Annotated in this window: 46 protein-coding genes and 1 pseudogene; 45 read left to right on the top strand and 2 right to left on the bottom strand. The window is 32.0% G+C overall.

The genetic code is table 11. The features are described 5' to 3' along the window. Nucleotides 1–2,540 (bottom strand): annotated as a pseudogene (locus tag CD121_RS01205) (YfhO family protein); the annotation flags it as partial. Nucleotides 2,541–2,801: 261 nt separating this feature from the next. Here CD121_RS01205 and ylqF point away from each other — a divergent pair. From ylqF to rny, 45 genes are all read left to right on the top strand, one after another. After that, nucleotides 2,802–3,677 (top strand): ribosome biogenesis GTPase YlqF, encoded by an 876-nt coding sequence (gene ylqF / locus CD121_RS01200; RefSeq protein ID WP_029055448.1) that lies wholly within the window; start codon nucleotides 2,802–2,804, stop codon nucleotides 3,675–3,677. Further along, complete coding sequence (gene rnhB / locus CD121_RS01195) at nucleotides 3,670–4,437, top strand: ribonuclease HII (RefSeq protein WP_126567300.1); 768 nt, start codon at nucleotides 3,670–3,672, stop codon at nucleotides 4,435–4,437. Before ylqF ends, rnhB begins: the two co-directional genes overlap by 8 nt. Nucleotides 4,438–4,547: 110 nt before the next feature. Beyond that, nucleotides 4,548–5,714 (top strand): ADP-forming succinate--CoA ligase subunit beta, encoded by a 1,167-nt coding sequence (gene sucC / locus CD121_RS01190; protein ID WP_017638388.1) that lies wholly within the window; start codon nucleotides 4,548–4,550, stop codon nucleotides 5,712–5,714. Between the two features lie 21 nt (nucleotides 5,715–5,735). Continuing rightward, nucleotides 5,736–6,641 (top strand): succinate--CoA ligase subunit alpha, encoded by a 906-nt coding sequence (gene sucD / locus CD121_RS01185; RefSeq protein WP_017638387.1) that lies wholly within the window; start codon nucleotides 5,736–5,738, stop codon nucleotides 6,639–6,641. Between the two features lie 126 nt (nucleotides 6,642–6,767). Next, nucleotides 6,768–6,959, top strand: a complete 192-nt coding sequence (locus CD121_RS12520) for a YSIRK-type signal peptide-containing protein (RefSeq protein WP_371683216.1) — start codon at nucleotides 6,768–6,770, stop codon at nucleotides 6,957–6,959. A gap of 2 nt (nucleotides 6,960–6,961) precedes the next feature. Continuing rightward, entirely contained in the window at nucleotides 6,962–7,948 is a 987-nt protein-coding gene (locus CD121_RS01180) for a CHAP and LysM peptidoglycan-binding domain-containing protein (protein ID WP_371683217.1), read from the top strand. Between the two features lie 30 nt (nucleotides 7,949–7,978). Then, a complete protein-coding gene (locus tag CD121_RS01175) occupies nucleotides 7,979–9,217 on the top strand; it encodes an aminoacyltransferase (RefSeq protein ID WP_070451346.1) in 1,239 nt (412 codons plus the stop codon). A 210-nt stretch (nucleotides 9,218–9,427) separates the two neighbouring features. Further along, nucleotides 9,428–10,297: a DNA-processing protein DprA gene (dprA, locus tag CD121_RS01170; protein WP_070451344.1), complete on the top strand. Its 870-nt coding sequence runs from the start codon at nucleotides 9,428–9,430 to the stop codon at nucleotides 10,295–10,297. Between the two features lie 177 nt (nucleotides 10,298–10,474). Beyond that, on the top strand, nucleotides 10,475–12,550 hold the full coding sequence (gene topA, locus CD121_RS01165; RefSeq protein WP_026083538.1) for a type I DNA topoisomerase: 2,076 nt from the start codon (nucleotides 10,475–10,477) through the stop codon (nucleotides 12,548–12,550). Between the two features lie 112 nt (nucleotides 12,551–12,662). Next, nucleotides 12,663–13,970: an FADH(2)-oxidizing methylenetetrahydrofolate--tRNA-(uracil(54)-C(5))-methyltransferase TrmFO gene (trmFO, locus tag CD121_RS01160; RefSeq protein ID WP_029055445.1), complete on the top strand. Its 1,308-nt coding sequence runs from the start codon at nucleotides 12,663–12,665 to the stop codon at nucleotides 13,968–13,970. Between the two features lie 165 nt (nucleotides 13,971–14,135). Next, nucleotides 14,136–15,026 (top strand): tyrosine recombinase XerC, encoded by an 891-nt coding sequence (xerC, locus tag CD121_RS01155; RefSeq protein WP_126567299.1) that lies wholly within the window; start codon nucleotides 14,136–14,138, stop codon nucleotides 15,024–15,026. A gap of 3 nt (nucleotides 15,027–15,029) precedes the next feature. Further along, a complete protein-coding gene (hslV, locus tag CD121_RS01150) occupies nucleotides 15,030–15,572 on the top strand; it encodes an ATP-dependent protease subunit HslV (RefSeq protein WP_017638382.1) in 543 nt (180 codons plus the stop codon). A 90-nt stretch (nucleotides 15,573–15,662) separates the two neighbouring features. Continuing rightward, nucleotides 15,663–17,066 carry an ATP-dependent protease ATPase subunit HslU gene (gene hslU / locus CD121_RS01145; RefSeq protein WP_126567298.1) on the top strand — a complete coding sequence of 468 codons (1,404 nt, stop codon included), beginning with the start codon at nucleotides 15,663–15,665 and terminating at the stop codon, nucleotides 17,064–17,066. Between the two features lie 23 nt (nucleotides 17,067–17,089). Next, nucleotides 17,090–17,863 (top strand): GTP-sensing pleiotropic transcriptional regulator CodY, encoded by a 774-nt coding sequence (gene codY, locus CD121_RS01140; protein WP_017638380.1) that lies wholly within the window; start codon nucleotides 17,090–17,092, stop codon nucleotides 17,861–17,863. Nucleotides 17,864–18,156: 293 nt separating this feature from the next. Continuing rightward, on the top strand, nucleotides 18,157–18,945 hold the full coding sequence (gene rpsB / locus CD121_RS01135; RefSeq protein ID WP_029055444.1) for a 30S ribosomal protein S2: 789 nt from the start codon (nucleotides 18,157–18,159) through the stop codon (nucleotides 18,943–18,945). Nucleotides 18,946–19,096: 151 nt separating this feature from the next. After that, nucleotides 19,097–19,975 (top strand): translation elongation factor Ts, encoded by an 879-nt coding sequence (gene tsf / locus CD121_RS01130; protein WP_017638378.1) that lies wholly within the window; start codon nucleotides 19,097–19,099, stop codon nucleotides 19,973–19,975. Between the two features lie 138 nt (nucleotides 19,976–20,113). Continuing rightward, on the top strand, nucleotides 20,114–20,836 hold the full coding sequence (gene pyrH / locus CD121_RS01125; RefSeq protein WP_017638377.1) for a UMP kinase: 723 nt from the start codon (nucleotides 20,114–20,116) through the stop codon (nucleotides 20,834–20,836). A 15-nt stretch (nucleotides 20,837–20,851) separates the two neighbouring features. Continuing rightward, nucleotides 20,852–21,406, top strand: coding sequence for a ribosome recycling factor (frr, locus tag CD121_RS01120; RefSeq protein ID WP_017638376.1), 555 nt, complete (start codon nucleotides 20,852–20,854; stop codon nucleotides 21,404–21,406). 230 nt (nucleotides 21,407–21,636) lie between these two features. After that, the gene (uppS, locus tag CD121_RS01115; RefSeq protein ID WP_029055443.1) at nucleotides 21,637–22,407 is read left to right on the top strand and encodes an undecaprenyl pyrophosphate synthase; all 771 of its coding nucleotides are present in this window, start codon (nucleotides 21,637–21,639) and stop codon (nucleotides 22,405–22,407) included. Between the two features lie 6 nt (nucleotides 22,408–22,413). Continuing rightward, nucleotides 22,414–23,196 carry a phosphatidate cytidylyltransferase gene (locus CD121_RS01110; RefSeq protein ID WP_017638374.1) on the top strand — a complete coding sequence of 261 codons (783 nt, stop codon included), beginning with the start codon at nucleotides 22,414–22,416 and terminating at the stop codon, nucleotides 23,194–23,196. Between the two features lie 242 nt (nucleotides 23,197–23,438). Further along, nucleotides 23,439–24,725 (top strand): RIP metalloprotease RseP, encoded by a 1,287-nt coding sequence (rseP, locus tag CD121_RS01105; RefSeq protein ID WP_126567297.1) that lies wholly within the window; start codon nucleotides 23,439–23,441, stop codon nucleotides 24,723–24,725. Between the two features lie 19 nt (nucleotides 24,726–24,744). After that, nucleotides 24,745–26,445: a proline--tRNA ligase gene (locus tag CD121_RS01100; protein ID WP_126567296.1), complete on the top strand. Its 1,701-nt coding sequence runs from the start codon at nucleotides 24,745–24,747 to the stop codon at nucleotides 26,443–26,445. A 295-nt stretch (nucleotides 26,446–26,740) separates the two neighbouring features. After that, nucleotides 26,741–31,051 (top strand): PolC-type DNA polymerase III, encoded by a 4,311-nt coding sequence (locus CD121_RS01095; protein ID WP_126567301.1) that lies wholly within the window; start codon nucleotides 26,741–26,743, stop codon nucleotides 31,049–31,051. Between the two features lie 197 nt (nucleotides 31,052–31,248). Further along, complete coding sequence (gene rimP, locus CD121_RS01090) at nucleotides 31,249–31,716, top strand: ribosome maturation factor RimP (RefSeq protein ID WP_017638370.1); 468 nt, start codon at nucleotides 31,249–31,251, stop codon at nucleotides 31,714–31,716. Nucleotides 31,717–31,736: 20 nt separating this feature from the next. After that, nucleotides 31,737–32,969, top strand: a complete 1,233-nt coding sequence (gene nusA / locus CD121_RS01085) for a transcription termination factor NusA (protein WP_017638369.1) — start codon at nucleotides 31,737–31,739, stop codon at nucleotides 32,967–32,969. A gap of 19 nt (nucleotides 32,970–32,988) precedes the next feature. After that, nucleotides 32,989–33,273 carry an RNase P modulator RnpM gene (gene rnpM / locus CD121_RS01080; RefSeq protein ID WP_017638368.1) on the top strand — a complete coding sequence of 95 codons (285 nt, stop codon included), beginning with the start codon at nucleotides 32,989–32,991 and terminating at the stop codon, nucleotides 33,271–33,273. Further along, nucleotides 33,273–33,587 (top strand): L7Ae/L30e/S12e/Gadd45 family ribosomal protein, encoded by a 315-nt coding sequence (locus CD121_RS01075; RefSeq protein ID WP_017638367.1) that lies wholly within the window; start codon nucleotides 33,273–33,275, stop codon nucleotides 33,585–33,587. The genes rnpM and CD121_RS01075 overlap by 1 nt, the downstream gene beginning before the upstream one ends. A 4-nt stretch (nucleotides 33,588–33,591) precedes the next feature. Further along, a complete protein-coding gene (gene infB, locus CD121_RS01070) occupies nucleotides 33,592–35,766 on the top strand; it encodes a translation initiation factor IF-2 (protein ID WP_046466616.1) in 2,175 nt (724 codons plus the stop codon). Between the two features lie 131 nt (nucleotides 35,767–35,897). Further along, nucleotides 35,898–36,248 carry a 30S ribosome-binding factor RbfA gene (gene rbfA / locus CD121_RS01065; protein ID WP_017638365.1) on the top strand — a complete coding sequence of 117 codons (351 nt, stop codon included), beginning with the start codon at nucleotides 35,898–35,900 and terminating at the stop codon, nucleotides 36,246–36,248. Between the two features lie 163 nt (nucleotides 36,249–36,411). Further along, nucleotides 36,412–37,329 carry a tRNA pseudouridine(55) synthase TruB gene (gene truB, locus CD121_RS01060; protein ID WP_126567295.1) on the top strand — a complete coding sequence of 306 codons (918 nt, stop codon included), beginning with the start codon at nucleotides 36,412–36,414 and terminating at the stop codon, nucleotides 37,327–37,329. A gap of 12 nt (nucleotides 37,330–37,341) precedes the next feature. Further along, entirely contained in the window at nucleotides 37,342–38,313 is a 972-nt protein-coding gene (ribF, locus tag CD121_RS01055; protein WP_029055438.1) for a riboflavin biosynthesis protein RibF, read from the top strand. Between the two features lie 112 nt (nucleotides 38,314–38,425). Then, nucleotides 38,426–38,695 carry a 30S ribosomal protein S15 gene (gene rpsO / locus CD121_RS01050; RefSeq protein ID WP_017638362.1) on the top strand — a complete coding sequence of 90 codons (270 nt, stop codon included), beginning with the start codon at nucleotides 38,426–38,428 and terminating at the stop codon, nucleotides 38,693–38,695. Between the two features lie 135 nt (nucleotides 38,696–38,830). Beyond that, nucleotides 38,831–40,930 carry a polyribonucleotide nucleotidyltransferase gene (gene pnp, locus CD121_RS01045; RefSeq protein ID WP_017638361.1) on the top strand — a complete coding sequence of 700 codons (2,100 nt, stop codon included), beginning with the start codon at nucleotides 38,831–38,833 and terminating at the stop codon, nucleotides 40,928–40,930. Between the two features lie 173 nt (nucleotides 40,931–41,103). After that, nucleotides 41,104–42,777 (top strand): ribonuclease J2, encoded by a 1,674-nt coding sequence (rnjB, locus tag CD121_RS01035; protein WP_126567294.1) that lies wholly within the window; start codon nucleotides 41,104–41,106, stop codon nucleotides 42,775–42,777. Between the two features lie 254 nt (nucleotides 42,778–43,031). Then, nucleotides 43,032–45,434, top strand: a complete 2,403-nt coding sequence (locus tag CD121_RS01030) for a DNA translocase FtsK (protein WP_070451333.1) — start codon at nucleotides 43,032–43,034, stop codon at nucleotides 45,432–45,434. A 2-nt stretch (nucleotides 45,435–45,436) separates the two neighbouring features. Then, nucleotides 45,437–46,150: a GntR family transcriptional regulator gene (locus tag CD121_RS01025; protein WP_126567293.1), complete on the top strand. Its 714-nt coding sequence runs from the start codon at nucleotides 45,437–45,439 to the stop codon at nucleotides 46,148–46,150. A gap of 71 nt (nucleotides 46,151–46,221) precedes the next feature. Then, entirely contained in the window at nucleotides 46,222–47,445 is a 1,224-nt protein-coding gene (gene yfmF, locus CD121_RS01020) for an EF-P 5-aminopentanol modification-associated protein YfmF (RefSeq protein ID WP_185817735.1), read from the top strand. Nucleotides 47,446–47,453: 8 nt separating this feature from the next. Further along, nucleotides 47,454–48,740 carry an EF-P 5-aminopentanol modification-associated protein YfmH gene (yfmH, locus tag CD121_RS01015; protein ID WP_108016799.1) on the top strand — a complete coding sequence of 429 codons (1,287 nt, stop codon included), beginning with the start codon at nucleotides 47,454–47,456 and terminating at the stop codon, nucleotides 48,738–48,740. Continuing rightward, a complete protein-coding gene (ymfI, locus tag CD121_RS01010; RefSeq protein ID WP_017638355.1) occupies nucleotides 48,740–49,444 on the top strand; it encodes an elongation factor P 5-aminopentanone reductase in 705 nt (234 codons plus the stop codon). The genes yfmH and ymfI overlap by 1 nt, the downstream gene beginning before the upstream one ends. A 133-nt stretch (nucleotides 49,445–49,577) precedes the next feature. Next, nucleotides 49,578–50,414, top strand: a complete 837-nt coding sequence (locus tag CD121_RS01005; RefSeq protein WP_017638354.1) for a YmfK family protein — start codon at nucleotides 49,578–49,580, stop codon at nucleotides 50,412–50,414. Nucleotides 50,415–50,433: 19 nt separating this feature from the next. Beyond that, nucleotides 50,434–50,826 (top strand): helix-turn-helix domain-containing protein, encoded by a 393-nt coding sequence (locus tag CD121_RS01000; RefSeq protein WP_017638353.1) that lies wholly within the window; start codon nucleotides 50,434–50,436, stop codon nucleotides 50,824–50,826. Between the two features lie 31 nt (nucleotides 50,827–50,857). Next, nucleotides 50,858–51,433, top strand: coding sequence for a CDP-diacylglycerol--glycerol-3-phosphate 3-phosphatidyltransferase (pgsA, locus tag CD121_RS00995; RefSeq protein ID WP_017638352.1), 576 nt, complete (start codon nucleotides 50,858–50,860; stop codon nucleotides 51,431–51,433). A gap of 165 nt (nucleotides 51,434–51,598) precedes the next feature. After that, nucleotides 51,599–52,744, top strand: a complete 1,146-nt coding sequence (locus tag CD121_RS00990) for a CinA family nicotinamide mononucleotide deamidase-related protein (protein ID WP_126567291.1) — start codon at nucleotides 51,599–51,601, stop codon at nucleotides 52,742–52,744. A gap of 172 nt (nucleotides 52,745–52,916) precedes the next feature. Beyond that, nucleotides 52,917–53,963: a recombinase RecA gene (gene recA, locus CD121_RS00985; RefSeq protein ID WP_017638350.1), complete on the top strand. Its 1,047-nt coding sequence runs from the start codon at nucleotides 52,917–52,919 to the stop codon at nucleotides 53,961–53,963. 260 nt (nucleotides 53,964–54,223) lie between these two features. Further along, entirely contained in the window at nucleotides 54,224–55,783 is a 1,560-nt protein-coding gene (gene rny / locus CD121_RS00980) for a ribonuclease Y (protein WP_017638349.1), read from the top strand. 139 nt (nucleotides 55,784–55,922) lie between these two features. Here the strand turns inward: rny and CD121_RS00975 are convergent, their stop codons facing one another. Continuing rightward, a complete protein-coding gene (locus CD121_RS00975; protein WP_017638348.1) occupies nucleotides 55,923–56,138 on the bottom strand; it encodes a hypothetical protein in 216 nt (71 codons plus the stop codon). Nucleotides 56,139–56,188 lie beyond the last annotated feature (50 nt).

Genomic DNA, 56,188 nt, shown 5'->3' with positions numbered 1-56,188 from the left:
CTTACAATCATACTAATTATTGATATAAAAATCATTGTATTCCATAAAGGTGGTTGATATTTAATGATGATCGTTTTGTCATTTTTATTTACTGGAACTCCTGTCATCATGCCATTAGCTTTATAGACTTCTGTTTTTTCACCATCTACGAAAGCTTTCATACCTTTTCTATAAGGAATATTGATGGTCGCAATACCTTTATTATGCTGATCTAAATTGACTTTCACACCATTTTTAATGTCCTGATAATTCATTTTAAAATTTGCATGTTGCTTTGCTTTTTTGAGCGTATCATAATTTTCACCATTTAGGTTTAATAATTGTAAGTTAAATGTACCTTTAGGAGATAATTGAATCGTGATATCGCCATTTTTATCTGGTTGAGCACGGTATAATTGGGTATCTACACCTGTGCGGTATACAGAATCGTTATATAGACGATTGTTATTATATTGATTTACGTTGACCGTATAATTGCTATCTGGAACACCTCTTTTGATCTTCATCGTTAAGTAAAAATCAGTATATTGAGTTCTTAATTTTTTAGGAATATGAAGTTTAATATGTCCTGTATTTTGAGTAACTTTAATATTATGATGCTTTAATTTAGAAATATTGTCGCTTGAAATTTTCACTCTGTTTAGTAAATTATCTGCTTTTTTATGATAGTTTTGTCCTTTTTTATTTAAAACAACACCATCTAACATGGCATGTTCACGGTCAATTGGTGTTTTTAAAGACTTTTCATTAAAAACGTTATCTGTAACTTTAACTGAAGGCAGATTTAGTGTGTTTTCATAAATTGAATATTGACCTGCTTTTTTAACCTTTTTAAAGTAACTTGGGACATTATCTTGATATTCTTTCAACATGAGATAACGAATTGAGAAAAGACTAGCTATATTTTGTCTACCATTTGTAGATTGATACCTACTTAATGATTCCTCTGCTAAGTTAATTTTTAAATCATCATAATAATCATCTAGAATATTATGATGGAAAATGCTTGAATATAGGCTCAATCCTTTGAAATTTTGATACATAGGTGTATTATCTTGCTCATTAACTCTCCAATCGATACGCTCATCCTCACGTTTAGATGATTTCATTTGATTAACTAGTGATCTTTGTAAATCTGAACTATACATATTTGAATTTAAGTAGAACGTATTAGCTCTATCCTTATGATCTTCAAAATAAATTTGATTTTTAATAAATACAAATGACACCATGATATTTAATAAAGCTATAGCAACAATATATAAATATGATAATTTAATACGGCTTGTTTTATCATTGATTACTAAAATCAACAATCCTATAAGAGAAACTATAGGTACAAATATCATCCAAGCAACATAAGTATGATAGGCGAAGGCACTTATAAATATGACGCTTTGCGCAATAATATTTGTTAGAAGATAAGATTTAATTTTTACAGTTTTAAAATATTTAACATAAAGTCCTATTAACATAGCTGAATTAAATGCAATGATAAAATGCCATCTTTTTTGCGGGGCAGAGAATCCATTAAATAACTGGTCTATAAACGGTACAAAATTAAATAAAATAAATACAAAAGTTAGAATAGCAAATAAACGATAATAAAAATGTTTATATAATTTAAAGGTTAAAATAGCTTGAATCGTAATAAATAAAATGACAATAAGATAATTATCAAAAAATAAATTTGTATTTGCATCTAGATGTTCAAAACGAGGCACTTTTCCTGTAAATGGAATACGTCGATTACCTAAATAACCTTGCACACTATGATAGAAAATAAATAAGCTATTCCCTAATGATAAAAGACCACTGATGATAAAAATAAAAAATGCTTGCTTACGTGAAACTTTATCATTGTCATGTTTAAACAAGATTCGAATGATAATATATCCTAAACCGATAATGAGTAAGTAATAAGCAAAGTAAAAATTATTAATTAATATCAATGTCATTGATGTTATGAATAAACCTATTTTTTTAGTTTTAAAATATCGTTCAATCGAATATAACAATAATGGCATCCAAATAAATACATCACTGAAAAATGGCCAGTATACTGTAAATCTGAAATACAAAGGTGAAATTACAAATAAAAACGCCATTAACAAGCTAATGATGTGATTTTTTGTTAAATGCTTTGCATATAAATATGTACAATAAAGCGCTAAACTTGCTTTTAAAATTGAAACGATAAGCGCATTGTTCATCCAAAATAACAATTGTGAAGTATCAATATGTATGAATAGCTTTAATAACATAATTACTAAAACATTGATAATGAATATAATATTAGTTGAAAAGTAATAACTTAAATCTGTAAAGAAATCTCCACCTATTCCAAAGTCAGATGAATAAAACCAATTACCATGACTCCATTGGTTAAATAAGTACATCTGGATAGGTACCATTTGTTACATACCATCATTAGGGCCAGTAAATAGTATGCCGTCATGATAGAATTTATAAATAACATAACTATGACCAATTAATGATAGAAAGAAGAAAATAAGTGAGTATTTGAGAAATTTTTTCATGACTGACTCCTACTCCATATATTTATCTTGATTATAATTTTTTATGACTATTCCCAAATTGTAGGGGATAGTAATGACGATGAAAAGTATTTATACTTTAATTTAAACTATTTTACAGAATCTTAAAGTATAGAATCGCTAAAATATTTAAAAACAAGTTATTATAGTTCGCGTGTTAAACTAAACCTAGTTTATGAGAAGATGTTAGAGTATAATTTATACAATGTAAAAGATGAAAAGTATTGATGAAAGGTGATGACAATGACAATACAATGGTATCCTGGCCACATGGCCAAAGCTAAAAGGGAAGTAAGCGAACAATTAAAGAAAGTAGACGTTGTATTTGAACTTGTAGATGCACGTATTCCTTATAGTTCAAGAAACCCAATGATTGATGAAGTAATAAAACAAAAACCAAGAGTAGTTATTTTAAATAAAAAAGACATGACTAACTTAAAGGAATTGGAAAAATGGGAACAATTCTTTGAAAATAAAGGTTACTATCCAGTAGCTGTCGACGCTAAACATGGTAAAAATTTAAAAGATGTTGAAAAAGCAGCAATACAAGCGACGAAAGAAAAGTTCGATCGAGAAAAAGCAAAAGGATTAAGACCTAGAGCAATACGTGCCATGATAGTTGGTATTCCTAATGTAGGTAAGTCAACGCTAATTAATAAACTAGCGAACCGAAGCATTGCTCAAACTGGTAATAAACCTGGAGTTACGAAACAACAACAATGGATTAAAGTAGGAAACTCGTTACAATTATTAGATACACCCGGAATTTTATGGCCAAAATTCGAAGATGAAGAAGTAGGGAAGAAACTAAGTCTAACTGGTGCAATTAAAGATAGCATCGTTCACTTAGATGAAGTAGCTATTTATGGACTTCAATTTATGATTAAAAAAGATTTAGTTGGTTTAAAATCACATTACAATATTGAAGTGGATGAAGATGCAGAAATATTAGAGTGGTTTGATGCAATTGGGCGTCGAAGAGGTTTATTACAAAAGGGTAATGAAGTGGATTATGAAGCGGTTATTGAGTTAATTATTTATGAAATTAGAAATGCTAAAATCGGCACATATTGCTTTGATATATTTAAAGAAATGAAGAGTGACATTGAACATGTCTAAAACGATTAAAGAAATGAAGCAGTTGCTTGAACAAATTGATACGATTGAAGAACTAGAACAACATGAAGCTAATTTGGATAATCGAAAAGGTGTACAGCAAGCAATTGCTAGTCGTAAAAAGCAATTAGAAAAAGAATTACAACTCATAGAACAATATCATGAGATGACTTTCTATGAAAATGAATTGTTAGTAAATAATGCCGACGAAGTTATTTGTGGCATCGATGAAGTGGGAAGAGGTCCACTTGTTGGACCAGTTGTAGCTTGTGCAGTGATTTTGAATAATGACCATAATTATCTAGGCCTTAATGACTCTAAAAAGGTATCTGCTAAAAATAGAGCAAAATTAAACCAACAATTAATAGATGGTGTTACTGAATACGCTTATGGTGTTGCAACAGCAGAAGAAATTGATCAATTCAATATATATAAAGCGACACAAATCGCCATGCAACGCGCAATAGACAATTTAAAATTAAAACCCACACATTTATTAATTGATGCGATGAAATTAGATAACGAAATTAACCAGACGTCTATTATTAAAGGTGATGCTAAAAGTGTATCAATTGCAGCAGCAAGTATTATGGCTAAAGAACATCGAGATAACTATATGAAAGAATTAGCTGAGCAATTTCCAGGATATGGATTTGAAAATAACGTTGGTTATGGTACTAAAGAACACCTTAAGGGTATAGAAGAATATGGCGTTATAAAAGAACACCGAAAAACGTTTGAACCTATTAAATCAATCAAATAATAGTTTGAATTTTAAATTAATTGCAAAAAAAGAGTGGTATCAGTTTACAATAACGCTTTCATTTTTTATAATTGAAAAGGAACTTAACCTAAGAAACAGGAGGATGGAAGATGAATATCCACGAGTATCAAGGTAAAGAAATATTTCGTTCAATGGGCGTAGCCGTTCCAGAAGGACGAGTAGCATTTACTGCTGAAGAAGCGGTGGAAAAAGCGAAAGAATTAGATTCAGATGTATACGTGGTTAAAGCACAAATACACGCTGGGGGTAGAGGTAAAGCAGGCGGTGTAAAAATTGCTAAATCACTATCTGAAGTTGAAACTTACGCTAATGAATTATTAGGTAAACAATTAGTTACACATCAAACAGGACCTGAAGGTAAAGAAGTTAAACGCTTATATATCGAACAAGGTTGCGACATTCAAAAAGAATATTATGTAGGATTTGTAATTGATCGTGCTACTGATAGTGTTACTTTAATGGCATCAGAAGAAGGCGGTACTGAAATTGAAGAAGTAGCTGCTAAAACTCCTGAAAAAATCTTTAAAGAAACAATTGATCCTGTTGTAGGATTATCACCTTATCAAGCACGTAGAATTGCTTTCAATATCAATATTCCTAAAGAATCAATTGGTAAAGCTGCTAAATTTTTAATGTCACTTTACAATGTATTTATTGAAAAAGATTGTTCAATCGTTGAAATTAACCCACTAGTAACAACTGGTGACGGTGAAGTTTTAGCATTAGATGCTAAATTAAACTTCGATGACAATGCTTTATTCAGACATAAAGACATTATGGAATTAAGAGATTTAGAAGAAGAAGATCCAAAAGAAATCGAAGCATCTAAATATGATTTATCATATATTGCATTAGATGGTGATATTGGCTGTATGGTTAATGGTGCAGGACTTGCCATGGCTACTATGGATACAATCAATCATTTTGGTGGAAATCCAGCTAACTTCTTAGACTGTGGTGGTGGCGCTACTAAAGAAAAAGTTACTGAAGCATTCAAAATCATTTTAGGTGACGAAAATGTTAAAGGTATCTTTGTAAATATCTTCGGTGGAATTATGAAATGTGATGTTATCGCTGAAGGTATCGTTGCAGCAGTTAAAGAAGTAGAGTTAACTTTACCACTTGTAGTACGTTTAGAAGGTACTAACGTAGAACGCGGTAAAGAAATCTTAAATGATTCAGGTTTAGCAATTGAGCCAGCATCAACTATGGCTGACGGCGCTCAAAAAATTGTTAAACTTGTTAAAGAATCATAAGGAAAGGATGGGAACACTAAGATGAGTGTATTTATAGATAAAAATACAAAAGTAATGGTACAAGGTATTACAGGGTCTACTGCCCTTTTCCATACGAAACAAATGTTAGATTATGGAACACAAATTGTCGCAGGGGTAACACCTGGTAAAGGTGGACAAGTAGTAGAAGGTGTTCCAGTATTCAATACTGTTGAAGAAGCTAAACAAGAAACTGGAGCAAACGTATCAGTAGTATACGTTCCAGCACCATTTGCTGCAGATTCAATTTTAGAAGCAGCAGATGCTGATTTAGATATGGTGATTTGTATTACTGAACATATTCCTGTTGTAGACATGGTTAAAGTTAAACGTTATTTACAAGGTAGAAAAACACGTTTAGTAGGACCAAACTGTCCAGGAGTAATTACAGCGGATGAATGTAAAATTGGTATTATGCCAGGTTACATTCACAAAAAAGGTCACGTAGGTGTTGTATCTCGTTCAGGTACATTAACTTATGAAGCAGTTCACCAATTAACTGAAGAAGGTATTGGTCAAACAACTGCTGTAGGTATTGGCGGCGACCCAGTTAACGGTACTAACTTCATCGATGTTTTAAAAGCTTTCAATGAAGATCCTGAAACTAAAGCTGTAGTAATGATTGGTGAAATCGGTGGTACAGCTGAAGAAGAAGCAGCTCAATGGATTAAAGAAAATATGGATAAACCTGTAGTTGGATTCATTGGTGGTCAAACAGCACCTCCAGGAAAACGTATGGGTCATGCTGGTGCGATTATTTCTGGTGGTAAAGGTACTGCTGAAGAAAAAATTAAAACACTTAACAGCTGTGGTGTACACACTGCAGATACACCTTCAGAAATCGGTACAACTTTAATCGAAGCAGCAAAAGAAGCAGGCATTTACGAAGAATTATTAACTATTAAATAATTTTAATTGATAAACCTAGGGTTCTTTGTAGCCCTAGGTTATTTATTTTATAAAAAACATTTACAATAAGTTGTGTAAAATGATATATTATTTATATAATATATTTAACAACAGGAGTGTAACATCATGTATAATTTCAATCATATTAATTTGCGACTTTCAATCAGAAAAATTAGTTTAGGAGTATTTTCATTAGCAATTGGTTCTTTTATGTTAATAGGGATTTCTAACACGGCAAGTGCCGATGAAATTAATAATAATCAACTTAGTGAAGAACAAAAAATAACTTTAAAAGAAAAAATAACACTAATAATATAAATATTATAAATACAAATCAAGTTAACGTTTTAAGAGGAGAAGAAAATCACTTACAAAATATTATTGAAGAAAATACGAATATAAATGTAGTAACTAAAGAAAAATCAAATTCCAATAATCAGGTTATTAATAAATCCAATATCGATACATCTGAAAATAGTATTAAAGTCCAAAAAAATAAAGAAGTAACAGAAAATGTTAGATACAATAATGAAATAAAAAACTTAAACTTACAAAATGGTCAAAAGAAGATTGAGAATTTAGAATTTAAAAAATCTGAAAATTCAGTTATCTCAACTACTCATATTGATAAATCAAATAAAAATAACTCTTATGGTTCTGGCGGCTATTTCTTTAGAGCCGCACCGAGTACACAAATTTATACTGTTAAAAGTGGTGATACACTTAGTGCGATAGCTTTAAAATACAAGACTACAGTTACTAATTTGCAAAATTCAAATAATATATCTAATCCAAATTTAATTTTTATTGGGCAAAAATTGAAAGTCCCGATGACACCTCTTATCGAGCCAAAGAAAAAAATACAACCTAAAAATAATTCAACTACACTTGATTATTTAAAGACATTGGAGAATAAAGGTTGGGATTTTGATGGTAGTTATGGGTGGCAATGTTTTGATTTAGTTAATGTATATTGGAACCATCTTTATGGACATGGACTTAAAGGTTATGGAGCTAAAGATATTCCATATGCTAATAATTTTAATGGGGAAGCTAAAATTTATCATAATACACCATCTTTTAAAGCAGAACCAGGAGATATCGTTGTATTTAGTGGGAGATATGGTGGAGGATTTGGTCATACCGCAATTGTGTTAAATGGTGATTATGATGGTAAATTAATGAAATTTCAAAGTTTAGATCAAAATTGGAATTTAGGTGGTTGGCGTAAAACTGAAGTAGCACATAAAGTTGTTCATGATTATGATTACGATATGATTTTCATACGACCATTTAAAAAAGCATAATTTAATTATCTAGAAAGTAGGTTAATTTTAATGAAATTTACTATTTTAACTAGAGAAGAATTTGATGAATTTGCTCAATCTCATTTTAAACACTATACTCAGTCATTGAAACTATATGATTATAGGCAAAAAAATAATAATGATTCACATATAGTTGGGGTGAAAGATGATAATAATAAAGTCTTAGCTGCATGCGTACTTACAGAAGCACGCATACTAAGGTATTATAAGTATTTTTATACTCATCGAGGTCCCATATTAGATTATGACAATTTATCATTACTCAATTATTTCTTTGAAAATTTGAAGGTGTATACATGGAAGCATAAAGGTGTATATGTTTTGGTGGACCCTTATATTATAGAAAACATAAGAAATCCTGACGGAAAAATAATTAAGCATTATAATAATGAACAGATAATGAATGCGCTCCGAAATCTAGGATATTTACACCAAGGTTATAGTATCGGATATTCAAACATGAGCCAAATTCGTTGGATGTCAGTTTTAAATATTGATGATAAATCTGAACAGCAATTATTAAAAGATATGAATTATCAAACGCGACGCAATGTTCTAAAAACAATTGAAATTGGTGTAAAAGTTAGAACGTTATCTATTAATGAAATTTCTAAATTTTATAGATTATTCCAAATGGCCGAAAAAAAGCATGGATTTAAGTTTAGAGAAGAAGAATATTTTAAACAAATGCTAGATATATATAAAGAAGATGCAATGATTAAATTAGCTTATATAGATTTAATAGAATATCTAGATATTTTACAAGAAAAAATATTAACAATTGAAAAACAAATTGAAAACTCTAAAAGTATATTAATTAAATATCCAAATTCAAAGAAAAATAAGACATTATTATCTCAATTAGAATCACAAAAAATAAGCGTCGAGAAGAAAATATTCAGAACTAGGAAATTAATTAAAAGGGATGGAAAAATTTTAGACTTAGCAGCTGCGTTATTTATTTGTACTAAGGATGAAGTTTATTACTTATCTAGTGGCTCTAATCCTAAGTATAATGAATATATGGGTGCTTATAGATTACAATGGGAAATGATTAGATATGCAAAAGAACATAAAATTAATCGGTATAATTTTTATGGGATAACCGGGAAGTTTGGATTAGATGCTGAAGATTATGGCGTTCAACAATTTAAAAAGGGATTTAATACACATATTGAAGAATTAATCGGAGACTTTATTATACCTGTACGACCACTATTATATAAAATATACAATTTGAAACAATAAATAGTAACACAAAACTATAATTAAAAAAGTTCCCACTGTTTATCAAGATATTGGGAGCTTTTTTATAGAAGTTAATGAAGATTTTAAAAATTTACAATGGTTAAAATTTTACTTCTTAAAATTGAATTACATTTTCCATTTATATGTTTATGAACTGTAACACAAAAGCAAGTTGTTTCTGTGTATAATTTAATTAAAGGAGCAATGATTTTGAACAAACATTTTTTACTTAAATTATACTGGGCTCAGTTTACTACTTCACAAATACATCAACTCAACCAATATTATCCACAGCTCTTTCATGTTAATGATTATGAACAAGAATCGTTATTACATTGTTGGATTACTCAATACCAGCCACGATTATTGCCTAAGTTCCTTGACTACAAACAATTTCAATATAATGAAATTATGAAAGTTCTTCGACAATTAGATATCAACTATATCACCTATTTTGATAAAGATTATCCCTATTTATTAAAAGAAATTTATGATTATCCTTTTGTCTTATTTTATAAGGGTAATAAAGACATTTTAAAAAACGATAAAACTTTAGCTATAGTTGGTGCTAGAAAGTGTACAAACTATACAAGCCAAGCACTTAATTATCTTTTTCCTTCATTTAAAAGAGCTCAACTTACAATTGTATCTGGTCTTGCTGCAGGAGCAGATAGTGAGGCACATCAACAGACATTGAATGCCTATTTGCCTACAATTGCTGTATTAGGTTATGGACATACACATCATTATCCAAAATCTACTTTTTCACTTAGAAAGAAAATTGAAGAACAAGGTATTGTTATTAGCGAATATCCACCATTTTCTCCAATAGCGAAATATAAATTTCCTGCAAGGAACAGATTGATTAGTGGTTTATCAAAAGGTGTTTTATTAACAGAAGCTAATGAAAGAAGTGGAAGTCGTATTACTATAGATTGTGCACTTGAACAAAATCGAAATGTCTATGTATTACCAGGAAAAATATTTGATACCTCAACAAAAGGGAATTTATTATTGCATCAAGAAGGCGCAACGATTGTTGTGAATGAACATGATATCTTACAAGACTATTCAATTTAAGAATATAGTGTATATTAAGCAATTAGACTGTAATAAAATGGATTAAAATCATTAAAGAAAAAGACAAATAGTTAATTAAAAAATATAACAAAATGCGTCATAAAATATTAAAACATTGACAAAAACAAAATTGACCGTTTATCATTTATCTTTAGTAATTAGATTAGCAAGGGGGAAATCACTTTGGCAGATAATTTAGTCATAGTTGAATCGCCTGCAAAAGCTAAAACCATTGAAAAGTATTTAGGAAAAAGATATAAAGTTATCGCTTCAATGGGACACGTTCGTGATTTACCTAGAAGTCAAATGGGCGTGGACACTGAAGATAATTATGAACCCAAATATATAACAATACGTGGTAAAGGTCCCGTAGTTAAAGAATTAAAGAAACATGCTAAGAAAGCTAAAAAAGTTTTCCTGGCTAGTGACCCTGACCGCGAAGGTGAAGCAATTGCTTGGCATTTATCAAAAATATTAGAATTAGAAGATTCAAAAGAAAACAGAGTAGTATTTAATGAAATAACAAAAGATGCTGTAAAAGATAGTTTCAAACACCCAAGAGGTATTGAGATGGATCTAGTTGATGCGCAACAAGCACGTCGTATACTTGATAGATTAGTTGGTTATAATATTTCTCCTGTATTATGGAAGAAAGTTAAAAAAGGTCTATCTGCAGGACGTGTACAATCTGTAGCATTGAAACTTGTTATTGATAGAGAAAATGAAATTAGAAACTTCAAACCTGAAGAATATTGGACAATAGAAGGAGAATTTAGATATAAAAAATCTAAATTCACAGCTAAATTTCTTCATTATAAAAACAAACCTTATAAACTAAATAAAAAAGATGATGTTGAAAAAATTACTGCTGCATTAGATGGTGACGAATTTGAAATCACTAACGTGAATAAGAAAGAAAAAACACGTAATCCAGCTAATCCATTTACAACATCAACATTACAACAAGAGGCAGCGCGTAAACTCAATTTTAAAGCTCGTAAAACAATGATGGTTGCACAACAGCTTTATGAAGGTATTGATTTAAAGAAACAAGGTACAGTTGGTCTAATAACATATATGCGTACCGATTCAACTCGTATCTCAGACCAAGCAAAGTCTGAAGCTAAAAATTATATAATTGATAAATACGGAAACGAATATGTTTCTAAAAGAAAAGCAACTGGTAAACAAGGGGATCAAGATGCCCATGAAGCTATCAGACCATCAAGTACTTTAAGAACACCTGATGATATGAAACCATTCTTAACTCGTGATCAACATCGTTTATATAAATTGATTTGGGAACGTTTTGTTGCAAGTCAAATGGCTCCAGCAATTTTAGATACTATCGCTTTAGATGTAACACAAAATGACATTAAATTTAGAGCTAATGGTCAAACAATTAAGTTTAAAGGTTTCATGACATTATATGTTGAAACTAAAGATGACCAAGATAGTGAAAAAGAAAATAAATTACCTAAATTAGAACAGGGAGATAAAGTAACTGCCACTCAAATTGAACCTGCACAACACTTTACTCAACCACCACCAAGATTTACAGAGGCTAGACTAGTTAAAACATTAGAAGAATTAAAAATTGGTCGACCATCAACTTATGCACCAACAATTGACACAATTCAAAAACGTAATTACGTCAAATTAGATAGTAAACGATTCATGCCAACTGAATTAGGGGAAATTGTTTATGAACAAGTTAAAGAATACTTCCCTGAAATCATTGACGTTGAATTTACTGTAAATATGGAAACACTTCTTGATAAAATCGCTGAAGGCGACACAAATTGGAGAAAAGTAGTTGGAGATTTTTATAATAGTTTCAAACAGGACGTTGAACGTGCCGAAGAAGAAATGGAAAAAATAGAAATCAAAGACGAACCTGCAGGTGAAGATTGTGAAGTATGTGGCTCTCCGATGGTTATCAAAATGGGTCGCTACGGTAAATTTATGGCTTGCTCTAATTTTCCAGATTGTCGTAATACGAAAGCCATCGTTAAAACAATTGGCGTGAAATGCCCAACTTGTAAAGATGGCGATGTTGTAGAACGTAAATCTAAGAAGAACAGAATTTTCTATGGTTGTTCAAATTATCCAGAATGCGAATTTATTTCATGGGATAAACCAATCGGTAGAGACTGTCCAAAATGTAATCATTACTTAGTTGAAAAGAAAAAGGGCAGAAGCAGCCAAGTAACTTGTTCAAATTGTGATTATAAAGAAGAAGTACAAAAATAGATATCTATATAAAAATAGCTACGCATTACATTGCGAGAGCTATTTTTATAGTTTTATTAATAAAATTACTCGTTAGAATTTTATATAAATGAGAATAGCAGGAGGCATTAACATGACACAAACAGTCAATGTAGTTGGTGCAGGTTTAGCTGGTTCTGAAGCTGCCTACCAATTAGCAAAAAGAGGAATTAAAGTAAATTTAATAGAAATGCGTCCAGTTAAGCAGACACCTGCACATCACACTGACAAATTTGCTGAACTTGTATGTTCAAACTCGTTAAGAGGTAATGCACTTACAAATGCTGTAGGTGTTTTAAAAGAAGAAATGCGACGCTTGGATTCACTTATTATTCAAGCAGCAGATAAAGCAAGAGTTCCAGCTGGTGGTGCACTTGCAGTAGATAGACATGATTTTGCAGGTCATATTACAGATACACTTAGAAATCATCCTAATGTGACAGTGCTAAATCAAGAAGTGCACAGTATTCCAGAGGGTTATACAATAATAGCTACTGGGCCACTTACAACTGAAAACTTAGCTAAAGAAATCGTAGACATTACTGGTAAAGACCAACTATATTTCTATGATGCTGCAGCACCTATCATTGAAAAAGATAGTATAGATATGGATAAAGTATATTTAAAATCAAGATATGACAAAGGTGAAGCTGCTTATCTAAATTGTCCAATGACTGAAGAAGAGTTTGATCGTTTTTATAATGCTGTTTTAGAAGCAGAAGTAGCACCTGTAAATGAATTTGAAAAAGAAAAATATTTTGAAGGTTGTATGCCATTTGAAGTTATGGCAGAACGTGGTCGTAAAACATTGTTATTTGGACCAATGAAGCCTGTTGGATTAGAAGATCCTAAAACAGGAAAAAGACCGTTCGCCGTAGTGCAATTAAGACAAGACGATGCTGCTGGCACACTATACAATATTGTTGGTTTCCAAACACATTTAAAATGGGGCGCACAAAAAGAAGTTATTAAGTTAATTCCTGGTTTAGAAAACGTAGATATCGTTAGATACGGTGTGATGCACAGAAACACATTTATTAACTCGCCAGATGTTTTAAATGAAAAATATGAATTAATTGGACATGACAACATTTACTTTGCTGGTCAAATGACAGGTGTAGAAGGATATGTTGAAAGTGCTGCAAGTGGTTTAGTTTCAGGTATTAACTTGGCACATAAATTATTAAATAAAGGTGAAGTCATTTTCCCAAGAGAAACAATGATTGGTAGTATGGCATATTACATTTCTCATGCTAAGAATGAAAAGAACTTCCAACCGATGAACGCTAATTTTGGATTATTACCATCGTTAGAAAAACGTATTAAAGATAAAAAAGAAAGATATGAAACTCAAGCGAATCGTGCTTTAGAATATCTTGAGAATTATAAAAAAACTTTATAATTTTCAAGTACATGAACTAGGTGGCAAATGCTATCTAGTTTTTTGTTGGTTACTGCTTATAAAGATATAGCATTACAATTCTCGAAAGATTTTGAATTGAATATCAAATCACTGTAAGCCCTACCACGAATATGCTACAATTCAATATGATGGAGGCGAAATTTATTGAATGATATTCAAAAAGCGTTTCTCTATATGTTAAAAGTTGAACGGAATTTTTCAGATCATACACTTAAGTCTTATCATGACGATATTGTGCAATTTAATCACTTTTTAGATCAAGAGTGTTTAGATTTAAATGATTTTGAATATAAAGATGCAAGAAATTATTTAAGTTTTTTATATTCGAAAAATTTGAAAAGAACTACAGTTTCACGTAAAATTTCTACGTTACGTACTTTTTATGAATATTGGATGACGCAAGATGAGACGGTCGTTAATCCTTTTGTTCAACTTGTTCATCCCAAGAAAGAACAATATCTTCCTCAATTTTTTTATGAAGAAGAGATGGAAGCATTATTTAAAACAGTTGATACTGACTATAAAAAGGGCATGAGAGATAAACTCATACTTGAATTACTATATGCCACGGGAATTCGCGTTTCTGAGTTAGTGAATATAAAAAGAAATGACTTAGATATGAATTTACCTGGTGTCAAAGTATTAGGTAAAGGTAATAAAGAAAGATTTATACCTTTTGGAGAATTTTGTAAACAAAGTATCGAACGGTATTTAGAGGAATTCAAACCTTTAAAAAATGTTGATCATGATTATTTAATCGTTAATATGCAGGGTCAGCCTATTACAGAAAGAGGCGTAAGATATGTACTTAATGATGTGGTCAAACGTACGTCAGGTGTTACAAATATTCATCCGCATAAGTTAAGACACACGTTTGCAACTCATCTACTTAATCAAGGCGCTGATTTAAGAACAGTACAATCTTTATTAGGTCACGTTAATTTATCAACAACTGGTAAATATACGCACGTATCGAATCAACAATTGAGAAAAGTTTATCTCAATGCACACCCTCGAGCAAAAAAAGGAGAATGATTTATGGATAATTCATTACATGCAACAACGATATATGCTGTTAGACATAATGGCGGTGCTGCAATGGCAGGAGATGGACAGGTCACATTAGGCCAACAAGTCATTATGAAACAAACAGCTAGAAAAGTGAGACGTTTATATGACGGTAAAGTGCTTGCAGGCTTTGCAGGTAGTGTTGCCGATGCATTTACACTTTTTGAAAAATTCGAAACTAAATTACAACAATTTAGCGGAAATCTTGAAAGAGCTGCTGTTGAACTTGCGCAAGAATGGCGAGGAGATAAACAACTACGTCAACTTGAGGCAATGCTAATTGTTATGGATAAAGATGCTATTTTAGTTGTAAGTGGTACAGGAGAAGTTATAGCACCTGATGACGATTTAATCGCTATTGGTTCAGGTGGGAATTATGCATTAAGTGCAGGTAGAGCACTTAAGAGACATGCAACACATATGTCTGCTGAAGAAATGGCATATGAAAGTTTGAAGGTTGCATCTGACATTTGTGTATTCACAAATGATAATATTATAGTTGAAACATTATAAATATATTTAATCATTCGAGCAAATTGATTTGTATATAAATTAAATAACACTAATTTCAAGTAATTTATGATATATGGAGGTAAAGCATTCATGGATACAAATGGTATTAAATTAACACCGAAAGATATTGTATCTCGATTAAATGAATATATTGTCGGGCAAGATGACGCAAAAAGAAAAATGGCCATTGCCCTACGCAATAGATACAGAAGAAGTTTATTAGATGAAGAATCTAAACAAGAAATTGCACCTAAAAATATTTTAATGATTGGACCAACTGGTGTTGGTAAAACTGAAATAGCTCGTAGAATGGCTAAAATTGTTGGTGCGCCATTTATTAAAGTAGAGGCAACTAAATTTACTGAAGTTGGCTATGTAGGACGAGACGTAGAAAGCATGGTAAGAGACTTAGTAGATGTATCCGTTCGTTTAGTCAAAGATGAAAAGAAAGAATTGGTTAAAGATGAAGCAACTCAAAAAGCCAATGACAAACTAGTTAAATTGTTAGTTCCAAGTATGAAGAAAAAAGCTTCTCAAGGAAACAATCCGTTAGAATCACTTTTTGGTGGTGCTATTCCTAATTTTAATCAGAACAATGAAGAAGAGGAAGAACCACCAACAGAAGAGATTAAAACAAAACGTTCTGAAATCAAGCAACAACTTCAAGAAGGTAAGTTAGAAGAAGAAAAAGTACGTATTAAAGTTGAACAAGATCCTGGTGCATTAGGCATGTTAGGAACGAATCAAAATCAACAAATGCAAGATATGATGAATCAACTTATGCCTAAGAAGAAAGTTGAACGTGAAGTACCAGTTAAAACAGCACGTAAAATATTAGCAGATGATTTTGCTGATGAGTTAATTGATCAAGAAACTGCAAACCAAGAAGCATTAGAATTGGCAGAACAAATGGGAATTATCTTTATTGATGAAATTGATAAAGTGGCAACAAATAACCAAAATAGCGGACAAGATGTTTCAAGACAAGGTGTTCAAAGAGATATCTTACCAATCCTTGAAGGTAGCATGATTCAAACTAAATATGGTACTGTAAATACTGAACACATGCTATTTATTGGTGCTGGTGCATTCCATGTTTCTAAGCCTAGTGATTTAATTCCAGAACTTCAAGGTAGATTCCCAATTAGAGTAGAACTTGATAGTCTATCAGTCGAAGACTTCGTAAGAATTCTTAAAGAACCTAAATTATCACTAGTTAAACAATATGAAGCATTACTTGAAACAGAAGAAGTAACTGTTAATTTCTCTGACGAAGCTATTACTCGATTAGCTGAAATCGCATATCAAGTTAACCAAGATACAGATAATATTGGTGCTCGTAGATTACACACAATATTAGAAAAAATGTTAGAGGATTTATCATTTGAGGCACCAAGCATGCCAAATGCTGTAGTTGATATTACACCGCAATATGTAGACGATAAATTAAAATCAATCTCAACAAATAAAGATTTAAGTGCATTTATTCTATAAATATACAAAGAAGGAGAAAAATTATGAGCTTATTATCTAAAACAAGAGAGTTAAACACTTTATTACAGAAACACAAAGGCATCGCAGTAGATTTTAAGGACGTAGCCCAAACAATTAGTAGCGTTACAGTTACAAATGTATTCATCGTGTCGAGAAGAGGTAAAATTTTAGGATCAAGTTTAAACGAATTACTTAAAAGTGATCGTATCATTCACATGCTTGAAGATAGACACATCCCTGCAGAATACACTGATCAATTAATGGACGTAAAAGAAACACAATCAAATATTGATATTGATAATGTTTTAACTGTATTCCCTCCAGAAAATAGAGAAGTATTTATTAATAGTAAAACAACTATTTTCCCTATACTAGGTGGAGGAGAAAGATTAGGTACCTTAGTTTTAGGAAGAGTACAAGACGATTTCAACGAAAACGATTTAGTTTTAGGTGAATATGCAGCTACTGTTATCGGAATGGAAATTTTACGTGAAAAACACAATGAAGTAGAAAAAGAAGCACGCGATAAAGCTTCAATTACTATGGCGATTAATTCATTATCATATTCTGAAAAAGAAGCTATTGAACACATCTTTGATGAATTAGGTGGTAACGAAGGATTACTAATCGCATCTAAAGTAGCTGATAGAGTTGGTATTACTCGTTCAGTAATTGTTAATGCTTTACGTAAACTTGAAAGTGCTGGTGTTATTGAGTCACGTTCACTAGGTATGAAGGGTACATTTATAAAAGTTAAAAAAGAAAAATTCTTAGACGAATTAGAGCGAAATAAATAATAAATCAATTTAGGTTTGGGTAGTGTACTTTTATACCTGAACCTTTTTTATGTTATCTACTCAGTTGTTTTTTGATTGTGATTTTAACATTAATTAAGAGATTAAAAGTTGCTCAATTACATTCAACTAATCAGTAGAAAGCCATTGCATTAAACATCAAATTATGATATATTTATTTTCGGCTATGAAGCCAATACGCACATAATAAATGTAAATATAGAGGGTGCAATATTTAATTATTGTCTTTATATGAGTTTGTTATGGAGGTAATTAACCAATAGGAGGAATTTATAATGGCAGTTATATCAATGAAACAATTGTTAGAAGCTGGTGTTCACTTCGGCCACCAAACACGTCGTTGGAACCCAAAAATGAAAAAATATATCTTCACTGAAAGAAATGGTATTTATATCATTGACTTACAAAAAACAGTGAAAAAAGTTGAAGAAGCATACAACTTTATTAAACAAGTATCTGAAGATGGCGGTAAAGTCTTATTCGTAGGTACTAAAAAACAAGCACAAGAATCAGTTAAAGCTGAAGCAGAACGTGCTGGACAATTCTACGTTAACCAAAGATGGTTAGGTGGAATCTTAACTAACTACAAAACAATCTCAAAACGAATCAAACGTATTTCTGAAATTGAAAAAATGGAAGAAGACGGATTATTCGAAGTATTACCTAAAAAAGAAGTTGTTGAACTTAAAAAAGAATACGACCGTTTAATTAAATTCTTAGGCGGTATTCGTGATATGAAAACTATGCCTCAAGCATTATTCGTAGTTGATCCTCGTAAAGAGCGCAACGCAATTGCTGAAGCACGTAAATTAAATATTCCAATCGTGGGTATTGTTGACACTAACTGTGACCCAGATGAAATTGATTATGTAATCCCAGCAAACGACGATGCTATCCGTGCCGTTAAATTATTAACTGGTAAAATGGCAGACGCTGTTTTAGAAGGTCAACAAGGTGTATCAAACGAAGAAGTAGCTGCAGAACAAAACATCAATTTAGATGATAAAGAAGAATCTGACAAAGCAGAAACAACTGAAGAAAACACTTCTGTTGAATCAAACTAAGTTATAGTTTAAATGGGTGATAAGATACTAATGCTTATCACCTTTTTTTAAAAAATAAAAATAAAGTATAGAGTATTGGAAATTTTACTAACAATAATGGTAGAATTTAGATATATCTATAATAGAATTATATATACTGGAGGAATAATTAATGGCAATTTCAGCTAAACTTGTAAAAGAATTACGTGAAAAAACTGGCGCTGGTATGATGGACTGTAAAAAAGCGCTAACTGAAACTGATGGTGATATGGATAAAGCGATCGACTACTTACGTGAAAAAGGTATTGCTAAAGCAGCTAAAAAAGCTGATCGTATCGCTGCAGAAGGTCTTGTACATGTTGAAATAAATGGTAACGAAGCAGCTATCGTTGAAATCAACTCAGAAACAGACTTCGTTGCTCGTAACGAAGGTTTCCAAAATTTAGTTAAAGAAATTGCTAACCAAGTTCTTGCTACAAAAGCAGAATCAGTTGATGCATTAATGGAAACTAAATTTGAAGACGGTAAAACTGTTGACGAAAAAATGAAAGAAGCTATTTCTACAATTGGAGAAAAATTAAGTATCCGTCGTTTCTCAGTTAGAACTAAAACTGATAACGATGCTTTTGGTGCTTATTTACACATGGGTGGACGTATCGGTGTATTAACAGTTGTTGAAGGTACTACTGACGAAGAAGCAGCTAAAGATGTTGCTATGCATATCGCTGCAATCAACCCTAAATACGTTTCATCTGATCAAGTAAGCGAAGATGAAATTAGCCATGAAAAAGAAGTACTTAAACAACAAGCATTAAACGAAGGTAAACCAGAAAACATCGTTGAAAAAATGGTTGAAGGTCGTTTACGTAAATATTTACAAGAAATTTGTGCTGTTGACCAAAACTTCGTTAAAAACCCAGACGAAACAGTTGAAGCTTTCTTAAAATCTAAAGGTGGTAAACTTGTTGACTTCGTACGTTATGAAGTAGGCGAAGGTATGGAAAAACGTGAAGAAAACTTCGCAGATGAAGTTAAAGGACAAATGAAATAATTAGTCATATTGTTAACAAGAAAGAAGACACCTGAAAGGTTTTCTCAAAGTGAAGTAAATACTTTGCTTTAGAGAAGACATCCGTGTCTTCTTTACTTATATACTTTTACATATTTCTACTATAGAGAGGATAAGAAAATGGCTCAAACTTCAAAATATAAACGTGTAGTCTTAAAACTTAGTGGTGAAGCACTTGCAGGTGACAAAGGTTTTGGTATAAATCCAATGATCATTAAAAGTGTAGCTAAACAAGTTGCTGAAGTAGCAAAAATGGATTGTGAAATTGCTGTCATCGTTGGTGGCGGTAATATTTGGAGAGGTAAAACAGGAAGCGATTTAGGTATGGATCGCGGTACTGCTGACTATATGGGCATGTTAGCTACAGTTATGAACGCTTTAGCTTTACAAGATAGCCTTGAACAATTAGATTGCGATACTCGAGTATTAACTTCAATCGAAATGAAACAAGTTGCAGAACCATATATTCGTCGTCGTGCTATTCGTCACTTAGAGAAGAAACGTGTTGTTATCTTTGCGGCTGGAATTGGAAATCCTTATTTCTCTACGGATACTACAGCAGCTTTACGTGCAGCTGAAGTCGAAGCTGATGTCATTTTAATGGGTAAAAATAATGTTGATGGCGTATATTCAGCTGACCCTAAAGTAGATAAAAATGCAGTTAAATATGAACATTTAACACATATTCAAATGTTACAAGAAGGATTACAAGTTATGGACTCAACAGCATCATCATTCTGTATGGATAATAATATTCCATTAAATGTGTTCTCAATTATGGAAGAAGGCAACATTAAACGTGCTGTTATGGGCGATAAAATTGGTACATTAATTACAAAATAATACGAGGTGTAAAAAATGAGTGACATTATTAAAGATACTAAATCAAGAATGCAAAAATCAATCGATAGTTTATCTAAAGAATTAGCTAATATTAGTGCAGGAAGAGCCAATTCTAATTTATTAAATGGTGTAAATGTAGATTACTATGGTGCACCAACGCCAGTGCAACAATTAGCAAGTATTAATGTTCCTGAAGCAAGATTACTTGTTATTTCACCATATGATAAATCATCTGTTGCTGATATCGAAAAAGCTATAAACGCTGCTAACCTTGGTGTTAATCCAACTAGTGACGGTGAAGTAATTCGTATTTCTGTACCTGCTTTAACTGAAGAACGTCGTAAAGAATTAGTTAAAGAAGTTAAAAAAATCGGTGAAGACGCAAAAGTTTCTATAAGAAACATCCGTCGTGACGTAAACGACCAAATCAAAAAAGATGAAAAAAATGGTGACATTACTGAAGACGATTTAAGAAGTCAAACAGACGATGTTCAAAAAGCTACTGATAATTCAATTAAAGAAATTGATCAATTAGTAGATGATAAAGAAAAAGACATTATGTCAGTGTAATTAAACTTTAATGCGATAGTTTCATCTTACCAGGTACAATACATCTGGAGATGAAATTGAAAGACAAAATGATGCTATTTTCATTCTAGTCTAAACTGTACCAAGTAAGACTTTGGTACAGTTTTTTTATTTGCTTATTCAATGCTATAAATGAGTATGATAAAATGGTAGATGATTGTTTAAACAACCTATACTATATTACAGAGATGATCAGGCTCGGAGGAAAGACCATGTTTAAAAAGCTTAGAAATAATAACAAGAGTGAAAATAATCAATTTAATGATTTAGATTTACATAATATACCTGAACATGTTGCTATTATTATGGATGGAAATGGGCGTTGGGCTAAAAAACGCAGAATGCCTCGCATAAAAGGACATTATGAAGGTATGCAAACAATCAAGAAAGTCACAAGAGAAGCTAGTGATATCGGTATCAAATATCTTACCTTATACGCTTTCTCCACTGAAAATTGGTCTAGACCTGAAAGTGAAGTAAACTATATTATGAATTTACCAGTTAATTTTCTAAAAACATTTTTACCTGAATTAATTGAAAAGAATGTGAAAGTAGAAACAATTGGTTTTCAAACAGGGTTACCGAAATCAACAATCGAAGCTATTGATCATGCCAAAGAAAAGACAAAAAATAACACAGGATTGAAATTAATTTTTGCAATTAATTACGGTGGTCGTGCTGAAATTGTCCAAAGTATGAAGATGATATTTGATGAGTTTCAAGAAAAAGGACTTAATAGTAATGATATTAATGAAACGATGATAGATCAGCATTTAATGACCCAAAATTATCCTGATCCAGAATTATTAATTCGAACTTCTGGCGAACAAAGAATAAGTAACTTTTTAATTTGGCAAGTTTCATACAGTGAATTCATTTTTAATGAAAAATTATGGCCAGACTTTGATGGTGAAGAATTGAAAAATTGTTTAAAAATTTACCAATCTCGCCAAAGACGTTTTGGAGGATTGAGTGAGGAGTAAAGTAGTATGAAAGTAAGAACATTGACAGCAATTATTGCTCTATTAATATTCTTGCCCATCCTATTAAAGGGTGGATTAGTACTAATGCTTTTTGCTAATTTATTAGCATTAATTGCATTAAAAGAACTTTTAAATATGAATATGATTAAATTTGTATCAATTCCAGGGATTATTAGTGCTATTGGATTAATTATCATTATGTTGCCACAAGATGCTGGAAATTGGGTACAAGTCATTCAATTGAAAAGTTTAATTGCTATGAGTTTTATAGTGTTAAGTTATACTGTTTTATCTAAAAATAGATTTAGTTTTATGGATGCGGCATTTTGTTTAATGAGTGTTGCATACGTAGGAATAGGCTTTATGTATTTTTATGAAACACGTTCTGAAGGTTTACATTATATATTATTTGCATTCTTGATTGTTTGGTTAACTGACACTGGTGCTTATTTGTTTGGACGTTTAATGGGAAAACACAAATTATGGCCGGTTATTAGTCCTAATAAAACAATTGAAGGATTTATAGGTGGTATTTTCTGTAGTTTATTAGTACCTCTACTCATGCAATTTTTTGTAGACTTCAACTTAAATGTATGGTTACTATTGCTTGTAACTATTATTTTAAGCATGTTTGGTCAATTAGGTGATTTAGTAGAATCAGGATTTAAAAGACATTTTGGTGTTAAAGATTCAGGAAGAATTTTACCAGGACATGGTGGTATATTAGATAGATTTGATAGCTTTATGTTTGTATTACCATTATTAAACATTCTTTTAATTCAAATTTAATATCATCAATCATTTTCAAATAAATATAATGTTATAATGAGGGAGTTATTGAAATGAATTATCATTTCTTAACTCCTTTTCATAACTTATACATAACTTTTATGGAAAAATTAGAAATTTTGAAATGCTTATCCAAATTTGTATGCTAAATTTGGTAATCGTAATATAATGTTTTTATTATTGTCTTATTATTAATGGAAGTTATAAATTGAAATATTACTTAAAAAATTGAGGTGTAGCGCGTGAGCTATTTAATTACAATATTAGCGTTCATCATAGTATTTGGTGTACTAGTCACTGTTCATGAATATGGACATATGTTCTTTGCTAAAAGAGCAGGCATTATGTGCCCGGAATTTGCTATTGGTATGGGCCCTAAAATATTTAGTTTTAGAAAAGATGAAACCTTATATACAATTCGAATTTTACCTGTAGGTGGGTACGTTTGTATGGCAGGAGATGGACTTGAAGAACCACCTGTTGAACCTGGTATGAACGTTAAAATTAAATTAAATGAACAAGATGAAATTACACATATCATCTTAGATGATCAACACAAATTTCAACAAATTGAAGCAATTGAAGTAAAACAATGTGATTTTAAAGATAATTTATTTATTGAAGGAATTACTTCATATGATGAAGAACGACATCACTTTAATATTGCTAAGAAAGCATATTTTGTTGAAAATGGTAGTTTAATTCAAATTGCCCCAAGAGATCGTCAATTCACACATAAAAAACCTTTACCTAAATTTTTAACATTATTTGCAGGACCATTATTCAATTTTATTTTAGCAATCGTCTTATTTATTGGGTTAGCTTATTATCAAGGTACACCTACAACAACAGTAGGAGATTTGGCAAAAGGTTTACCAGCTGAAAAAGCAGGCCTAAAAGCTGGAGATAAAATTGTACAAGTCGGCAATCATAAGGTTAAAGACTACAATGATATTAAAAAGGTTTTAGATAAAAATAAATCTGCTAAAACAACTATTAAAGTTGATCGAGATGGCAAGACTAAATCAATTGATTTAGAACCTAAGAAAAGAGAAATCAAACAAACTAAAAATAAATCTGAAACCGTTTATCAAATTGGTTTTATACCAGAGAAAGAACACACCGTATTTAAACCTTTAGTTATGGGTGTTGAACAATTCTTCAAAGCAGGCACTTTAATATTTACAGCTGTTGTCGGAATGATAGCTAGTATTTTCACAGGCGGATTTTCATTTGATATGTTAAATGGTCCTGTTGGTATATACCATAATGTGGATTCAGTGGTGAAATCAGGTATCATTAATTTAATTACTTATACAGCACTATTAAGTGTTAACTTAGGAATTATGAATTTATTACCAATACCTGCATTAGATGGCGGACGTATTTTATTTGTTTTCTACGAAGCAATATTTAGAAAACCTATAAACAAAAAAGCAGAAACGACTATTATTGCAGTCGGCGCTATTTTCGTAATTATTATTATGATCTTAGTTACTTGGAATGACATACAACGATATTTCTTATAAATAGGGAGGCAAAGTTACTATGAAACAATCTAAAGTTTTTATACCAACAATGAGAGAAGTACCTGCAGAAGCAGAAGCTTTAAGTCATAGATTACTATTAAAAGCAGGTTTAATTAAACAAAGTACGAGTGGAATTTATAGTTATCTACCACTAGCAACTCGTGTACTTAATAACATTTCTAAGATTATTCGTGAAGAAATGGAAAGCGTGGATGCTGTTGAAATTTTAATGCCAGCGTTACAGCAAGCTGAATTATGGGAAGAATCAGGTCGTTGGGGTGCCTATGGTCCTGAATTAATGCGTTTAAAAGACCGTAATGGACGCGAATTTGCACTAGGACCAACACATGAAGAAGTCGTAACATCACTTGTAAGAGATGAATTAAAATCATATAAGCGATTACCGATAACATTATTCCAAATTCAATCTAAATTCAGAGACGAAAAACGTCCTCGTTTTGGCTTACTACGTGGAAGAGAATTTATTATGAAAGATGCATATTCTTTCCATGCTGATGAAGCTTCATTAGATGAAACATATCAAGACATGTATAACGCATATGATCGCATCTTTAAACGTGTAGGTATCAATGCGCGTCCAGTTGTAGCAGATTCTGGTGCTATTGGTGGTAGTCATACTCACGAATTTATGGCATTAAGTGAAATTGGTGAAGATACTATTGTTTATAGTAACGAGACAGACTATGCTGCGAATATTGAGAAAGCTGAAGTCGTATATCATGCCAATCCTAAAGAATCAAGCGGTAAAGCTATGGAAAAAATAGCTACACCAGGTGTTAAAACATCTCAAGAATTAGCAGACTTTTTAAACAGACCGTTAGATGAGATTGTTAAAACAATGATTTTCAAAGTAGATGGCGAATTTATAATGGTGTTGGTTAGAGGGCATCATGAATTAAATGACGTAAAATTAAAAGCTTATTTTGGTACTGATAATATTGAAATGGCTACGCAAGATGAAATTGTCAATTTATTGGGTGCTAGTCCTGGTTCATTAGGTCCAGTTCACGATAAAGATATAAAAATTTACGCAGATCATTTTGTGAAAGATTTATCTGATTTAGTTGTGGGTGCAAATGAAGATGGATATCACTTCGATAATGTACAATTAGACCGTGATTTTAAAGTAGATGAATTTGGAGACTTTAGATTCATTCTCGAAGGAGAAACATTAGCTGATGGTTCTGCTGCACAATTTGCTGAAGGAATTGAAGTAGGACAAGTATTCAAACTCGGTACTAAATATTCTGAAGAAATGAACGCAACGTTCTTAGATAATCAAGGAAAAGCTCAGCCGCTTATTATGGGATGTTACGGAATTGGTGTATCAAGAACGTTAAGTGCAATCGTTGAACAACATAATGATGATAATGGAATTATTTGGCCTAAATCAGTAACACCATTTGATTTACATTTAATCACTATTAATCCTAAAAAAGATGACCAACGCGAACTTGGAGACCAATTGTATAATCAATTAATGAAGCAATATGATGTATTATATGACGATAGACAAGAGCGTGCCGGCGTTAAATTTAATGATTCAGATTTAATTGGATTACCTATTCGAGTTGTTGTGGGTAAACTTGCTTCAGAAGGAATTGTTGAAGTAAAACAACGTTCAACAGGAGAAAGTGAAGAAATTCATATTGATCAATTAGAAGATTACATTAAAGATTTATATTTAACATTAAACTAAATTACGATTAATAAATATTGTATAAGAAATATTTACATTATTTAGTATTCGAGCATTGAGTAGGAGTGTGATAACGAATTCAAATTGAGTTCTTATCCACTCCTTTATTTTCTTTTAAAATTTCAAAATGTAATCAATGAAATATAAGTCATTTAAGCGTATAATATAATATAATATAATATAAATTTGCTTTGAACTTCATAGCATAAATCAGTATAATTTGTAGCATTGATATCATATTAATCATGGGAATTTTCGAGAGAATTATATATTTAAGGTGGTTTTCGTATTGGCAATGACAAATCAGGAAAAATTTAAAGTACTTGCTGATCAAATTAAAATTTCTAATCAGTTAGATTCAGAAATCATAGAGCAAGGCGAGTTAACAAGAATTAATGTCTCAAGTAAAAACAGAACATGGGAATTTCATATTACATTGCCGCATTTTTTATCACATGAAGACTACTTACTCTTTAATCATGCAATAGTAGAAGAGTTTAAAGAAATAGCTACTGTAAAATGCTATTTCACAGTAAAAAATACAGATAATCAAGATGAACATGCTATCAAATATTTTGGGCATTGTATCGAACAAACAGCATTGTCACCTAAAGTTAAAGGTCAGTTAAAACAAAAACGTTTGATTATGTCAGGTAACATTTTAAAAGTAATGGTATCTAATGATATCGAGCGTAATCACTTTGATAAAGCATGTAATGGTAGTTTAATAGCAGCATTTAAAAATTGCGGATTTGATATTGATAAAATTGTGTTTGAAACAGATAATACCAATCATGATGATGACTTAGCGTCACTAGAAGCACATATTCAAGAAGAAGATGAACAAAGTGCACGAGAAGCTACTGAAAAATTAGAAAAAATGAAAGCTGAAAAAGCTAAACAACAAGATAATAATGAAAGTGATGTAGATAAGTGTCAAATTGGTAAACCAATTCAAGTTGAAAATCTACGTTCTATAGAGTCTATTATCGAAGAAGAATTTAAAGTGGCTGTAGAAGGTGTTATTTTTGATATCAACTTAAAAGAGTTAAAAAGTGGACGCCACATTGTAGAATTAAAAGTAACAGATTATACCGATTCATTAGTGTTAAAAATGTTTACACGTAAAAATAAAAATGATTTAGATCATTTCAAAGCATTAAGTGTAGGTAAATGGGTACGTGCACAAGGTCGTATCGAAGAAGATACATTTGTCAGAGACCTAGTTATGATGATGTCTGACATAGAAGAAATTAAAAAATCTCCTAAAAAAGATAAATCTGAAGAAAAAAGAGTTGAATTCCATTTACATACATCAATGAGTCAAATGGATGGTATTCCTAATATTAGCGGATATGTTGACCAAGCCGCTCAATGGGGACATAAAGCTATAGCTGTTACTGACCATAATGTTGTTCAAGCATTTCCAGATGCCCATGCAGAAGCTGAGAAAAATGGTATTAAGATGATATATGGTATGGAAGGTATGTTAGTAGACGATGGCGTTCCAATTGCATATAAACCTACTGATCGAGATTTAAAAGATGCTACCTATGTAGTATTCGACGTTGAGACTACAGGTTTATCAAACCAATACGATAAGATTATTGAATTAGCTGCCGTTAAAGTACACGATGGAGAAATCATTGATAAATTTGAGAGATTCAGTAACCCACATGAAAAACTATCCGAAACAATCATTAACTTGACACATATTACAGATGACATGTTAACAGATGCTCCAGAAATCGAAGAAGTGCTTACAGAATTTAAAGAATGGGTTGGCGACGCAATATTTGTAGCTCACAATGCTTCTTTCGATATGGGATTCATTGACACGGGTTATGAACGATTAGGCTTTGGACCATCAACTAACGGAGTTATTGATACGTTAGAATTATCACGTACAATCAATACAGAATACGGAAAACACGGTTTGAATTTCCTTGCCAAAAAATATGGCGTGGATTTAACACAACATCACAGAGCCATTTATGATACCGAAGCAACTGCTTATATTTTCATTAAAATGGTACAACAAATGAAAGAATTAGGTGTAACTAACCATATTGATATAAATAAAAAGTTAACCAATGAAGATGCTTATAAAAGGGCAAGACCTTCACACGTCACTTTAATCGTACAAAACCAACAAGGATTGAAAAATCTATTTAAAATAGTAAGTGAATCGCTAGTTACTTATTATTACAGAACACCTAGAATCCCTAGATCGTTATTAAATGAATATAGAGAAGGTATACTTGTTGGAACTGCATGCGATGAAGGTGAGTTATTCACTGCAGTAATGCAACGTGATCAATCTGAAGTTGAAAAAATAGCTAAATATTATGACTTTATAGAAGTACAACCTCCTGCATTGTATCAAGATTTAATCGATCGAGAACTTATCAGAGATACTGAAACATTACATGAAATCTATAATCGATTAATAGAAGCGGGTAAAAGTGCGAATATCCCAGTTATTGCGACAGGTAATGCACATTATTTATATGAACATGATGCTATTGCACGTAAAATACTTATTGCTTCACAACCAGGTAATCCGTTAAATCGTTCGACATTACCAGAAGCACATTTTAGAACAACTGATGAAATGTTAGATGAGTTACACTTTTTAGGCGAAGAAAAAGCATATGAACTCGTAGTAACTAATACTAATGCTTTAGCTGACCGAATTGAACGTGTTGTTCCGATTAAAGACAAACTATATACACCGAGAATGGATGGAGCTAACGAGGAAATTCGAGAATTAAGTTATAGCAATGCTAAAAAGTTATACGGCGAGGACCTACCTCAAATAGTTATTGATCGTTTAGAGAAAGAATTAGATAGTATTATAGGTAATGGTTTCTCAGTTATTTATCTAATTTCACAACGTTTAGTTAAAAAATCATTAAATGATGGTTATTTAGTTGGTTCACGTGGATCAGTTGGATCAAGTTTTGTGGCAACGATGACAGAGATTACTGAGGTTAATCCATTGCCACCTCATTACATTTGTACGCACTGTAAAACGAGTGAGTTCTTTGATGACGGTTCTGTTGGTTCAGGATTTGATTTACCTGATAAGAAATGTTCACAATGTGGTAATGATTTAATTAAAGAAGGACAAGATATCCCGTTCGAAACATTCTTAGGATTTAAAGGGGATAAAGTACCCGATATTGACTTGAACTTTAGTGGTGAATACCAACCCAATGCACATAACTATACAAAAGTATTGTTTGGTGAAGATAAAGTTTTCCGTGCAGGTACTATCGGTACAGTTGCTGAAAAAACAGCATTCGGTTTCGTTAAAGGTTATTTAAATGATCAAGGTATTCACAAACGTGGCGCAGAAGTTGACCGTTTAGTTAAAGGTTGTACAGGCGTTAAGAGAACTACAGGTCAACACCCTGGTGGTATTATCGTTGTTCCAGATTATATGGATATTTATGATTTTACACCAATACAATATCCAGCCGATGATCAGAGTTCAGCTTGGATGACAACACACTTCGATTTCCATTCAATTCATGATAATGTATTGAAACTCGATATACTTGGACACGATGATCCTACAATGATACGTATGTTACAAGATTTATCTGGCATTGATCCTCATACGATACCTGTTGATGATAAAGAGACGATGAAAATCTTTAGTAGTCCTGAAAGTTTAGGCGTTACTGAAGAAGAAATTTTATGTAAAACAGGTACGTTTGGCGTCCCTGAATTCGGTACTGGATTCGTAAGACAAATGCTCGAAGATACTAAGCCAACTACTTTCTCTGAGTTAGTTCAAATTTCAGGATTATCTCATGGTACAGACGTTTGGTTAGGTAATGCACAAGAATTAATCCGTGCAGGCATTTGTGATCTATCATCAGTAATTGGTTGTCGTGATGATATTATGGTGTATCTAATGTATGCAGGGTTAGAGCCTTCTATGGCCTTCAAAACGATGGAGTTTGTGCGTAAAGGTCGTGGTTTGACTGATGAAATGGTTGAAGCTATGAAAGAAAATGATGTCCCAGATTGGTATTTAGATTCATGTCGTAAGATTAAATACATGTTCCCTAAAGCCCATGCAGCTGCCTATGTATTAATGGCAGTTCGTATTGCGTATTTCAAAGTGCATCATCCACTATATTATTATGCATCATACTTTACTGTTAGAGCATCTGATTTTGATTTAATTACAATGATTAAAGATAAAGAAAGTATTAAAAATACAGTTAAAGATATGTACTCAAGATATATGGATTTAGGCAAAAAAGAAAAAGACGTGTTAACTGTTCTTGAAATTATGAATGAAATGGCACATCGTGGTTACCGCATGCAGCCTATCAGCCTTGAAAAAAGCCAAGCATTCGATTTCATAATTGAAGATGACAGTTTAATTCCACCGTTTATTGCTGTTCCAGGACTAGGGGAAAACGTTGCTAAGAGAATTGTTGAAGCGCGAGAAGAAGGACCATTTTTATCAAAAGAAGACTTAAATAAAAAAGCAGGTCTATCACAAAAAGTAATTGAATACTTAGATGATTTAGGTTCATTACCGGGCTTACCTGATAAAGCACAATTATCAATTTTCGATATGTAAATTTAAAATAAGAGTTAATTTTAGTAATCAATTTATAGAATAACTATTTCATTTTAATGAACAACCATAGTGATTATGCTGTGATTTGTTTACAAGTGAAACTTATGATATACTTATGTTGCTTAAAAAATTAGTAACTCAGGCAAAAGAGTGGGCATATACCCGCTCTTTTCTATTTGCCTAAAAGGGAGGCCTGTATGAGTAAAATAGCTGAACAAGTAGAACCTATTATTCAACCCGTATTAGATGACCTTAACTTTGAACTAGTTGAAATTGAGTATGTTAAAGAAGGTAAAGATCATTTTTTAAGAATTTCTATAGATAAAGATGGTGGCGTTGATTTAAATGATTGTACGTTAGCATCTGAAAAAATCAGCGAAGCAATGGATGAAAACGATCCTATACCTGAAATGTATTACCTTGATGTTGCTTCTCCAGGTGCTGAAAGACCTATTAAAAATGAAAAAGCACTTAAAGATGCAATTACACATCCTATCTTTGTATCACTTTATGCACCTATTGAAAAAGAAAAAGAATGGTTAGGTATTTTAAAAGATGTCAAAGAGGATATTATACTAATAGAAGTTAAAGAAAAATCTAAAACTAAAACGATAGAAATACCACGCAATAAAATTGCAAAAGCACGTCACGCAGTAATGCTTTAACGTGGTGAGGAGGAAAAATCGTGTCAAGTAATGAATTATTATTAGCTACTGAATATTTAGAAAAGGAAAAGAAAATTCCTAGAGAAGTTTTAATTGATGCAATTGAAGCAGCTTTAATTACAGCATATAAGAAAAACTATGATAGTGCTAGAAACGTGAGAGTAGAGTTAAACATGGATGAAGGTACTTTCAAAGTTATAGCAAGAAAAGAAGTTGTTGAAGAAGTATTCGATGACAGAGAAGAAGTGGATATTAGTACAGCATTAGTTAAAAATCCAGCATATGAAATTGGTGACATTTACGAAGAAGACGTAACACCTCAAGATTTCGGACGCGTAGGTGCTCAAGCTGCAAAACAGGCTGTTATGCAACGCTTAAGAGATGCTGAAAGAGAAATTCTTTATGATGAATTTATCGACAAAGAAGAAGACATTTTAACAGGTGTTATTGATCGTGTTGATCATAGATATGTATACGTAAATTTAGGCCGTATTGAAGCAGTATTATCTGAGGCTGAAAGAAGTCCTAATGAAAGTTACATTCCAAACGAACGAATCAAAGTATTTGTTAATAAAGTTGAACAGACAACTAAAGGACCTCAAATTTATGTTTCAAGAAGCCATCCAGGTTTACTAAAACGTTTATTTGAACAAGAAGTACCTGAAATCTTTGACGGTACAGTTATTGTTAAATCTGTTGCACGTGAAGCTGGCGATCGCTCTAAAATCAGTGTTTATTCTGAAAATCCTGATATCGATGCAGTTGGTGCATGTGTAGGTTCTAAAGGTGCACGTGTAGAAGCGGTTGTTGAAGAACTAGGTGGAGAAAAAATTGATATCGTTCAATGGAATGAAGACCCTAAAGTATTTGTAAGAAATGCATTAAGTCCATCACAAGTATTAGAAGTCATTGTTGATGAAGAAAATCAATCAACAGTTGTTGTCGTTCCAGATTATCAATTGTCATTAGCTATTGGTAAACGTGGTCAAAATGCACGTTTAGCTGCTAAACTGACTGGATGGAAAATTGATATCAAATCTGAAAGCGATGCACGTGAAGCGGGTATTTATCCTGTTATTGAAACTGAACCTATTGCGGACGAAGTAGTCAATACAGGTGACGAAGATGTTGAATTTGATGATGTGAATTTAGAAGAATCTAATTTAACAACTGCAGAATTAGCTGCTGAGACAGATGAAGAATTAGAAGAAACAGATGACGTTTCTGTTGAAGATAAAGATACAGAAAAATAGGTTGGAGTGATGATGTAACATGAAAAAGAAAAAAATTCCAATGCGTAAATGTATCATATCGAATGAAATGCATCCTAAAAAAGATATGATTAGAGTTGTGATCAATAAAGAAGGCGAAATTTTTGCTGACGCTACTGGTAAGAAACAAGGACGAGGTGCTTATGTTTCTAAAGATGTCCAATTAGTAGAAAACGCACAACAAAAAGAAGTTTTAGAAAAATATTTTAAAGCGTCAAAAGAACAATTAGAACCTGTTTATAAAGAGGTTATTCGTTTAATTTATAGAGAAGAGATTCCAAAATAATGAATGAGAAGATATTTAATTTTTTAGGGCTTGCAATGAGAGCTGGCAAAGTGAAAACGGGTGAATCAGTTATTGTCAATGATATGCAAAAAGGCAATATAAAATTAGTTATATTAGCTAATGATGCTTCTCCTAACACTATGAAATTAATACAAAATAAAACTTCGAGTTATAAAGTGCCATTAAGGGTATTTGGAACTAGAGAAGAGTTAGGGATAGCTATTGGTAAAGGTGAGAGGGTAAATGTAGGTTTAACTGATCAAGGTTTTGCCAAAAAATTGCTATCTATGATAGATGAATATCGTGAGGAGTGATTATATGAGTAAACAAAGAATTTACGAATATGCGAAAGAATTAAATCTAAAGAGTAAAGAGATTATAGATGAATTAAAGAGTATGAACGTTGAAGTGTCAAATCACATGCAAGCTTTAGAAGACGACCAAATTAAAGCTTTAGACAAAAAGTTCAAGCCAGAACAAAGCAAAGAAAACACTAAAAATACTCAAAATAATCACAAAAAATCTGAAAACAAACAACAAAACAATCAGAAACAAAATAATAATAAATCAAATAATCAAAGTGGTCAGAATAAAAACAACAAAGGTAAACAACAAAACAACCAAAATAATCAAAATAACAACAATAATAAGAAAAATAATAAGAATAACAAAAATAATAAAAACAATAAAAAGAACAACCAAAAACAAAACAACCAACAACAAGCAGAACCTAAAGAAATGCCATCAAAAATTACGTACCAAGAAGGTATTACAGTTGGCGAATTAGCTGATAAGTTAAATGTTGAATCTTCAGGTATTGTTAAAAAATTATTCTTATTAGGTATTGTTGCAAATATTAATCAATCATTAGATCAAGAGACATTAGAGTTAATTGCAGATGACTATGGTGTTGAAATCGAAGAAGAAGTTGTTATTGAAGAAGAAGACTTATCAATTTATTTCGATGATGAATCAGAAGATCCAGATGCAATTGAGCGTCCAGCAGTAGTAACAATCATGGGACACGTTGACCACGGTAAAACAACATTACTAGACTCAATTCGTCACACTAAAGTAACAGCAGGTGAAGCTGGCGGTATCACTCAACATATTGGTGCTTATCAAATTGAAAATGAAGGTAAAAAAATCACTTTCCTTGATACACCAGGACACGCAGCTTTCACTACTATGCGTGCACGTGGTGCTCAAGTGACAGATATTACAATTTTAGTAGTAGCTGCTGATGATGGTGTTATGCCTCAAACTATTGAAGCAATTAACCATGCGAAAGAAGCCAATGTTCCAACAATTGTAGCAGTTAATAAAATTGACAAACCAACATCAAATCCAGACCGTGTTATGCAAGAATTAACAGAATATGGTTTAATTCCTGAAGACTGGGGTGGCGATACTATCTTTGTACCACTTTCAGCTTTAAGCGGTGATGGTATCGATAATTTATTAGAAATGATTGGTTTAGTAGCAGAAGTACAAGAATTAAAAGCTAACCCAGAAAAACAAGCTGTAGGTACAGTAATTGAAGCAGAATTAGATAAATCACGTGGTCCAGCTGCATCACTATTAGTACAAAACGGTACATTACACCAAGGTGATTCTATCGTAGTTGGTAATACGTATGGACGTATTCGTGCTATGGTAAATGATTTAGGACAACGTATTAAAACTGCTGGTCCATCAACTCCAGTTGAAATTACTGGTATTAACGATGTACCTCAAGCAGGCGATCGCTTTGTAGTATTTAAAGACGAAAAACAAGCTCGTCGTATTGGTGAAGCACGTCATGAAGAAAGTGTTATCCAACAACGTCAAGAAAGTAAAAATGTTACTTTAGATAACTTGTTTGAACAAATGAAACAAGGTGAAATGAAAGACTTAAACGTGATTATTAAAGGTGACGTTCAAGGTTCTGTTGAAGCATTAGCTGCATCATTAATGAAAATTGATGTTGAAGGTGTAAACGTACGTATCATTCACACTGCTGTAGGTGCGATTAATGAATCAGATGTAACATTAGCCAATGCATCAAATGGTATTATCATCGGATTTAACGTTCGTCCTGATTCAGGAGCAAAACGTGCTGCTGAAGCTGATAATGTAGATATGCGTTTACATCGCGTTATCTATAACGTTATCGAAGAAATTGAATCAGCAATGAAAGGTTTACTTGATCCTGAATTTGAAGAACAAGTGATTGGACAAGCAGAAGTACGTCAAACATTTAAAGTATCTAAAGTTGGTACAATTGCAGGTAGTTATGTTACTGACGGTAAGATTACACGTAATGCAGGTGTACGTGTTATCCGTGATGGTATCGTACAATTTGAAGGTGAATTAGATACACTAAAACGTTTTAAAGACGATGCTAAAGAAGTTGCTCAAGGTTATGAATGTGGTATTACAATTGAAAAATACAATGACCTAAAAGAAGGCGACATTATTGAAGCGTTCGAAATGGTTGAAATTAAAAGATAATTTATACTAATGATTTATTCGAGGTTGAGACTGGCGACACTTTTTGAAACAACGTTAAGTTTCTGAAAAGAAAATTGCCTTGATCTCACCTCTTATTTTAACTAAAGAAAAATTTAGAAAGGGTGACAAAGATGAGCAATATGAGAGCAGAACGTGTTGGCGAACAAATGAAAAAAGAAATCATGGATATCGTTAACAATAAAGTGAAAGACCCACGTGTTGGTTTTATCACAATTACTGATGTTGAATTAACAAATGATTTATCTCAAGGAAAAGTTTATTTAACAGTTTTAGGCGATAAAAAAGAAGTCGACAACACATTTAAAGCATTAGAAAAAGCTAAAGGCTTTATCAAATCTGAGCTTGGATCACGCATGAGATTACGTATCATTCCAGAATTATCATTTGAATATGATGAATCCATTGAATACGGAAATAAAATCGAACGTATGATTCAAGATTTACACAAACAAGATAAATAAATATAGCATGACAACACTTAGCCTGGGAAACTTTTTTCTCAGGCTAAATACATATAAAATGACTGAATAGATTTTAAATATCTATCAAACGAATCATATTACTAATTAGTAGTGGTATAATAGCCAGGGATAATAATATTGATAATAAAAAAGGTGTGAAACCATGTATAACGGTATATTACCAGTATTTAAAGAAAGAGGCTTAACTAGCCATGATGTAGTATTTAAGTTAAGAAAAATACTTAATACTAAAAAAATAGGACATACTGGAACATTAGACCCTGAAGTATCAGGCGTATTACCTATTTGTGTAGGGCCTGCGACTCGTGTAAGCGATTATGTTATGGAGATGGGGAAAGCATATGAAGCCACAGTAACCATTGGAAGAAGCACAACTACAGAAGACCAGACAGGAGAAACAGTTGAGCATAAATCGGTTACTGAAACTGATTTAACTGAACAACAAGTAGATCACGTTATTAAACAATTCGAAGGTACAATTGAACAGATTCCACCTATGTACTCATCCGTTAAAGTTAACGGCAAAAGATTATATGAATATGCACGTAATAATGAAACGGTTGAAAGACCAATAAGACAAGCCACTATAAAAATTATTAAACGTACATCACCATTACGTTTTGATGGGGAAGAATGTCACTTTGATATAGCAGTTAGTTGTGGTAAAGGAACATATATACGAACACTAGCTACTGATATAGGTGCTAAACTAGGGTATCCTGCTCATATGTCATTATTAACTCGTATTGAATCTGGAGGCTTTAATTTAGAACAAAGTTTGTCATTAGAAGATATTAAAAATTTGCATGAGCATGATTCGTTACAAGATAAATTGTTTCCTATAGAATATGGTTTGAAAGGTTTACCACAACAAATGGTTACAGATGATCAAATCAAACAACGCATCCTAAACGGACAAAAATTTTATAAAAAGCAGTTCGAAAACATTAATGATGATCAATTTGTATTTGTAGATAATGCATCACAAAAAGTGTTGGCTATATATATCATACATCCAGATAAACCAGGAGAATTAAAACCTAAAAAAGTATTTAATTAAAGGAGATTTATTATGAAAGTGATAGAAATTACCCATCCAATTCAAGAAAATCAAAGAATAAATGAAAACGTTGCGATGGCGTTTGGTTTCTTTGATGGTATGCATAAAGGGCACGATAAAGTTTTTCAAACTTTAGATGAACAAGCGCAATCACACGGATTGAAAAAAGCAGTTATGACCTTTGATCCGCATCCATCAGTTGTGTTAAATCCAGAACGTAAAAGAACAACTTATTTAACACCACTTTCTGATAAAATTGACATGATTGAAGCACATGGTGTTGATTACTGTATTGTCATCAATTTTTCATCTAGATTTGCTAATGTTACTTCTGAAGAATTTATAGAAGAATATATTATTAAAAATAATGTTAAAGAAGTTATTGCAGGATTTGATTTTACATTTGGAAAATTCGGTAAAGGTAACATGTCAGTGTTAAATGAGGTAGAAGACTTTAACACTACTATAGTTGGTAGACAAGAACTAGGCGAAGAAAAAATATCAACGACTGCTATTAGAGAAGCATTGCAAAATGGAGAACTACAAAAAGCCAATGAAGAATTGGGTTACTTATATAAAATCAAAGGTACTGTAGTTCAAGGTGAAAAACGAGGCCGTACTATTGGTTTTCCAACTGCAAATGTTCATCCTAGCGATGATTACTTATTACCAAAAAAAGGTGTATACGCTGTAAGTATGGAAATCGGAGCAGAACAAAAGCTGTTCCGTGGAGTTGCTAATGTAGGTGTTAAACCAACTTTCCATGACCCAGCTAAAGCCGAAGTAGTTATCGAAGTAAATATTTTCGATTTCGATGAAAATATTTACGGTGAACGTGTAGTTGTTTATTGGCATCATTTCTTAAGACCGGAAATAAAATTTGATGGTATAGATCCATTGGTTGAACAAATGAATGATGATAAAGCGCGTGCAAAATATTTATTATCAGTTGATTTCGGTGATGATGTATCATATAATATATAAAGTTGATTAAAACGAGTTGATTCGTTTTAACCACAACCTTTTTCTTAGTAGGTCGAGACTCCGACGCCTAACTCGGATAAAGGTGTATATACAATAAAGGAGGAAATTGATAATGGCAATTTCACAAGAACGTAAAAATGAATTAATTAAAGAATACCGTACTCACGAAGCAGACACTGGATCTCCAGAAGTACAAATCGCTGTCTTAACTGCTGAAATCTCAGCTTTAAACGAGCATTTACGTGAGCACAAAAAAGACCACCATTCACGTCGTGGATTATTAAAAATGGTAGGTCGTCGTAGACATTTATTAAACTACTTACGTGGTAAAGATATTCAACGTTACCGTGAATTAATTAAATCATTAGGTATCCGTCGTTAATCTTAATAATAAATTAGGAAAGCACCATTCGATTGGTACTTTCCTTTTTTTATTCTCTAACAAATAAGAACTAATATAAATTGAAAGTAATAAGTGATATGATATAAGTAATAGAATTTAGAGAGGAGATTCATAATGTCTCAAGAGAAGAAAGTTTTTAAAACTGAATGGGCTGGCAGATCATTAACAATTGAAACAGGACAGTTAGCCAAACAAGCTAATGGTGCTGTTTTAGTTCGTTATGGTGATACAGTTGTATTATCAACTGCAACTGCTTCTAAAGAGCCACGTGATGGTGACTTTTTCCCATTAACAGTTAATTATGAAGAAAAAATGTATGCTGCAGGTAAAATTCCTGGAGGATTTAAAAAGAGAGAAGGACGTCCAGGTGATGATGCAACTTTAACTGCACGTTTAATTGATAGACCAATTCGTCCATTATTCCCTAAAGGTTACAAACATGATGTGCAAATTATGAACATTGTACTTAGTGCAGACCCAGATTGCTCACCTGAAATGGCTGCAATGATAGGTTCATCTATGGCATTAAGTGTTTCTGATATTCCATTCCAAGGACCAATCGCTGGTGTAAATGTGGGTTATGTTGACGGAAAATATGTTATCAATCCAACTGTTGCAGAGAAAGAAGTATCACGTTTAGACCTAGAAGTTGCAGGTCATAAAGACGCTGTTAACATGGTTGAAGCGGGTGCTAGCGAAATTACTGAAAGCGAAATGCTTGAGGCAATCTTCTTTGGTCATGATGAAATTAAACGCTTAGTTGCATTCCAACAAGAAATTATTGACCATATTCAACCTGAAAAACAAGAATTTATTCCAATTGAAAGAGATGAAGCACTTGTTGAAAAGGTTAAATCTTTAACAGAAGAAAAAGGTTTAAAAGACACTGTATTAACATTTGATAAACAACAACGTGACATTAATTTAGATGCATTAAAAGAAGACATTGTTGCTGAATTTATCGATGAAGAAGATCCTGATAATGAAACTTTAATTAAAGAAGTTTATGCAATCTTAAATGATTTGGTTAAAGAAGAAGTAAGACGTTTAATCGCAGACGAAAAAATTCGTCCTGATGGTCGTAAACCTGATGAAATTCGTCCATTAGAATCTGAAGTTGGTCTTTTACCTAGAGCACATGGATCTGGTTTATTCACTCGTGGACAAACACAAGCATTGTCAGTATTAACATTAGGTGCTTTAGGAGATTATCAATTAATTGATGGCCTAGGACCAGAAGAAGAAAAACGTTTTATGCATCACTATAATTTCCCTAACTTCTCAGTTGGTGAAACGGGTCCAGTAAGAGCACCAGGACGTCGTGAAATTGGTCACGGTGCATTAGGTGAAAGAGCACTTAAGCACATCATACCTGATACTTCAGATTTCCCTTATACAGTAAGAATCGTAAGTGAAGTATTAGAATCTAATGGTTCATCTTCACAAGCGTCTATTTGTGGTTCAACATTAGCTTTAATGGATGCAGGTGTGCCAATTAAAGCACCAGTTGCCGGTATCGCTATGGGACTTGTTACTCGTGAAGATAGTTATACTATTTTAACGGATATTCAAGGTATGGAAGATGCTTTAGGTGACATGGACTTTAAAGTTGCAGGTACTAAAGAAGGTATTACTGCTATCCAAATGGACATTAAAATTGACGGTTTAACTCGTGAAGTGATTGAAGAAGCTTTAGAACAAGCGCGTCAAGGTCGTTTAGCTATTATGGATCATATGTTACAAACTATTGATCAACCTAGAAATGAACTAAGTGCCTATGCACCTAAAGTTGTTACAATGAATATTAACCCATCAAAAATTAGAGATGTCATTGGACCAGGCGGTAAAAAAATCAATGAAATTATTGATGAAACAGGCGTTAAACTTGATATCGAACAAGACGGTCAAATATTTATTGGTGCAGTAGATCAAGAAATGATTAATCGTGCACGTGAAATAATTGAAGAAATTACTCGTGAAGCTGAAGTTGGTCAAGTATACAATGCTAAAGTTAAACGTATTGAAAAATACGGCGCTTTCGTTGAATTATTCCCAGGTAAAGATGCGTTATTACACATCTCACAAATTTCTACTGAACGTATTAATAAAGTAGAAGACGTGTTGAAAATCGGAGACACAATTGAAGTTAAAGTAACTGAAATTGACAAACAAGGTCGTGTCAACGCTTCACATAAAGCTATAAACGAAAAATAATATTGTTTAAATGATTGGAATCTTTATAAAGGGTTCCAATCTTTTTATATTTCGCTAACCTTTTATATTAAAGCAGTGATGACATTGATTAATAGTGTACATCAAGCCCATTTTAACTTATAATAAATGGTGAGTTTATATATGGACGGGGATAAAATATAGGAGGTAACATTTTGAGTTTAATAAAGAAAAAAAATAAAGACATTCGCATCATACCACTTGGTGGTGTAGGAGAAATTGCGAAAAATATGTATATCGTTGAAGTAGACGATGAGATGTTTATGCTTGATGCTGGTTTAATGTTTCCAGAAGATGAAATGTTAGGCGTAGATATCGTAATTCCAGACATTCAATATGTCATTGAAAATAAAGAAAAATTAAAAGGCATTTTCCTAACACATGGACATGAACATGCAATGGGTGCCGTAAGTTATATATTAGAACAAGTTGATGCTCCTGTTTACGGGTCTAAATTAACAATTGCCCTTGTTAAAGAGATTATGAAATCACGTAATATTAATAAAAAAGTTCGTTACTATTCAGTTAACCATGAATCAGTTATGCGTTTTAAAAATGTGAATATTAGTTTCTTTAATACAACACATAGTATCCCCGATAGTTTAGGTATCTGTATTCACACATCTTATGGTTCAATTGTATACACAGGTGAATTCAAATTTGATCAAAGTTTAAGTGGACAATACTCACCAGACTTTAAACGTATGGCTGAAATTGGAGAAGAAGGAGTCTTTGCTTTAATCAGTGACTCTACTGAAGCTGAAAAACCAGGATACAATACACCTGAAAACGTGATTGAACATCACATGTACGATGCATTTGCTAAAGTAAATGGACGTCTTATTGTATCATGCTATGCTTCAAACTTTATAAGAATACAACAAGTATTAAATATTGCGAGCCAATTAAATCGTAAAGTATCTTTCTTAGGACGTTCACTAGAAAGTTCATTTAATATTGCACGTAAAATGGGTTATTTTGATATTCCGAAAGATTTACTTATTCCAATTAGCGAAGTTGAAAATTATCCTAAAAATGAAGTCATTATTATTGCAACAGGTATGCAAGGTGAACCTGTAGAAGCATTAAGTCAAATGGCTCAACAAAAACATAAAATTATGAACATCGAAAAAGGTGATTCAGTATTTTTAGCAATTACAGCATCAGCTAATATGGAAGTTATTATCGCTAATACATTAAATGAATTAGTACGTGCAGGTGCACATATTATTCCTAATAATAAAAAGATTCATGCATCAAGTCATGGATGTATGGAAGAACTAAAAATGATGATTAATATTATGAAACCAGAATACTTTATACCTGTTCAAGGTGAATTTAAAATGCAAATTGCGCATGCTAAATTAGCAGCTGAAGCAGGTGTTGCACCTGAAAAGATTTTCCTTGTTGAAAAAGGTGATGTTATTAATTATGACGGTACAAATATGGTATTAAATGAAAAAGTACCTTCAGGTAATATATTAATCGATGGTATCGGCGTCGGTGATGTAGGTAATATTGTATTAAGAGATCGCCATTTATTAGCTGAAGACGGAATCTTTATTGCAGTAGTTACACTTGATCCTAAAAATCGCAGAATTGCAGCGGGACCTGAAATACAATCAAGAGGTTTTGTTTACGTTAGAGAAAGCGAAGACTTATTAAAAGAAGCTGAAGAAAAAGTACGTGAAATCGTTGAAGCAGGATTACAAGAAAAACGTATTGAATGGTCAGATATTAAACAAAATATGAGAGACAAAATTAGCAAATTACTTTTCGAAAGTACTAAACGTCGTCCAATGATTATTCCAGTCATTTCAGAAATATAATCATTATAAATATAATTTAAAGAGGTTGGGACATACTCACATTGTTTTTAGTCATTTGAAATATATGACTTTGAACTTCAATAGACTATTGTAAGTATAAGGAATGATTCGAATACATTCTTTATTTTACGAAATGTTTCTATTATGAGTGTAAGTGTCCTTGCCTCTTTCATCTTATTAAAAAAGCCTTAAATTATTGGCACAAAAGTTATTTATTATACATATGAAAGATTATAAAAAGAAGGTGTACCAATTTGCCACAAGCAAAGAAAAAATCGCCGACAAAGAAAAAAACAAATACAACTAGAAAGAAAACAACCACAAAGAAAAAGCAAACTGAGAGTCCATTAAGATATATTATTGCTATCGTTGTGGTTATTTTAATCATTTTAGGTGCTTTTCAATTAGGCATCATAGGACGAATGATTGATAGTTTCTTTAATTATTTTGTCGGAATGAGTCGATATTTAACATATATTTTAATTTTATTAGCAACAGGTTTTATCACATATTCTAAGAAAATACCTAAAACAAGAAGAACAGTAGGTTCAATTACATTACAATTTGCATTACTATTTATAGCTCAGCTATATTATCACTTTAGTAAAGGTATCGTTTCTGAAAGAGAACCAGTATTGTCTTATGTTTATAAATCATATGAACATAATCATTTTCCAAATTTTGGTGGCGGATTGATTGGCTATTATTTACTAGAAATTTGTATTCCGCTCATTTCTATTGTCGGTGTTATCATTATTACGATTTTACTTTTAGCATCAAGCATTATTTTGCTATTAAACTTAAGACATCGTGATGTATCTAAAAAAATATTAGAAGGTATAAAAACTACTACAGTATCAGCTTCTCAAAATTTAAAAGAAAACCGACAAAATAATAAATCTAAAAAAGAAGAAAAAGCCAAAAATAAAGCAGAAAGAATCGAAAAGCGCCATCGTTCACAAGAAAATGATGTAGTAAAAGACGTTACAGATTTACCAGAAGTACAACAAGACAGTGATATACCTATATATGGTCATAGTGATTCTGAGAAAGAGACAGTACAACCAAAACGTAAAAAACGATTATTTGATCATGAAGCAAATGACAATACACCAAGCAATAAAGAACAACAGACGAATAATGATCGTTCTGAAATAGAACATCAAACTCAATCAACAAATAATGAAAATGATGATAGCCAAAATGAAAATTCTATTTCTGAAGCTGGAGAAGAAATGAATGTTTCTTATGTAGTACCGCCATTATCATTATTAAAGCAACCAGCTCAGAAACAATCAACGTCAAAAGCAGAAGTTAAACGTAAAGGTCAAGTTTTAGAATCTACAATGAAAAACTTCGGTGTTGATGCAAAAGTTACTCAAATTAAAATCGGACCAGCCGTTACACAATATGAAGTTCAACCAGCACAAGGAGTGAAAGTAAATAAAATCGTTAATTTGCATAATGATATTGCTTTAGCTTTAGCTGCAAAGGATGTACGTATTGAAGCACCTATACCAGGACGTTCAGCTGTAGGTATTGAAGTGCCAAATGATAAGATCTCTTTAGTTGCATTGAAAGAAGTATTAGAAGAAAAATTCCCTTCTAATGATAAATTAGAAGTCGGATTGGGTAGAGATATCTCAGGAGATCCAATTACTATTCAATTAAACGAAATGCCCCATTTATTAGTTGCGGGTTCTACCGGAAGTGGTAAGTCTGTTTGCATTAATGGAATAATTACTAGTTTGTTATTAAATGCTAAGCCACATGAAGTTAAACTTATGTTGATTGATCCTAAAATGGTAGAATTAAATGTGTACAATGGTATTCCGCATTTATTAATACCAGTTGTAACTAACCCACATAAAGCAGCACAAGCTTTAGAAAAGATTGTAGCGGAAATGGAAAGACGTTATGATTTATTCCAACATTCTTCTACAAGAAATATAGAAGGATATAATCAATATATTAGAAATCAAAATAAAGAATTAGATGAAAAACAAGCAGAATTACCTTATATTGTTGTAATTGTAGATGAATTAGCTGATTTAATGATGGTTGCTGGTAAAGAAGTAGAAAATGCTATTCAACGTATCACCCAAATGGCACGTGCAGCAGGTATTCATTTAATTGTTGCTACACAAAGACCGTCCGTAGATGTTATTACTGGTATAATTAAAAATAATATTCCATCAAGAATTGCCTTTGCTGTAAGTTCACAAACAGACTCAAGAACGATTATAGGTTCTGGAGGAGCTGAAAAATTACTAGGTAAAGGTGATATGCTATACGTTGGAAATGGTGATTCAACTAAAACAAGAATACAGGGTGCATTCTTAAGTGACCAAGAAGTACAGGATGTAGTCAACTATGTAGTGGAACAACAACAAGCTAATTATGTTAAAGAAATGGAACCTGATGCACCAGTAGATAAGTCAGAAATGAAAAGTGAAGATGCGTTATATGATGAAGCCTACTTATTTGTTATAGAAAAACAAAAAGCAAGTACATCTTTATTACAAAGACAGTTTAGAATTGGGTATAACCGAGCATCAAGACTCATGGATGATCTTGAGAGAAATCAAGTTATAGGTCCTCAAAAGGGAAGTAAACCAAGACAAATTTTAGTTGATATTGATAAAGATGAGGTGTAATTATGTCGGAAATGAATGCTAAATATAGAGTAAAACAATACATTTTAAATAAAATTAAATCTGGAGAGTTAGAGTATGGAAGTAAATTACCAAGTAATTTATCAATTGCTCGTGAACTTCAAATAAAAAAAGATGATGTTTATGATGGGATAAATGAACTTATCACTGAACAAGTGATAGTTGATAATTTTGAAGAGGGTACAAGTGTGAAATCACTGCCCCCTTTCTTTTATCCCTTAAATGAATTGATTAGTATAACTGAAATGATTAAAAGTGCTGGTTTTAAATCTGGGACTGAATATTTAAATTTTGATGAACAACCAGCAACCATTTTAGATGCTAAACGTTTAGGAATTGGCGAAAAACAACCAGTTACTATTATAGAAAGATTAAAAACTGCCAATCACCAACCGGTTGTGTATTGTTTAGATAAAATTGCGAAGGACTATTTAACATGTACGGGTTACCAAGAAAGTAATGGTTCAATGTTAAATGCAATTAAAGATGCAACAGGTCATATAGTAACTTATGCAGAAACTGATTTAGAAGCGGTTAATTATGAACCTCATATATCAGAATTACTTAATGCCTCACCACATGAAGGATTAATGTTACTCAAAGTAACACATTATGATGAAGAAAAGAATCCGATTTTATATTCTTTAAATTATATGAAAAGTAGTTTAGTGAAATTTAGAATTACAAAAGAAAAATAATGATAAAGTCATTGGAGGTAAAGTAGTTGCATAAAGAAAAGCAAAATAATAAAAATAGACATATTCATGTGATGCCAACTGAAAAATTTAAAACTACAACGATAACATTTAAATTTATGGCACCACTTGGTTATGAAACAATTACTGAACGATCAGTGCTTAGTAAAGTACTAGTAAGAGCTTCTCAAAAGTGGCAAGACGATAAGGCTTTGAATCGTCGATTGTCTGAACTTTATGGCGCTTATGTGAATAGTTTTGTTTCTAAATTTAAAGATAAACATGTTATTACAATTTCCCTTGAAATCGTAAATGAACGCTATCTCAAAGACCAAACCCCATTATTTGAACAAGGGTTAGATTTATTAAATGAATTAATATGGAATCCATTAATACATAATCAACAATTTGACGAAAAATTTGTTAAACAAGAAAAATCACTACTTAGTAAAAAAATAGAAGCTATGATTGATAATAAAGCGCAATATTCATTCTTAAAATTGTTAGAAAATATGTTTGAAAATGAAGCTTATCAATATTTAGCAACAGGTCAAATTGAACAAATATCTAAAGTGACTCCAAATTCCTTATATAATACATATCAATCAATGATTCAAAATGATTATTGTGCTGTTTATGTTGTAGGTAATGTTAATCAACAACAAGTTATTGACCAAATCAATACTAAATTTAATATTGAGCCATTTATTTTTGAGACAACTTCAAATGATAATAAACAATTAGAAAATGCTAGCAACATACCGAATCCAATTGTTGAGACTGATGATGTTGATCAAGCAAAGCTAAATTTAGGATATCGTTTCCCAACGCATTATGGTAAAAATAATTACTATGCTTTTATAGTGTTTAATATTATGTTTGGCGGAGATCCTTCATCTGTACTATTTAACGAGGTACGTGAAAGACAAAGTTTAGCTTATTCTATTCATTCACAAATTGATGGTAAAAATGGTTATCTATTTGTGCTTAGTGGTGTATCAGCAGATAAATATGAAGTTGCTAAACAAACAATTTTAGAAGAGTTCGATAAATTTAAAAAAGGTGAATTTGAAGAAGATAAAATTGAATTAGCTAAAAAAATCATTACGTCCCAAAGGCACGAATCTACAGATAGACCCAAAAGTATTATAGAAATATTACATAATCAGATTCTGTTAGATGAACCACAAACTGACGAAGACTTTTTGAATAACATAAATCAAGTTACTAAGAAAGATATCGTAGATCTTGTAAATGAAGCAGTTTTAGATTCGATTTATGTATTAACGAAAGGGTGAAATGAGTAGTGAAACAACATTACTATGAGGTCATAGATGAAAAAGTTTATGAACATGAATTACAAAATGGCTTACGTTTATTTGTCATTCCTAAACCTGGATTTCAAAAAACATTTGTAACGTATACTACTCAATTTGGCTCACTAGATAGTCGTTTTAAACCTCTTGGGCAGAATGAATTTGTGACAGTCCCTGATGGCGTAGCACATTTTTTAGAACATAAATTGTTTGAAAAAGAAGAGGAAGATTTATTTACTGCTTTTGCTGAAGAAAATGCACAAGCGAATGCATTTACAAGTTTTGATCGTACAAGTTACTTATTTAGTGCTACTGATCACTTAGAAAATAATATTAAACGATTACTGACTATGGTTGAGACGCCTTATTTTACAAAAGAAACTGTAGATAAAGAAAAAGGTATTATTGCAGAAGAAATCAAAATGTATCAAGAACAACCTGGCTATAAATTAATGTTTAATACATTAAGAGCGATGTATACAAATCATCCAATTAGAGTGGATATTGCGGGTAGTGTTGAAAGTATTTATGACATTACTAAAGATGACTTATATTTATGTTATGAAACATTCTACCACCCATCTAATATGGTACTTTTTGTTGTAGGTGACGTAGATCCAGAATATATTGTTGATATTGTAGAGGAACATGAAAATCAGCGAGATAAAACAAATCAACCTGAAATCGAACGTGCTAAAATTGATGAACCTCAATCTGTGAATCAACATTTTGTAACTGAAGAAATGAAACTACAATCCCCTAAATTGATGCTTGGATTTAAAAATCAACCATTAGAAGAATCTCCTGAAAAATATGTACAACGTGATTTAGAAATGACATTTTTCTATGAACTTATTTTTGGAGAAGAGACTGAATTTTATCAAGAATTACTTAATAATGATTTAATTGATGAAACATTTGGATATCAATTTGTTTTAGAACCGACGTACAGTTTTTCTATAATTACAAGTGCCACAACTAATCCAGATCAATTAAAACAATTGCTTTTAAATCAATTGAAACAAAATCAAGGTAATCTTTCAGACATTGAAGCTTTTGAATTACTGAAAAAACAATTTATCGGCGAATTTATTTCGAGTCTTAATTCTCCTGAGTACATTGCGAATCAATATGCAAAGCTATACTTTGAAGGAGTTAGTGTCTTTGATATGTTAGATATCGTTGAAAATATTACGCTTGAAAGTGTCAACGAGACATCACAACTATATTTGAATTTAGATGAAATCGTTGATAGTCGCTTGGAGATTAAATCATAATGAGAGCTCTAGTATTAGGTGGTTCAGGTTCAATAGGAACAGCAATTGTTGAACAATTATTAATTGATGGATATGAAGTCGATCTACAATTTAACACGTCCGATGAGACCCAATTAAAGGCACAGTATCAAAATAAAAAAGTTAATTTAATTCAATGCGATTTATCAGGTAATGTTAATTTAGACCATTTATTTGGGCATATTCAGCAACTTGATTGTATTATTTATGCTGCAGGAAATGCATTATACGGTATGCTTCAAGACATGACTGATGAACAAATTGACATGACTTATCAGATTCACGTCCACCAACTCATTAGAATAAGTCGTTATTTTGTAGATACATTGAGACAAAGTGAAAATGGAAGAATCATTGTTATTTCTTCAATTTGGGGAGAAACTGGTGCGAGTATGGAAACAATTTATGCGACAATGAAAAGTGCTCAGCTAGGGTTCGTAAAATCATTAAGTCAAGAATTATCACAAACATCAGTGACTGTTAATGCAATTACGCCAGGTTTTGTATCAGGTAATATGAGTGACAAATGGTCTGAAGATGAACTTAACCAAATTTTAGATGAACTTCCTCAACACCGTATGATTGCACCTAATGAAATAGCTTATGCTTGTTCATATTTATATCATCCTATGGCTAAAAGTATTACTGGCACCATTCAAAAAGTTAACGGTGGTTGGTATTTGTAATAACTACTTGTAAGCTCCAAATTTTTGCATGAACTTTGTAGTACATGATATTGAATTCGATGTTATAATGTGAGTATTGTTAATCAAAGTATAGTCTATTTTATAGTTGTGTTTAAACAAGGGGTGGATACTCGTGTCAGTGGCTGAGAGAAGAAAAGAATGGTATCTAGAATACGAAATTACAATGAATCGTGCTGGTTTGCTAGGAGACGTTTCGAGTTTATTAGGAATGTTAGGCATTAGTATCGTTACTATTAATGGCGTTGATCAAGGTAAACGTGGATTATTAATTAAAACTGATAAATTAGAAAAATTTCAACGATTCGAACAAATCGTTAAAGAAATTAATGAAATCGATATAACTAAATTACGTGTACCTGAATTGCGAGACAGATTAGCTGTTAGACACGGTCGTTATATCGAACAAGATGCCGATGATAAAAAGACATTTCGTTTTGAACGTGAAGATTTAGGTTTACTTGTTGACTTCTTAGCAGAATTATTCAAAGAAGAAGGACATAAATTAATAGGAATTCGTGGCATGCCACGAGTTGGTAAAACGGAATCAATCGTAGCAGGTAGTGTTTGTGCCCATAAACGTTGGTTATTTATCAGCTCAACATTAATTAAACAAACAGTTAGAAGTTCATTAATTAAAGGCGAATATGATTCGAACCATGTTTATATTATAGACGGAGCAGTTACAGCTCGAGAATCTAATACGAAACACCAAGATTTAGTTAGAGAGATAATGACACTTCCTTCAGTGAAAGTAGTGGAGCATCCAGATTTATTTGTTGAATCATGTGATTATAGCATGGATGATTTTGACTATATTATTGAATTACGTGAAAATAAAGATCAGGAAATTCAATATGAAGAAATGAAGAAACAAACAGCTCAAACTAAAAGTAAAAATAATTTAGATTTTGGTGATCCATTTGGTGGAGGATTTGGATTTTTTGAATAGGATTTAAGGAGGCATATTTTTGAAAACGATAGGCGAAGTATTAAAAGGTAGACGTGAAAGATTAGGAATGACTCTTAATGAATTGGAGCAACGAACGCAACTTAAACGTCATACACTAGAACAAATAGAAAACAATGAATTTAATCAATTACCTAACAGTAATTATGCTGAAGGTTTCATTCGAAAGTATGCCAATGTTGTTAATATTGAACCCAACCAATTAATTCAGGCACATCAAGATGAAATACCCCAACATCATATTCAATTAGACGATATGATAACTTCGTTCGCTAATAAAGAAGCGCCTCCTTATCGAAGTAAATCTATGGAACCATTGCAAGTTGCAGCTATTATTGTTTTAGTTACATTAGTAACATTAGCTTTATGGATTTTAGCAGTATTATTATTTTAAAGAAAAATGTATTAAGAAATGAGGTTGAAAAATGAATATACCGAATCAGATTACGGTATTCAGAGTTATACTTATACCAGTGTTTATCTTATTTGCTTTAGTAAATTTTGGTTTTGGGAAAATGTCATTCTTAGGCGGATATGATATAAAAATAGAACTATTTATCGGAGCAATTATTTTTATTATTGCATCATTAAGTGATTTTGCCGATGGATATTTAGCACGTAAATGGCAGTTAGTAACTAATATGGGTAAATTTTTAGATCCTTTAGCTGATAAATTACTAGTTGCTAGTGCATTGATTGTATTAGTTCAATTAGATTTAACTAACTCTGTTGTAGCAATTATAATTATTGCAAGAGAATTTGCAGTTACTGGTCTTAGATTGTTACAAATTGAACAAGGATTTGTAAGTGCTGCAGGGCAACTAGGTAAAATTAAAACTGCAGTAACTATGGTTGCTATTATTTGGATTTTATTAGGTGATCCATTAGCAACTTGGATTGGTTTCCCAATTGGACAAGTTTTATTATATATCGGTGTATTCTTTACAATTCTTTCTGGTATTGAATACTTCTACAAAGGCAGAGATGTATTTAAACATTAAATAATTAACGAGTTGAAATGGAATCGTTTCAACTCGTTTTTTTATATTTTTCAACAGATTCAGTATCTTGTTTGATGTGGAATCCTCATTCTTAGATTTTACTGTTATAAACGTTTATAATAGTGATATTGCATACATTCGAGAATTAAAGGGGAGTAATGTGTTATGAATATTTCGATTATAGCTGTTGGATCAGAACTACTGTTAGGACAAATTGCAAATACTAATGGACAATATTTGTCTAAATTATTTAATGGTGTTGGAAAAAATGTTGTAGAACATACAGTTATTGGTGACAACCCAGAGCGTTTAGAATATATTATTCGTCAAGGTTTAGAACGTTTTGACATGCTTGTTCTGACAGGCGGCTTAGGACCTACAAAAGATGACTTAACGAAACATACAGTCGCAAAAGTTTTAAACAAAGATTTAGTTACTGATGAAGCCTCATTAGATTATATTAAAGGTTATTTTGAAGACCAAGGTCAAGAAATGACACCTAATAATAAACAGCAAGCATTAGTAATAGAAGATTCAATTGTTCTTCCTAATAGAAATGGAATGGCACCAGGTATGTTAGTTGAAAATGAAGGTAAAAAGGTAGTATTATTACCCGGACCGCCAAAAGAAATGAAACCTATGGCTAAAAATGAATTACTACCATATATTCTTGATGATGATAAAGTTATTTTTTCAGAACAGCTTAAATTTGCTGGCATTGGCGAATCTAAAGTAGAAACAATCTTAATGGATTTAATTGATAAGCAAACAAATCCTACTATTGCGCCACTAGCCGGTTCTCATGAAGTATATATCAGATTAACAGCAAATGCTGAAACCCAACAGCAATGTCGAGATTTAATTCAACCAATAAAAGAAGAAGTATTAAATCGCATTGGCGAATATTATTATGGTTCAGACGATACAACATTAGAAGCGGCTGTAATGAATCACATGAATAGTACATTTTCAATTTATGATGGTGTTACCAATGGAGCGTTATATACACGTCTAAAAAATGAAGATACAGAAGATCAATTAAAAGGCGCATTACCAGATTCACCACAATTTGTTGATCATGAACTAGATATAAATGAACAATTATATATGACTGCTAAATATGTAAAAGATTTATTTAAAACAGAGAAGGGTATTACTTTATTGCATAATGAAAAAGATGTTTATTTGGGTATCCTCAATGATGATAAATTAGATATTGAATCATTTAAAATGTCTCAAAATAGAAATTTATTAAGAAGCAGAAGTCAAAATTATGCATTAATAAAATTATTAAAATGGCTAGAACAATAAAATTATATTAGTTTCTGTACTATTTTATAGTACGTTTGTTCGTTTTTGTTTGTGTGTTTTATAAAATAACACGAACAAATATTCGTAAATCGCTTGTAATTTTATTTAAAAGCTTGTATAGTATGAATTAAGATATTAAACAGAAAACATTCCCAATTTAGGAGGTCTCGCTTTGGATAACGAACGTCAAAAAGCTCTAGATACAGTAATAAAAAATATGGAAAAATCATTTGGTAAAGGTGCAGTAATGAAATTAGGCGATAATAAAGGCCGTAGAGTTTCAAGTACATCAAGTGGTTCAGTTACGTTAGATAACGCATTAGGAGTAGGTGGCTATCCTAAAGGAAGAATTATTGAGATATATGGTCCAGAAAGTTCTGGTAAAACAACAGTAGCATTACATGCTATTGCTGAAACACAAAAAAATGGCGGCGTTGCAGCATTTATTGATGCCGAACATGCTTTAGATCCTGTATACGCACAAGCATTAGGTGTGGATATTGATAATTTATATCTTTCACAACCTGACCACGGGGAACAAGGCCTTGAAATTGCAGAAGCTTTTGTTCGTAGTGGTGCAGTAGATATCGTTGTAGTCGATTCAGTAGCTGCATTAACACCTAAAGCTGAAATTGAAGGTGAAATGGGAGACACACACGTTGGTTTACAAGCTAGATTGATGTCACAAGCATTACGTAAATTATCTGGTGCTATTTCTAAATCTAACACTACAGCAATTTTCATTAACCAAATTCGTGAAAAAGTTGGTGTTATGTTTGGTAACCCAGAAACAACTCCTGGTGGTAGAGCGTTAAAATTCTATAGCTCTGTTCGATTAGAAGTTCGTCGTGCTGAACAATTAAAACAAGGACAAGAAATTGTTGGTAATAGAACTAAGATTAAAGTAGTTAAAAATAAAGTTGCGCCACCATTTAGAGTTGCAGAAGTTGATATCATGTATGGTCAAGGTATCTCTAAAGAAGGAGAACTTATTGATCTTGGTGTTGAAAATGAAATTGTAGATAAATCAGGTGCATGGTATTCATACAATGGAGATAGAATGGGACAAGGTAAAGAAAATGTTAAATCCTACCTTAAAGAAAACCCACAAATTAAAGAAGAAATTGACCAAAAATTACGACAAAAACTTGGAATTTTTGATGGCGACGTAGAAGAAAAAGAAGAAGAGGCGCCAAAGTCTTTATTTGATGAAGAATAAAATAAATTGGATTTTTCAAAAGCAGTTTCTATAGATATTATATAGAAACTGCTTTTTATTTATCATTAACTGAAATAAATCAAAATAACATTTTGTAAAATAACAACTCAATTTCTTTATAATACTTATAAGTTAGCATTGATATCTTGACACTTCTGAGTGTAAAACCGTACAATTAGTATGTATGATTCTTATATAATTTCATATAATCATATTGATTTTGATATACAGAGCAAACCCTAGATAAAGGAGGTGTTTATGTGAATTTATTAGGCCTCCTACTCATTTTGCTGGGTATAATTCTAGGCGTTGTTGTAGGGTATGTTGTTGCCCGAAATTTATTGCATCAAAAGCAGGTTCAGGCTAGACAGACAGCCGATGATATTGTCAATCAAGCGCACAAAGAAGCCGACAACACTAAGAAAGAAAAATTGCTTGAGGCAAAAGAAGAAAATCAAATTTTACGAGAACAAACTGAAAATGAACTACGTGAAAGACGTGGTGAATTACAAAGACAAGAAACCCGACTTCTTCAAAAAGAAGAGAACTTAGAGCGTAAATCTGATCTGTTAGATAAAAAAGATGAGATTTTAGAGCAAAAAGAATCAAAAATTGAAGAAAGACAACAACAAGTAGACGCAAAAGAGAGTAGTGTTCAAACATTAATAATGAAGCATGAACAAGAATTAGAACGCATCTCCGGTCTCACTCAAGAAGAAGCTGTAAATGAGCAACTTCAACGAGTAGAAGAAGAACTGTCACAAGATATTGCTATACTTGTTAAGGAAAAAGAAAGAGAAGCTAAAGAAAAAGTTGATAAAACAGCAAAAGAATTGCTAGCTACTACAGTACAAAGGTTAGCAGCAGATCATACAACTGAATCAACTGTATCAGTTGTAAACTTGCCAAATGATGAAATGAAAGGTCGAATAATCGGACGTGAAGGACGAAATATTCGTACACTTGAAACACTTACGGGCATCGATTTAATTATCGATGACACTCCAGAAGCTGTCATTTTATCTGGTTTTGACCCTATTAGACGAGAAATCGCTAGAACAGCATTAGTTAACTTAGTTTCTGATGGAAGAATTCATCCTGGTCGTATTGAAGATATGGTCGAAAAAGCTAGAAAAGAAGTAGACGATATTATTAGAGAAGCCGGTGAACAAGCTACATTCGAAATCAATGTTCATAACATGCATCCTGACTTAGTTAAAATACTTGGACGTTTAAATTATCGTACAAGTTATGGACAAAATGTGCTTAAACATTCTATCGAAGTAGCACATTTATCAGGAATGTTAGCAGCAGAACTAGGTGAAGATGTTACGTTAGCGAAACGTGCTGGATTACTTCATGATGTTGGTAAAGCCATCGATCACGAAGTTGAAGGTAGTCACGTTGAAATAGGTGTTGAATTAGCTAAAAAATATGGTGAAAATGAAACAATTATTAATGCTATTCATTCCCATCATGGTGATGTTGAACCAACATCAATTATCTCGATTTTAGTTGCAGCAGCTGACGCATTATCAGCCGCTCGTCCTGGCGCTCGAAAAGAGACATTAGAAAATTACATTCGTCGATTAGAGCGTTTAGAAACACTTTCAGAAAGTTATGATGGTGTTGAAAAAGCATTCGCAATTCAAGCAGGTAGAGAAATTCGTGTAGTAGTTTCACCTGAAGAAATAGATGATTTAAAATCATACCGATTGGCTAGAGATATTAAAACTCAAATTGAGGACGAATTACAATATCCAGGTCATATCAAAGTGACAGTTGTTCGAGAGACTAGAGCAGTAGAATATGCTAAATAAGTTAAACCCCTAATTACTCATTGTGTAGTTAGGGGTTTAGTTATTATCAAAATTTGTGATTATATAAAAAAACTGACGATTGATGTTAAATAAATCAATCGTCAGATATTCGTATAATCATAATGTTGTATTAAAAATTTTACTTCAATTGTAAATCTGTTTTCTTCAATTCTTGAATAATTTCAGCTGTGTCATAGCAATTAGTAGCGATATTAGCGTATCTTTCTGCTAAACGGTATGCATTGATGTATAATTTTAAACTTTCTTTAGCAATATCTTCTGCATCTTCTGATTTAGATGGGTTAGAACTTACTACTAATTCTGCAAACTTTTCAGGATCGATATTAATAGACATTTATTATTTACAACTCCTAAATATTTTATAAACATATACTAACATAATAT

Origin of the sequence: Staphylococcus pasteuri (assembly GCF_003970495.1) — a bacterium.
Lineage (GTDB): Bacteria > Bacillota > Bacilli > Staphylococcales > Staphylococcaceae > Staphylococcus > Staphylococcus pasteuri.
This window is presented reverse-complemented; position numbering and strand designations above follow the sequence as displayed.

Excerpts from the sequence above, each read along its gene's own strand:
- ylqF (WP_029055448.1), top strand. The coding sequence starts at position 2,802 with ATGACAATACAATGGTATCCTGGCCACATGGCCAAAGCTAAAAGGGAA.
- rnhB (WP_126567300.1), top strand. The coding sequence starts at position 3,670 with ATGTCTAAAACGATTAAAGAAATGAAGCAGTTGCTTGAACAAATTGAT.
- sucC (WP_017638388.1), top strand. The coding sequence starts at position 4,548 with ATGAATATCCACGAGTATCAAGGTAAAGAAATATTTCGTTCAATGGGC.
- sucD (WP_017638387.1), top strand. The coding sequence starts at position 5,736 with ATGAGTGTATTTATAGATAAAAATACAAAAGTAATGGTACAAGGTATT.
- CD121_RS12520 (WP_371683216.1), top strand. The coding sequence starts at position 6,768 with ATGTATAATTTCAATCATATTAATTTGCGACTTTCAATCAGAAAAATT.
- CD121_RS01175 (WP_070451346.1), top strand. The coding sequence starts at position 7,979 with ATGAAATTTACTATTTTAACTAGAGAAGAATTTGATGAATTTGCTCAA.
- trmFO (WP_029055445.1), top strand. The coding sequence starts at position 12,663 with ATGACACAAACAGTCAATGTAGTTGGTGCAGGTTTAGCTGGTTCTGAA.
- hslV (WP_017638382.1), top strand. The coding sequence starts at position 15,030 with ATGGATAATTCATTACATGCAACAACGATATATGCTGTTAGACATAAT.
- hslU (WP_126567298.1), top strand. The coding sequence starts at position 15,663 with ATGGATACAAATGGTATTAAATTAACACCGAAAGATATTGTATCTCGA.
- codY (WP_017638380.1), top strand. The coding sequence starts at position 17,090 with ATGAGCTTATTATCTAAAACAAGAGAGTTAAACACTTTATTACAGAAA.
- rpsB (WP_029055444.1), top strand. The coding sequence starts at position 18,157 with ATGGCAGTTATATCAATGAAACAATTGTTAGAAGCTGGTGTTCACTTC.
- tsf (WP_017638378.1), top strand. The coding sequence starts at position 19,097 with ATGGCAATTTCAGCTAAACTTGTAAAAGAATTACGTGAAAAAACTGGC.
- pyrH (WP_017638377.1), top strand. The coding sequence starts at position 20,114 with ATGGCTCAAACTTCAAAATATAAACGTGTAGTCTTAAAACTTAGTGGT.
- frr (WP_017638376.1), top strand. The coding sequence starts at position 20,852 with ATGAGTGACATTATTAAAGATACTAAATCAAGAATGCAAAAATCAATC.
- uppS (WP_029055443.1), top strand. The coding sequence starts at position 21,637 with ATGTTTAAAAAGCTTAGAAATAATAACAAGAGTGAAAATAATCAATTT.
- CD121_RS01110 (WP_017638374.1), top strand. The coding sequence starts at position 22,414 with ATGAAAGTAAGAACATTGACAGCAATTATTGCTCTATTAATATTCTTG.
- CD121_RS01100 (WP_126567296.1), top strand. The coding sequence starts at position 24,745 with ATGAAACAATCTAAAGTTTTTATACCAACAATGAGAGAAGTACCTGCA.
- CD121_RS01095 (WP_126567301.1), top strand. The coding sequence starts at position 26,741 with ATGACAAATCAGGAAAAATTTAAAGTACTTGCTGATCAAATTAAAATT.
- rimP (WP_017638370.1), top strand. The coding sequence starts at position 31,249 with ATGAGTAAAATAGCTGAACAAGTAGAACCTATTATTCAACCCGTATTA.
- rnpM (WP_017638368.1), top strand. The coding sequence starts at position 32,989 with ATGAAAAAGAAAAAAATTCCAATGCGTAAATGTATCATATCGAATGAA.
- CD121_RS01075 (WP_017638367.1), top strand. The coding sequence starts at position 33,273 with ATGAATGAGAAGATATTTAATTTTTTAGGGCTTGCAATGAGAGCTGGC.
- infB (WP_046466616.1), top strand. The coding sequence starts at position 33,592 with ATGAGTAAACAAAGAATTTACGAATATGCGAAAGAATTAAATCTAAAG.
- rbfA (WP_017638365.1), top strand. The coding sequence starts at position 35,898 with ATGAGCAATATGAGAGCAGAACGTGTTGGCGAACAAATGAAAAAAGAA.
- truB (WP_126567295.1), top strand. The coding sequence starts at position 36,412 with ATGTATAACGGTATATTACCAGTATTTAAAGAAAGAGGCTTAACTAGC.
- ribF (WP_029055438.1), top strand. The coding sequence starts at position 37,342 with ATGAAAGTGATAGAAATTACCCATCCAATTCAAGAAAATCAAAGAATA.
- rpsO (WP_017638362.1), top strand. The coding sequence starts at position 38,426 with ATGGCAATTTCACAAGAACGTAAAAATGAATTAATTAAAGAATACCGT.
- pnp (WP_017638361.1), top strand. The coding sequence starts at position 38,831 with ATGTCTCAAGAGAAGAAAGTTTTTAAAACTGAATGGGCTGGCAGATCA.
- CD121_RS01025 (WP_126567293.1), top strand. The coding sequence starts at position 45,437 with ATGTCGGAAATGAATGCTAAATATAGAGTAAAACAATACATTTTAAAT.
- yfmF (WP_185817735.1), top strand. The coding sequence starts at position 46,222 with ATGCCAACTGAAAAATTTAAAACTACAACGATAACATTTAAATTTATG.
- ymfI (WP_017638355.1), top strand. The coding sequence starts at position 48,740 with ATGAGAGCTCTAGTATTAGGTGGTTCAGGTTCAATAGGAACAGCAATT.
- pgsA (WP_017638352.1), top strand. The coding sequence starts at position 50,858 with ATGAATATACCGAATCAGATTACGGTATTCAGAGTTATACTTATACCA.
- CD121_RS00990 (WP_126567291.1), top strand. The coding sequence starts at position 51,599 with ATGAATATTTCGATTATAGCTGTTGGATCAGAACTACTGTTAGGACAA.
- CD121_RS00975 (WP_017638348.1), bottom strand. The coding sequence starts at position 56,138 with ATGTCTATTAATATCGATCCTGAAAAGTTTGCAGAATTAGTAGTAAGT.